Origin of the sequence: Dokdonia ponticola (genome assembly GCF_042653865.1) — a bacterium.
Lineage (GTDB): Bacteria > Bacteroidota > Bacteroidia > Flavobacteriales > Flavobacteriaceae > Dokdonia > Dokdonia ponticola.
In genome coordinates this window covers 173,015-230,685 of the sequence record NZ_JBHSFV010000008.1, presented here as the reverse complement: position 1 = coordinate 230,685, position 57,671 = coordinate 173,015, and the positions used below count along the sequence as shown (strand labels likewise).

Sequence of the window (57,671 nt, the reverse complement as noted above, 5' to 3'; positions counted from 1 at the left end):
AAGAAGGAGGAAGCTAAGCAAACTCCTGCTCGTACCATTACAATTTCATAAAATCGTAAAAGAATTAGCCATAAAACTACACACATCTTACCTAAGATGTGTGTCGTTTATTTCTGTACAGAAATTTATATACAAAAAGAACTAAGATGAAAAGAGAATATATATTTTCTGCCCTCATTGCGTTGGTGATTAGTGCTTCAGTGGTGGGCGGATATCATTATTTTGAAAAATCTGAAGTACAATTAGATCCAGTAGCGATAACAACCCCAACTCAAAAAGTACTTTATGCTGCCAATGAAGATGGGGAAATAACCCCATTAGACTTTACAAAAACGACAGAAAAAGTACTGGATGCCGTAGTGCATATCCAAGCTAAAAGAAAATATGGATCAGCCAATAGAGCTTATCAATATAGACAGCTACCTGACCCGTTTAGAGATTTTTTTGGAGATAGCCCTTTTGGACAATTCTTTCAAAAACCTTATCCAGAAAAACCTCAGGAACAAGAAGAAGAGATGAAAATTCCTGAGTTAGTCCCAATGGGCGCTGGTTCTGGCGTAGTGATAAATACAAAGGGATATATAGTAACTAATAATCATGTGATAGAAAATGCAGATGAAGTTGAAGTGACACTTCATAACAATACGACCTATAAGGCAACTGTTGTGGGTACAGATCCTTCTACAGATTTGGCACTATTACAAATAAAAGCAGATGCGCTGACGGTAATGCCATTGGTAAACTCAGATGATGTTCAAGTAGGAGAGTGGGTATTAGCAGTAGGGAATCCATTTAGTTTAAATTCTACGGTAACAGCAGGAATTGTAAGTGCGAAGGCTAGAAATATTAATATTAATAAAGATAAATTTGCTGTAGAAAGTTTTATCCAAACAGACGCAGCGATCAATCCAGGAAATAGTGGAGGAGCACTTGTAAATCTTAACGGAGATTTAATAGGGATTAATACAGCCATAGCTTCTAGGACAGGTACCTATAATGGATACGGATTTGCTGTTCCTAGTAATATTGTCAGTAAAGTAGTTGAAGATTTATTAAAATATGGGACTGTACAAAGAGGAATGCTTGGAGTGAATATTACAACCCTAAATACGACGCTTGCGAAAGAAAAAAACATTGACGTATCACAAGGAGTATTTATTGCAAATGTACAAGAAGAAAGCGCTGCCGATAAAGCGGGTGTAAAAGTAGATGATGTGATAGTAGCTGTAGATGATAAAAAAGTCAATACATCCCCACAGTTACAAGAATTAATTGCACGCAAAAGACCTGGAGATAAAGTACTGTTACGTCTGATTAGAAACGGAAAAGAAAAAGAAATGTCTGTTACATTAGAAAGTACCTCTGGAACAACCAAAGTCACGAAAAAAGAACATCAAGTACTGATTAGTATGCTAGGAGCAGACTTTGAAAAGATAGATAAAGAAACGGCAAAGAAAAATGATATCGATGGAGGCGTAAAGGTTATTTCTTTATTTGCAGGAAAACTTAGAAAAGAAACTCAAATTCGTGAAGGATTTATTATCACTCATATTGATGGTAGAAAAGTAGTGGATGTAGATGATCTTATGGATGCGCTAGAAAATAAAGAAGGCGGTGTGATGATAGAAGGAATCTATGAGGATATCCCAGGAAAACAATACTATGCTTTTGGTTTAGGATCTTAAAAATAGAGAGATCAAGAATGAATGAAAAAAGGAAAGCGGACCGCTTTCCTTTTTTTTGTGACCCTTCTATTTTGAGTTTTCTTAAACAATCTTACTTGCTGTGGTAAGGTAAAAATTCCTATGAGCGTGATATTTTAGTGATTTCATAACAACAGATTACTTGTGTTAAGAAGATATGGTTAGCTATTGTTTATTGATTTTACCTAAGATGAAAAAGGAAGCATTATACTTCAGGGTGCGTTGTGTCATTCTTTTCTTTATCACTATTGGCTAGGTTATAGATGACCACGATCATCACAATACAGACAATAGCAAACACTCCTATAATGATGGCGCCCATTCCCCAATTGACTAAAGGTAAGATAAGATTTTTCATAATCATGAAATTTTTAATTAGTATTAATTAGTGGCAGCTATGATGAGCTCCTACTTGTTCTACTGTGACCATTTCAGAAGGAGAGATGTAGGGAATCCCTAATCCCAACCCTCTTAATATAAAAAGCATCCCTATAACAACCACTATGACCGGAATTGCTTTTACTATCTGTTGTTTTACGGTTCCTTTTAAAAAATTTCCTAGATAGATAGCGGTAGTCATCAGCGGTATAGTCCCTAGTCCAAAAACAATCATGTACAAACTTCCTTGTAAAGCCCCACCAGTGGCTAAAGCACCAAAAACCGCCATATAGACAAGACCACATGGTAACAGACCGTTTAGGTAGCCTATGGTAAAAAATGTACCTGGATCCTTTTTTTTAAGCTCAGTTCCTATGCTACTTTTTATTTTTCCAACAGCTTTATAAATCGGTTTTGAAAAATTATACCGATTAAAAATTTTGATAGGTAGTAGGATACTTATAATCATCAGGAGTCCAACACCAATAGATAATTGCTGCTGAATCCCAAATAAGTTCAATCCTTTTCCCACCATACCAAAAGCCATCCCAATAATGGCATACATAAAAATCCGACCTGAGTGATAGCTGAGTAATTGCAAGATTCGTTTAGAGCGATTTTTACGATCCAGAGGCAATAAAAAAGCAATTGGACCACACATACCCACGCAGTGAAAGCTTCCTAATAACCCAAATATAAGTGCCGCATATATCATTAGTATACAATTGATTTTTTATACAAATACGCTTTGTTTTCGTATTCAAATTCGATGGTAATGTTCCAGCGACCATCTATCAGCTGTTTGTCAGGTATGAGCAAATTTGATCCGGAAAGGACTAATGGGAAGTCAAAATCCAGTTGCTGATTAGATGGTCGGTATAGGAACACTTTTCCTGTAAGTTTTGTCGGGTCTAGCTCTGACGGAAATGACAAAAGCCACCCCTCATTCGTTTTAGTACCTTCTATCTTTTCTTTAAGATCATAGGTATTTGTTTCGGCATCAATTTCGGTTTGATATGCCATCTCTTTTGCATAGTACGATTCGGTGACCAGATCATGACTATATTTTTTATTGGTGCTCATGGTAATAACCATGTAGAGTATAAAACTCATAAAAGCGACCATGGCTACAACGAGCCCTTTTCCCCAGTTCCATTTCATAATGTATGGCACGCCGTTAGCGTGCAATCTTTTAATTAAACGTCTTTTTTGTTTAGCACTTCTTTTTGTTGCTCTAACTGTTCCATCAATAATTTGGCTTGACAGGCTTTGTTTTGCCCTGGCTGTCCATTTTTACATCCTTGACAGCATTTTTTCTTTTCTGATTCCTTCATAGTTTTCCTATTTTGGGCGTGTCCTTTATCCTTCACTACGTTCAGGAATCAGGTCAGGCTTTTCGTTTTTACGCCTCGCACTTCCTACGTCAGGCTGTGGGGTAACCACTGCAATCCTTCACGCGGGTAGTTGCTACTTTATATATCTTTACACGCTTTTACACTTTGACTTAGCTCTGTATGACGTTTCGCGAAAGCGAATTATTTATAACTCCTAGGGCCTAAAAAAGCCGTCGTTGTGGTTTCTATAAGCGTATCATCACTATAAATTCCTATTTTCAGTCGGTCTTTGTCTCCAGTGAGCGCACTTGCATTTATCTCTATAAACAAAGTCCCTTCTGCAAGTCCTTGTCCCTCCACTTTAAAATCAGTATGAGATACCAACTTGATCGTTCCTTTGTGAGATAGTAACTCAAAATGAACATTATTGATATCATCAACTGTTTTGTTAATGAGTTTAAATGTGTACACATTACTTATGATATTATCTGCCTTACGCTCGTATAGTTGACCTGGCAAACGAAGAATGCGAGCTTCTACATCGTTACGTAAAAACAACATACCTATGAGCACGGCGATGAGGATTCCCAATACGGCAGTGTATCCTTTTAAGCGGGGGGAGAAGGTGAATTTCTCCTTTTTTTCAATGCTATCTTCACTGGCATATCGGATCAATCCTTTAGGCAGGTTGACATTCTCCATCATTTGATCACAAGCGTCTATACATGCTGTGCAGTTGACGCATTCTAGTTGTGTTCCATTACGGATATCGATACCCGTTGGACATACATGTACACACTGAAAACAGTCAATACAATCTCCTTTTCCTGTAGAAGGTCGATCTTCATTTTTCTTAAACTTTGCCCGTCCAGCTTCTTTTTCTCCACGCTTATGGTCGTATGCCACCACAATAGATTTATTGTCCAATAGGACGCCTTGTAATCTGCCGTAGGGACAAGCGATAATACATACCTGTTCTCTAAACCATGCAAAAACAAAATAGAAGACGCCTGTAAAAATTAAGAGCGATACGAGTGTATTTACATTCTTGAAGGGACCTTCTACGATATAGCGAAGCAATTGATCACTCCCTATAAGATAGGCTAGGAATACATTGGCAATGAGAAATGAAATGATAAAAAATATAATCCATTTAAGGACTCTTTTTTTAATTTTCTCTGCATTCCAAGGCATTTTAGAAAGCCGAATTTGCTTGCCTCGATCTCCATCAATCCAATATTCAATACGTCGAAATACCATCTCCATAAAGATGGTTTGAGGGCAGACCCATCCACAAAATAATCGCCCAAAGGCTACGGTAAAAAGGATGACAAATACCACACCTATAAGCATCATAATAACAAATAGATGAAAGTCTTGTGGCCAAAATGGAAAGCCAAAAATATTAAAACGGCGTTCTAATACATTGAACATTAAAAACTGGTTTCCATTTATTTTTATAAAAGGAGCTGCAAACAAAAAGGTCAAGAGTACGTAGCTCACATATTTACGATATTCGTACCATTTTCCATCAGGTTTTTTAGGAAAAACCCAAGCGCGTTTTCCTTCTTCGTTAAGCGTTCCTATGGTATCTCTAAAAGTATCTTGTCCTTGTTCTGCCATTTTTCTGTTTTATGCACTTTCGTACTTCAACTAGCTCAGTATAAACTTCACTTATATGAATCTGCCTGCGGGCAGATTCATATATTTATTGATTCATTGTTATTTTTACTGTGGTCGAATCTGAGACGACTTCTTGTATCTCTGGCGCACCTTTTTCTGGGGCATTTGGATCTACCCAAATAGCTCCTTCAGGCGCTTTAGGTTCTAAAGGTGTTGTTCCTTCTAGTGTTAATACATAGCTAGCCACTTGTGCCATTTCTGCTGGGCTGAGTTCTGTTTTCCATGCAATCATTCCTTTTCCGTCACGACCTCCTTCAGAAATCGTTTTAAATACATTCTTGATCCCCCCACCCAAAATCCAATTTGGATCTGTGAGGTTAGGACCTATTCCACCACCGCCGTCTTCTTTATGACAAGCGACACAGTTCGTTTTAAAAATAGATTGTCCCGCATTTAGATCAGAGGCATCTGCTAGAAATGTCACGGTATTAATATCTACGAGATCTTTAGCTGTTTTTTTCCATTCCTCAATTTCTAGTTTTGCGGCTGCGACAGCAATCTCATACTCTTCTGCTTGGTTATACTCCTTAAATACTTGAAAACGGATTAAATAGATGGCGGCAAATATGATGGTCCCATAGAACATATAGACCCACCATGGTGGTAAATTATTGTCTAGCTCTTTAATGCCATCATAGTTATGATCTAGTATAATCTCATGTTCTTCTTCTATGGCTTTACTCCCTAGAGATTTTCTATACTTTTCTTTAACCCATCTGAATTCTTTTTCTCTTTCTTGAGCTTCTCTTTGATCATATCGTTGCTTTGCTTCTGGAGACAATGTCTTGTAAAGAACCCCTTTGAGTGCCGCAACACAGATCTCTCCTGCGATATAAAAAAGGATAATCGCTCCAAATAACACCCACATCCATGGTTTTTCTATAAATATGGATGTTTCCCCAGTGGTTCCTACATAGTCTAGTAATATATAGCCAAAAACTGAAAATCCGAGTATTCTTAAAAATGATGCTGTTGTTCTCATGATGTTACTTCTTTTAAAATGATCGTATCGTCTTCTAATGGGATATTACTTACCGCCTCTATGTGTGTCTTTTTTGTGGTAAAAACCCACCAAAAAAGTGCTGTAAAGAAGATAAAAAATATGAGCAATGAGATGATAGGATAGACCTCAACGCCTTCTATGTTTTCTAAATTTCCTTTGATAAATTTTAGCATGACTTTACTCGTTTATGTTAAGGGTGGTATCATCACCGTTTTTTATTTTAATATCAGTTCCCATTCGTTGTAGGTAGGCAATTAAAGCAACTACTTCACGATCTCTCATCTCTATGAATTCTTCTGCATTTTCTAATGCATACTTTTTATCTGCTTCGTAGGTCTTCACAAAATCAGGATCGTTGTAAAGGTTCTTCTCTATTTGAGTTCCTTGTTCATCCATCCATTCATAGGCACGTTCTATATCTTCTTTGGTATAGGGGACACCTAAAGAGACCATAGCTTCCATTTTGTCTTGGGTACTTCCTTTATCTAGTTTGTTTTGGATGATCCATTTGTAAGATGGCATGATAGAACCAGATGAGGTACTCTGCGGGTCGTAAAAGTGATTAAGATGCCAGTTGTCACTATACTTTCCTCCGATACGCATAAGGTCAGGTCCTGTACGTTTACTACCCCATAAGAATGGGTGATCGTATACATATTCTCCTGCTTTGGAATACTCTCCATAACGCTCGACTTCACTTCTAAAAGGACGTATCATTTGAGAGTGACAAGAGACACAACCTTCTCGTATGTATAAGTCACGCCCTTCTAATTCTAATGGACTATACGGTTTTACGCTGGTGATTACTGGAACATAATCATCTACGATAAGTGATGGGATGATTTGTACCATCCCTCCAATAAGAATAGCGATCGTAGCAAAGATGGTTAATTTCACAGGGCGTCTTTCTAACCAGGTGTGATATCCTTCTTTTGCGGTACGCTTTTTAGTCACTCTTTGTAGCGGAGCAGCTTCAGCAAGTTCATCGGTAACTTTACTTCCAGCACGTGCTGTCATAATGATGTTATAAACACCTATTAAGGCGCCTACGATAAACATGGTTCCACCAATAGCACGCATCCAGTACATAGGAATGATTTCACTGATAGTTTCTAAGAAATTACCGTAGGTTAATGTTCCGTCAGGATTAAATTGTTTCCACATAGACGCTTGAACAAATCCTGCCACATACATAGGCAATGCATAAAGTATAATACCAAGGGTACCTATCCAGAAATGCACATTGGCTAGTTGGGTAGACCAAAGTTTGGTTTTAAATAGTTTGGGTACCATCCAATAGATCATTCCAAAGGTTAGGAAACCATTCCATGCCAAGGCACCTACGTGTACGTGTGCAATTACCCAATCACTAAAGTGTGCAATCGCATTTACATTTTTAAGCGACAACATAGGACCTTCAAAGGTGGCCATCCCGTATCCTGTAATAGCGACTACCATAAATTTAAGAACAGGGTCTGTACGTACTTTATCCCAGGCACCACGAAGGGTGAGTAAGCCATTAATCATCCCACCCCATGATGGTGCTATAAGCATAATAGAAAAGGCAACACCCAAGTTTTGAGCCCAATCTGGTAATGCAGAATATAATAAGTGATGCGGTCCTGCCCAGATATAAATAAAGATCAGTGACCAGAAATGTACAATGGAAAGTCTATATGAATATACAGGCCTGTTAGCTGCTTTTGGCACAAAGTAATACATCAGTCCCAGAAAAGGAGTGGTCAGGAAAAACGCTACTGCATTATGCCCGTACCACCATTGTACCAATGCATCTTGTACTCCAGCATACATAGAGTAACTTTTTAAAGCACTTACAGGTAACTCCATACTATTTACAATATGCAATACAGCTACGGTGACAAACGTCCCTAAGTAAAACCAAATAGCAACATATAAATGGCGCTGACGACGTTTCAGAATCGTTCCAATGAGGTTGGCTCCAAAAGCTACCCAAATCAACGCAATGGCAATATCAAAAGGCCACTCTAGTTCGGCGTATTCTTTTGAGGTTGTAAACCCTAATGGAAGGGTAACGGCAGCTCCTACAATAATGATTTGCCATCCCCAGAAATTAAGATTACTCAACCAATCTTTCCACATACGGGCTTTTAATAAACGCTGTGTAGAGTAATAGACTCCTGCAAAAATTGCATTCCCGACAAAGGCAAAAATAACGGCATTGGTATGTAATGGGCGCAAGCGACCAAAACTCAGCCAAGAGACGCCATCTGTAAGATTAGGGAATAAAAACATAAAAGCGAGGAGTAATCCTACACTCATTCCTATAATCCCCCAAAATAGGGTTGCGACAATGAATTTGCGCACGATCTTATTATCGTAATAAAATTGTTGTACTTCCATAGTTACTTAGGTTGATCTTTTAATTTGATTGGTTTTTTTGTTGTTTCTGTGTTGGGTAGTGTTGTTTTTTCTTTAATGATTTCATCTTCAAAAAGCATTCTGACAGAAGGTGTATACACATCATCATATTGCCCTTTCCTTACAGAAAAGATGAAAGCCATAAAAAAAATGAGTGCCACAACGACACTAATTGCCAAAAGCATATAAATAATACTCATACCTACCTGAATTATGATGTAAAATTAGGGTTGATGCTTCTCAAAAAAGATGACTTTTGTCAGCTTTCAGAAATATATGTTGGGTCCGCTTTCGCGAAAGCGGACTCTACCTGCACACGCGTTAATTTTTTACCTACTATATGGGTTGCTATCGTCGTAAAAATGACAATACTAATTGAACTTAATGGCATTAAAATAGCCGCCACTACGGGTGATAAATTCCCCGTAATAGCAAAGCCTAAGCCTATGATGTTGTAGCATAGAGAAAACACAAAAGCATAACGAATGATCTGTATTCCTTTTTTAGAAAGTGCTAGAAATTTTGGAATATCTTTAAACTTTGAAGCGTCCAAAATTCCATCACAAGCGGGTGAAAATATGTTTACATTTTCTGATATAGAAATCCCTACATCACTTTGTGCTAATGCTCCTGCATCATTAAGACCATCGCCTATCATTAATACTTGTTTACCTTCTTTTTGTTGATTTTTGATATACCGAAGTTTATCTTCAGGTTTTTGATTAAAAAGTACTGTGGTGTCTGGAGGCAGTAGGGTTTTTAAATAGTCTTTTTCTCCATCATTATCTCCAGAGAGGATCACAATGTTTACTGTTGATTTTAATTGATCAAAAACCTGTTTTACACTGTCGCGATATTCATTGTAAAACACATAGCATCCTTTGTATTGATTATCTGTGCTTATGTGTACGGTTGTTTTGCGAAGCTCTTTTTCTACAGGATGATGTAGCGTGTTTACAAAACCATAGGAGCCTATTTTTATATGATGATTATTGATGACACCTGTGATTCCGTGCCCTACTTCTTCCTTAAAATCGTCTAGTGTTTGAATATTATTTTTATCTAAAACCGCATATAAAGACCTGCTCAAGGGATGATTAGAGGCTCTGAGTGTACTTGTTAGTAGTGATTTTTCCTCCTTTGTTAGAGTAACCCCTTCATAGGTGATGGTGTTTTTTGTACTGGTAGTCAACGTTCCTGTTTTATCAAAAACAACGGTGTCAATATGGGCTAACTGTTCAACGATGGAACTATTTTTTATGTATAATTTATGACGTCCAAAAATGCGCACTAAATTTCCTAATGTGAAAGGAGCGGCGAGTGCAATAGCACAAGGACAGGCAACAATGAGAACAGCGGTAAATACATTCAATGCAATAGCGGCATCGATAAAGAGCCATACTGTCGAAGCTACGATCGCAATAATGAGAAGACTTATCGTGAATTTTTTACTAATTTGATTGGTGAGTGACTCAAATACACTTTGCTTGTTTTTTGAAAAGATTTCGTTAGACCACAATTTTGTCAAATAACTTTGTTCTACAGATTTCAACACTTCTACTTCTATAGAACCGGCTTGTTGTCTTCCTCCTGCATATAAATAGTCGCCAGATTGTTTTGTAACAGGAGCCGCTTCACCTGTCACAAAACTGTAGTCTATTAAAGCGTTTCCTTTAATGAGAACGGCATCTACAGGTAGTAATTCGCTATTTCTGATAAGAATCCGATCGCCTTTTTTGAGATCATACACCTGTGCTTGTTCTTCGGTTTTTGCTTTCGCGAAAGCGGTATCAGTATGAACTCCAGCGGTATCAGTATGAACTCCAGCGGAATCAGCATCACTCGAATTTTCAATTAACCGTGTGACTGCGATAGGGAAGTAGGATTTATAATCACGTTCAAAAGAAAGGTATGCATACGTTTTTTGCTGAAAGAATTTTCCGAGTAATAAAAAGAAAACCAGTCCGGCCATACTATCAAAAAAACCAGTACCAGAGTCGGTTGCAATCTCTACCGTTGACCGAATAAATAACACCGAAATACCTAAAGCAATTGGGACGTCTATGTTTAAAATTTTAGAGCGAAGCCCTTTGTAAGCCGCAACAAAATAATCAATACCCGCATAAAATGCCACGGGGATTGCAAAAGCAAAGATTAACCATCTAAAAACGTATTTATATCGCTCTAGCCAAAATTCATGTACTTCAAAATATTCTGGAAACGACAGGAACATAATATTTCCAAAGGCAAATCCAGCAACGCCCAACTTATAGAGTAGACTTCTATCTACATACGTCTTTTTTTTAGTAGCGTCCTCTAGAGATATATAAGGTTCGTATCCTATTCTTGCGAGTAAGATGGCGAGCTCTTTAAGGGTAATGAGCGTAGAAGAAAAAGTAATACTGACCGTTTTCTTTGAAAAATTAACTTGAGCTGTTTTTACACCTGAGTGTATTTTATTCAAATTTTCTAATACCCAGATACAAGAGCTACAATGAATAGAAGGGATGAGTAATGTTACAATTTGAGTTTCTTGTTCATTAAATTCAAGGAGTTTAGAGACAATTTGCGCATTGTCTAAAAAGTCAAATTTGCCTTCTATACGATTTGGTGTTGTACCTGGAGTGTGTTCTAAATCATAATAATAGGAGAGATTGTTCTCATTGAGAATGTCAAAAACAGTTTTACAACCTTGACAACAAAATGACTTGTCATCATGTGTGATGATTGTGGTGTTACAAAGATCACCACAATGGAAACAACTTTCCATACGAATTTAATTTGCTCAGACTTTTAAAAAAGTCTTCATGATACCTAGTACAAATTTGAACAAATACCCGCTTTAAAAAGATGACTTTTGTCACCTTTCAAACTCCCAATAGGATATTTCTCTACTTGTATTGTTTTAAAGGATTTAGTAAATTGTAATTAAAAATAAATGCTATGAAAATTTCTGCTATGCAATGGGTCGTTTGTACTACATTGCTTTTACTTACGGTGACTATTTTTGCGACAATGAATTTGAGTTTCAGTTGGGTATTCTATCTTACGGTTCTTGGTCAACTCATGCTTGTATTTACTGTGTATAAAGTGCTGAAAGACGATTACAAAACAGATAAAACCTTCAGAGATTTCTATGAAGATAGACCTGACTTAGGGCAGTAATGTTTTGTTTAAAATTATATGGAGTAATCGGAAATCTATGGGGTATTGCTTTGATAATCTTATCACGAAGTTCTAATGTAGAATCAAGGTTGAAATTTCTTGCACCTCTTTTTTTCTTCGAGTATATTTAGATTCTTATTTTAGAAAGAGATGGATAACCACAAAGAAGGTAGGTGTGAAAACTGTATCATACGACAATTAAATGCCTTAAAAGCCCTAGATAAAAAAGAACTGAAGAAGATATCTGATAGTAAAATCACCAAATCCATAAAGAAAGGCGAGGCTCTTTTTCAAGAAGGGGAGAAGCTTAATGGTGTTTTTTGTGTGCGTAATGGAGTGTCCAAACTCTCGAAGATGAGTGATAATGGAAAAGATCAAATTGTAAAGATCGCTACTAAAGGCGAAGTGCTGGGTCAACGTTCTGTAATCACAGAAGAAACTACCAATTTAAGTGCCGTTGCTCTTAATGATATGGAAGTCTGTTATATTCCAAAAAATCATCTTACAGATAACATTAGTGATAATGTTGCTTTTACAAAAGCGGTTTTGTTACACATGGCAAATGATTTAAAATATGCCGATGATGTGATTGTCAATATGGCTCAGAAAACAGTAAAACAACGGGTTGCAGAGACATTGCGATATTTAGATAAAAATTTTGGCACAGACCCAGATGGGTATATTGCTGTGACACTGACGCGTGAGGATATTGCAAACGTAGTGGGCACAGCAAAGGAAGCCTGCATACGCACCCTTACGCTATTCAAAAAAGAAGGTTGGATAACTACAGATGGTAAACGTATTAAGATAGAAGATGATAAAGCCCTCTACCGTTTGATAGAAGGCTTGTAAGTTGTATAAGCTTTCGTTATTTTGACAAGCTCAATATAAACTTCACTTCCGTGAAAGCATATGATTATATCTTAAATGTAATCACAGGAAGTTCAGAATGGTTCATAATGTCTTCGCTGATACTTCCTGAAAAGAAGTGTGCTAATCCTCTGCGACCATGTGTAGGAATCCCTATGATTCCAGCTTGTGTCTTTTTTGCATAATTAAAAACCCCTTCCTCTACAGAGTAGTCTGCATAGATTGTTACATCTTCTGGGAAGATGTCAAAACTCTTGTCAAGATGTACCAGAAATTCAACGATTTGTTGTTCGATTTGTTTAGTACTCTTGTAATATTCTCCAGGAAGATTGATGTACACGAGCTGTGTGTCTATCCCTAATAGTTTAAAAAGTCGGATTGCTTTTTTGAATACATCGAGACTTTCTGATTTAAAATCACAAGCAAATACTCCTTTTGTAGAGGTAAACCCTTGATCATTTTTTATGACTAGTACTGGAACACTAGCTGTTCTAACCACTTTTTCTGTATTAGAGCCAACAAAAACCTCTTGAAGTCCGCTACTACCATGTGATCCCATAACAATGAGATCTGCTTGATGCTCTTTGGCCACATCATCTAGCTCACTAAAGATCTTATAATTTTTAACAGCTTGTTGTACAGTAATGCCTTCAAGGTAGTCTTTATCTAAAAATGCTGAAAAACGCTTTTGTGTAAGTTTTATGAAGAACATACCTTCCATGCTGTTGTTTTCTTTGGTAAGATTTGCATCACTTAATCCCATCATGTGGACAGCTACAATAGTTGCATTTTCTTTTTTTGCAATTTGAGCAGCTACTTTTAGTGCATTTTCAGAGTATATAGAAAAGTCTACAGGAACTATAATTGTTTTCATAAGGAAATTGTTTAAGATGTTTATAAGACAAAAATACGAGGGAGCTTTTTGTTAAAAGGTGATAAAAGTCATCTTCAAGTGATTAAGGATTCTATAAGTTTACAGTCTAATAGTGCTTATTTATGAGAACAACAGTAACCATACAAAACTTACGATGTGATGGTTGTAAAAAAATAGTTGCTGCGCAGCTTAAAGAATTAGAAGGGATATCAAATATAGCTATTGATGTTTCAAGTGGTAGCCTTAGTTTTGATTATAGAACTCATAATACCTTAGAGGGCTTGCGAGTTCAACTCAAAGCGATGGGGTTTCCTATTACGCATGACCCTAGCAGGATTTCTTAGTCCTAGGTAAACTTGAACTAAGTTGCTATGTTTTTATAAAAGAAAAAGTAAGTCTACAGGGGTTTGCTTTCGCGAAAGCGTGTATGACAAATTTCTAAAATTGATATTCAGGATGTCCAGTTTGTTTGAAAGCAAAAGCAATGATATTGGCATAACGTTCAAAAATTTTTGTTTTGGTATCGTCTATTCCATGCCCTGAATCTGAGTCTACAAGTAATAATTTTGGATTATTAGATACATCATACATTTGTAGTTTTGCTATGAATTTTGTGGAGAACCAGACAGGAACTCTAGGGTCGTTTAATCCTGCAGTCAATAAAACAGCAGGATATTTTTCGTTTTGTTTCACGTGATGATAGGCATCCATTTCTAATAGTGCTTTAAATTCTTCAGGATCTTTTAAACTACCAAACTCTTTAGTATTATTAGCTCCATTATTATGTGTTTCAAAGCGTAACATGTTTAAGAGACCAAATTCAATAATGGCAGCCGCAAACAGGTCTGGTCGTTCTGTGATAGCACGGCCTATTAATATTCCACCAGCACTTCCGCTTAAGATGGCCATTTTTTTAGGAGACGTATATTGATTTGAGGTAAGGTATTCTGCACAAGATATGAAGTCTTTCCAAGTATTAGACTTGAATGCTTTGTAGCCTCCTTTATGCCAATCACTTCCTTTTTCACCACCACCACGTACATGAGCTACAGCATATACACCGCCTTCTAAAAGCCATAAAAGTCTATGAGTTTTTAAGGTAGGTTTCATAGAGACTCCATAGGCTCCATAACCATCTATAAGCACTTGATTCTCTCCGTTTTTAACCATGTCTCTATGATAGAAGATAGATAGTGGTATTTTTTGACCATCATGCCCTGTAACTTCTACTTCTTCAACAACAATATTATTTAAAATATTTGAAGTATTATGAACGTTTTTAGGCGTGAGCACATTATTTGTATACTCATACCGTTCACTATTTGTAGTCCATCCTTTTACAGTGATCCATAATTTAGGGTTTGACTGTCCATGAGAAGAAAGTTCAATATTTCCATATATTTTGGGTAATATGATTTCCTCATGACGCTTTGATGTGTATTTATATAACTTGGCTTGTACACTGTTTTTACTGGTAACATAATATAGGCCCTCAGCGGTTACAGTAAAATCTGTAATTACGTAGTCTTTGCTTTCTGGCACTAGCGTTTTTGCTTGTTTGAAATTAGGGTTTTTTATAGATGTGATTCCTATTTTAAAATTAGGCGCATTATACGATGTTTTAAATACTATAGAATCACCAATAATTGTATACTCTTTGATTAATTCTTGTTTTAAAAATAAAGGTTTCCAATTTTTAGATCCTATTTCATTGATAGGTAAATAATAGGCGTTGGAATATGCATTTGCTCCAGAAGTTGTTCCTATTAGATATTTATTAGATTGACTTTCTATGTTTATAGTAGGAAAATCTTCTTCTTTGATATTTAGATGTTGACAAAACTGTTTTGAGAATATAGTTGTATCGTTTTTTTGACTTTCTCCGATTTTATGTTGGAGAGCGCTTGTGTTTAAGAGAAAATTTTTAGAGTTTGCTGTTGCATTAGGAAAATGCACATAAATAAATCCTGAATCATCAGGCAGCCATTGAAGTCCTCCTACATCTGATGGCCAAGTATTTTCTAAAACTTCAGAAAGCACCTGATTTGTATGTATGTTTAGGATAATTATTTGAGAAATTTCCTTTCCTTTTTCTGTAAGACTAATAGCAATTTTTGAATTTTTCCAATCGGGTTGAAAATAATTAATAATAAAGTTTTTAGTTTCTGAATTATTAAACCAAATAGGATCATATAACAAATGTTCTTTACCGTTAAAAGAGGTTTTGTAATATAGCTTTGCTACGTTTTCAGTAGCAAGTCTTTTTAGGTAATAATGATATTCATCATGAGTTACTTTAAGTTTTGATATGACAAATTTGTTTTTTGTGTCGAGTTCAATTTGCTTATCAATAAGAAATTGCTTTTTCTCTATGTTATTTAAAAAATATTGAGCTGTTTTACTTTGAGTTTCTATCCAACTTTTTACTTCAGGGTTAGATAAGTCTTCTAGGTGTCTGTAGGGATCTTCGATTTTTTGATTGTAATATTGATCAATTACAACTTCAGGAATTAATACGGTACTGTTCTGAGCATTGATAGGTATAACTATACAATTTAAAATCATTATAACTAGATAGTAACTCCTCATTACACCTTTTTTTTAAAAAGGGAAAATAAGCAGTGTATTTTCCCTTTAATTAATTTTTAGTTTAAAACTTACTATGATAAAAATTACCCACTTATTGATGGATCAATTTTTGTCATAGTTGTTGTCCAAATAGTAGTAGTATCTTCTTCCTGAGTCTCCTCTTCATTATTATTTGCTATCCCACCTTTAATACTACGTAAGTTGTTTAGTTTAGCAATTTGAAATTTCTCAAGACTTAATGTGTTTTTTTTACTAATTGTTTTCATGGTTATAATTTTTACGATTAATGACACTGCTAAACTACTATTGATGCTTTTAAAAATGGGTATATTTTCAGGGGAAGCTGTATGTTTTCAGGAATTAAGGTGTCTGTTTTCCTGAAAACAGATATTTAAAAATCTGAAAATCAATTGTTTGTGTTTAATTAAAAAAAAGAGTTTTTAAAATACTTTTGAAAGCTAACTCTTAATATTTGTGTTATTTAGAAAGGGAATAGTTTGTCAAAATTCAATATTTACGCTATAATTTTAATTTCAGAAGAGTTTTTTATTCCAATTTTTCACTTGTATTTTAAGAAAAATAGTAATCTTGAGTATGAGATCAAGTAGCTGTTTTTATAAAAAATAATACTATCTCATTGTTTCTATTTCGTTTGATTTGCCCTATGGATATCGTTGATTTTTATTCTATCTAAAAGTTGATAGGATTATTGAAAAGGGCTTATCTAGATATTGGATTTGTCTTGAAAATAGACTTTGACAAAGTATATTGTTAAAGGACTATAAAAATTATATATGTAATAAAGCTGGTATGGAAAAAGTAATTAGATTAAGAGTTAAATAAGTATTTTGAGGATGATCCTTTAGATTGATCTGTGTTAAAATTGTTGGGAGTATTCTATTAAAGGAAAATCATTACTCACTATTTTAAGATTTTTAGAAAGTAATAAAATATAAATATTACACCCTCCTTTACATAATTGGAGCCTGACTGTTCAACAGCTTTATATTAAATTTGGGGAGAGGATACCCTTGATATTAAACACCAATTCCTTTGGGGCTAGCCCCAAAGGAATTGAAACAACAGACAGAGTTTAATTTACAGACCCCCACAAGATTGATCATTTGAATTTATTTTAATGTAATTATTGTTATGCTCACACTGAGATTATTTACATTTTTTTTGAAATCTCTTGCTTTTCAAGCTGCTTCATGAAGAAAGAAGGATATATGCCTGTTGTTTTGTAAAATGACTTAGAAAAAGCTTCTGTAGTATTAAAGCCTATTTCATTTGCAATGGCTCTTATAGTATATTTTCTAAACTTAGTATTAATTTTTAATTCTTCTATCACATAGTTGATACGCAATTCATTTACATAATTACTAAAACTTTTGTCCTTATGAACGTTGATGATTTTTGATAAATATTTTGAGTTTGTTTTAAATCGTTTTGCTAGACTAGCCACAGAGATGTTAGACTGTAAGAAATCGTTGTTTTCTTCAAACCTCTCTAGGTTTTTTAAGATGTCATTTACTATGATTTCTGAGATGCCAATTTCTTTTGGTTTTTTTTGGGTATTAGTTTGAACTTCTTTTTCTTTTGTAATTTTGGTTTCGGTTGATTTTTTATTTTCTAATAGCTCCTGAAAACGCTTTTGATAAATCTTTTGTTTTTTCTTATTTCTAATTATTATAATAACTAGTAAAAGAACAAAGACAGATAAAATGACTAAGACTATTATTTTGGTGATATTATTTTTCTCTAATGATTCTATAATCTGTTGTTTTTCCAGAATAAGGTTGGGTTTAGAGTACTCCTCATTTATTTGAGAAGATAAATATTTTACGTCATTATCTAAAATACTGTCAACTAGAAGTAATCTGTCTATGAAGAATAACTGTTTTTCTATGTTCTTTTCCTTTTTATAATGTTGAATTAATAATTCATAATTTTCTCTTATCGAAGGGAAAAAGAATTTATTTTTGAATGCAAATGAATCAACTTTAAGAAGGTAATGTAGGGAAGAATCTACTTTTTTCTGTTGGTAAAATATTCTCCCTAATAAAAAATTTATGGTATTCTTGGTCGCATCGTTATTGCTTCTGCTTGAACTGATTTTTTGTAATTTTCTAATGCTATCAAGACTAGATTTATATTCTTTTTTATTATAAAGTACAGATGCAGAGGAGAGGAGTAACCTGTTATAATAACTACTATCGTTAGTTCTTAAACTTAATTGTATGGCTTTATCATTTATTTTTTGAACAGAGTCATACTTTTTTGAGGTATTAAAAGCAATTCCATATGCGTATAATGATCGTATATATTCATTTTCATACTCTCTGTTTTCTTGATATTTATTTTCATAATATTCGACTATACTCTTAAAAAGTTTTAAACTTTCTTCACTTTGTCCTAGATTACTTTTTAAAATAGCAATGAAATATTTTATTTGGTATTGCTGATCCTCATTTTTATTGATGTTAGCATATTTATTTGCCTCTGCCAATTCATTCATGGAATCTTGAAAATTACTCTGGGATCCTAGAATTTTGGCTTTTAATAAATGTGCTTTTGCAGGATAACTATAGTTGTTTTTATTTTTTGTAATTGCTATAATAGAATCAGCATAAGCTAGAGCTTGTTCATTTTTAGAAGTTTTAGTATACAAATCAGAAAGCATATAATATGCATCAGCTATTTTGATGGGATTATTTTCTTCTTTAGCTTTTAGTAAAAAAGCCTTGGCGTACAATTGATCAGTTTCTATATCACTTTTAGAATCATTACTATTGTAATTTTCTAATAATTCTTGATAACTTTCTTCGGCGAGGAGTTGTATTTTTTTAGTATTAGATAGCTGTGCGTGCGTAATATTAAGGCCAAAAAAGGTTAATAGGCAGGTGCTAACGAATTTATTTTTTATCATCTTATGCATATCTAGAAAGATATTTTTAAATGCAATTTCTTAAGCTTTTAATCCTAGAATTTACAAGAGGGGGGAAGGATAAATGTTTATGCTAAATTTGTTTTATTGCGGTATTTTTATCGATTTAAGTTAATAGTTATTTAAGTATGGGTGTTTATGAAGTTGTTTCATAAACTTTGTAATAATAATCAGATAGTTACACTTCACCAAAATTTAATGTAGATTATTATTGTCTTGTTTTATAATGAGTAAAGTGTTTTTAAAAAGGTACTCTTTATAATAAATGTCATTTCTTCAATATTGTTACCCATTTATATCTAAATTAAATATAATTCACAAGTTACATTAACTTTTTAATTTTATGCAAGGATCTATTTCTAGGTGCTCCTCGTATTTTATTTATTTTCCTATAAATGCAAGTTATTGATTTGTTTTTTACTCATTACTATCTCGTATGTGAAATTAAGGTAAATACTATCGGTTTTATGATTTTTTTGTTGAAATGATTATTGTAGCGTAATTTTTACAGTAATTTCAACAAATTTTTTTCAAACAATTGATTAACAGTATTTTGTTTTAAATTTCATACTCTCTGTTTTCCGCGAAATACGGGTGAACTTTCCTGAAAACGGACATTGTTCCCTTTTTTGAAGGCTTGTTTTGATATATGTTTGTGTCAAATTAATAAGTAAAGCAGATTGTTGCACACTTATTATAAACAGTTGAAATTTTGGACCTGGATTAGATGATTACAAATATGTAATCTGAAATCAACTCTCAACCTATATATAAAGAGAGTTTCTGTATCAAACTATATGATACAATAAAGATCAGTTTCTTTTACAACATAATTTCCTTTTAAGAATGAACGTGATGTGAGTCAAGGAAGCGAAGCTATGTCTTTTTTTAAGATTCTTTATCTACTCTATTTTTTAAACTTCAAAATATATAGTTACTAATACCTAGTAATTGCTCAAATAAAAATCATAGTTATGGGAAAACTTATAAACGCAGGATGGTATGTTCTTTATGTTAAGTCACGCCATGAAAGAAAAGTAGATAATTTATTAAAAGAAGTCAATTTAGAGTCATTTCTACCTCTAGTGAAGACTATTCGTACATGGAGCGACCGAAAAAAGATGATAGAGATTCCTCTTTTTCCATCTTATGTGTTTGTTAAGATTGAGAGTGCTCAAGACTTTCATAAGGCTTTTTCTATAAATGGAGCTTGCACTTTTGTTAAGTGTGGATCAAGTTATGCTACTATAAGGGATAGTGAAATCCAAAAAATTAAATTCTTACTCACTACTGATGATATCACGAATGTTGAGAAAACAACAGATAGGTTAGAGGAAGGTGAGATTGCATTAATTCAATATGGAGCTTTTACTGGATTAGAATGTGAAATTCTAAATGTCAATAACAATAACAAGATTGTTGTTAGGATGGATTCTATAAATCAGAACATTACAGCAACATTACCTAGTCACTATTTGTCTAAACTATCAAAAGCAGTCTGATGAAAAATAATGTAACAAACGTACAGAAGTATATCTGGCTAGATCAGATGCTTGAAAGTGAGTCTCCAAAATATAATATTGGAGGTTACGCATTTATACATGGCAGCATTGATGTTGATCGTTTTCGGCTAGCTATAGATATCCTAGCAAAGGAAAATGATATCTTTTCTTTTGCTTTCGAGGAAAAGAGTGGATTCCCAGCATATACTATTCAGGATACAGATCTAAATGCAGCTTTGACTTATCTAGAAGAATCTGATCAATCAAAAGCAATCAAGGCAATAGAAGAAGATTTTGTCATTCCTTTTGATCTTAAAAATGATACGCAACTATATAAGATGTGGCTTATTAAAATAACGCCTACCTCTTATATATGGTACTCAAAACTCCATCATATTATATCGGATGGTTTTTCTTTCCAATTATTATACAATAAAGTCAATAGAATTTATAAGCAATTAAGTACAGATGTTTTGTATGATGATGCTTGTGTTGAGAAAAACACCTATTCTTATGAAGCCTTTATCAATTCTGAAGAGGCATACAGAACTTCTGATGAGTTTTCTGATGATATGGATTTTTGGTTAGATCGTTATGCAGCATTACCTTCTTTAATATACACAGGAACAAACAAAACAACAAGTCATTGTAATATTGAAATTGCGTTATCTGAAAATGAAAATGAAGCTTTTTGGGAATTTGCAAAAACAGAACGATTAGGAATTTTTCATTTATTATTGGGGTGTTTCTCTATTGTATTATCAAAATATTACAATACAGAGGAAGTAAATCTTGGAATGCCTATATTAAATAGAAAAAATGCAGCCGAAAAACGTACGTTCGGACCTTTCCTAAGCTTATTACCGTTAAAACTTTCACTAGATACCAGTGTATCTGTTATTGATTTTATAAAAGAAATTAAGAGTACACTCTTTATGTGTTATAGACATCAGCGTTTTCAGCAAGCTGATATTTTAAGAAATTTATCTCAAGAAGCTTCAAAACTATATGATGTGCGATTGTCATATGAGCGTATGCAATATGAAGCTGAGTTTTCAGAAAATACAACAGATATTTTTCCTTTATCTAACGATAGTGAAGAAGATCCTATCTCAATACATGTTTTTGAAGGTATGGATAGAAAGATCAGTTTTAGATTTGATATCAATGAACAATATGTATCTAAGTTTGAAGCAAATCAATTGATTACCTCTTTTGTAAATGTATTAACACAATTAAATGACATTAAAAATACAGCGATAGCAGAAATCCAAATTTCTAGTGAATTGCAATTACAAGAAATAGAAGCTATTTCAAACGGGATGCATGAAGAGCGACCTCAAGAGACCTTTTTAGATCTTTGGGAAGTAGCATTCTCCAATCATTCTTTAGAAAAGGCAGTTACCTATCAAACAACTTCTTTAACCTATCAAACGCTTGATCTATATGCAAATGCAGTAGCTGCATACTTGCAAATCAGAGGTGTTCAAAAAGGAGCAAAAATAGGAGTCATGCTTTCACGATCAGAAAAGAGTATTGTTGGAATTCTAGCGACATTAAAGGCAGGTGCTATATATGTACCCATTGATGATTCATATCCAGAAGAAAGAAAGCAATACATTATTGAAGATGCTCAATTAGACTTTATCTTAACAGATACGGCTTCACAAACAATAGCCGAAGAGATAGAGTGTAATATAGATACTATTATAGAAGCTAGAACTTCTTTAGAAAATTATAAACCAGTTCAATTAGAACCTGCTAATGAAGCATATATCATATACACTTCAGGATCTACAGGAAAGCCTAAAGGTGTTGTGATTAATCACGCATCTTTATATGATTATATATTGACATTTAGAGACTATTTTAAACTTGATACTCAGGACGTTGTTTTACAACAAGCGTCTACTTCTTTTGACACGTCTATTGAAGAAATTTTTCCAATTCTATCAGTAGGAGGAAACTTGGTCATTGCAAATGACACAAAAGATTTTAACAAGCTACTTCAAGAATGTGAATATTACAAGGTTACATTATTAAGCACCAATCCTTTTGTGTTACAATATCTTAATGATAATCATAGGAAGTATAATTTGAGATTTAAAACACTTATTAGTGGGGGAGACGTATTAAAACCCCATCAAGTAAATCAACTTATAGATGTTTATAATGTATATAATACGTATGGACCCACAGAAAGTACGGTGTGTGCTACCTATCATAAAGTAACAAAAGCAGATGCTTCACTTCCTATTGGAAAACCTATTACAAACAGAGGGGTATATCTTCTAGATGGCACAAAAATATTACCTAAAGGAGCGATTGGAGAGATCGGACTTTCGGGAATAGGACTGGCTGTTTCTTATTTGAATAAGAAAGAACTTACAGATCAGGCATTTTTAGATATAAATGGAAAACGCATTTACAAAACGGGTGATCTTGGAAAATGGGATGTTCATAATAATCTTATCTTTTTTGGAAGGAAAGACAACCAGTTAAGTTATAGAGGTTACAGAATAGAAATAGAAGAAATTGAACAAGCGATACAACAAGCAAATGCATATGTGTTAGATAGTTATGTGTGTATTGATGAGGTGAAAGGAATGCCCATTTTAATTGCGTATTTGGTCGCTAATGAGTCTTTTGTAAACATAAATTCATTAGTAGTAGATTTAAAAGATAATCTACCCGCTTTTATGATCCCTACGCATTTTGTCATCATAGATGCATTACCATTATTACCTAATGGTAAAATAGATATTCAAAATTTACCAAAGCCTGTAACCATTAATACAAATAAAGTTGTCGAACTTCCTTCTACAAAAGAAGAGAAGGAGATTGCAGCAATTTGGCAAGAGTTACTAAAGCTAGATGAGGTAGATGTGACTGTGAGCTTCTTTGAGTTAGGAGGTCATTCACTACTTGCAAATCAGTTTATTAGTAGTTTAAGAGATCAGAAAGGAGTTGAGCTATCTTTACAAGATTTCTATAAATCTCCAACGATAAAAGAGATCAGCGAACTCGTTCCTTCTCTTGACAAAAAAGAAATTCAAAATATTATAGCCCCTGTTCAAGAGTTTTATCCATTATCTTTTGCTCAAGATAGGTTATGGTTTCTAAATCAATTAGATACAGAAGATACTTCATATCACGTGTCTAGAGCCATTAGATTAACAGGTAGTGTTGACAAAAAAGTATTAGAACAAACATTTTCTAAACTCATAGAAAAGCATGAGATTTTAAGAACTGTATTTGTAAATCATGAGGGCGCACCTTATCAAAAAATACTATCTCCATTTGCGTATAAAATTCCTGTTGTAGATTGCACAGAAATTAGAGAAGCAGCAAAAGAAGAGGTGATTTCTGACCGTCTCAATCAACTAGAAAGTATCTCTTTTGAAATAGAAGAAGGACCTTTGTTTAGAGTTGAACTACTTAAGTTTTCTCATCAAGAAAATGTACTTTTATTCTGTGAGCACCATTTAATTTTAGATGGATGGACACAGGGAATTTTATTTAGAGATTTCGTAGATATTTATAACGAATTAAAAAGAAACCCAGCGTTTGAGGTTAAAAAGCCTAAAGTGTCTTTTAAGGATTACGCCTACTGGGAAAAAGAAAGCTTTCGCGAAAGCGTACTCAACCAAAAATTAGATTTCTGGGAGCAGAAATTTGAAGGGTTCTCTAATGAGCAATTACTTCCGTTAGATTATAATAGACCAGAGACTTCAAGTAAAAACGGAGGGACTATTTCTTATGTGTTTTCATCTGAATTTTCTGAAAAATTGAGACGGTTTTCTGAAAAGCAACAAGTATCATTATTTATTACAATGATGGCGGCCTTTAAAATAACGCTTTCTAAATATAGTAACCATACAGATATTTGTGTGGGAACTGCAGTAGCCAATAGACGTTATAAAGAGTTTCAGGAAGTGTTAGGAATGATTGTAAATACCATCGCTTTAAGAACCACATTTTCAAATGATAGTACACTTTTAGACGTGCTTCAAGAAGTAAAAGAGACTTGTTTGAACGCGTATTCTCAAGAAGACACTCCTTTTGGTAAAGTTGTAGAGAGAATAAATCCAGAAAGAGGGTTACATACGCATCCGCTTTTTCAATATATGTTTAGTTTTATAAACGTTCCTATACAGAGTATGTCATTGCTAGATGCGGAGATAGAAATTATAAAAGGACATAATAAAGCGTCACAATTTGATATAAGTGTTGTTGTAAATACTGTTTATGAGCAGATAGATTATACCGTAGGGAATCAACAGGACAGAAGAATCTCTATAGATTGGGATTACAATGCAGATATCTTTATGCATACGACTATGGAGCGTATCTTAGTGGCTTATTTGAATGTGCTTGAGGGTCTTATCTTACATCCTTCACAGCCTTTAAGTGAAGTAGATTATATTCCAACATCAGAAAAAGAGATGCTATTGCATGATTTTAATGCAACAAGTGTGACTTATCCATCTGAGAAGACTATTGTGGATCTATTTGTTGCACAAGTAGAAAACACACCAGATGCTACTGCATTAGTATTTGATGACAATAGGTTTACATATAGAGAATTGGATACTATTTCAAATCAGTTTGCCAATTACTTATTGACAGGCTTTTCTATTGAAAAAGAAGATTTAGTTACCGTAAAATTAGAGCGTAGCGAGTGGTTATATATTTCATTACTAGCAATCTTAAAAACAGGAGGTGCTTATGTGCCAGTGGATCCTAATTATCCACAACAGCGTATCGATTATATCGAAAATGATAGTAATAGTAAAGTGACTATAAACGATATGGTTATATCTGATTTTGTTACCAAACAAGACCGATATAGCACACAGTTGCCTAAGATTTCTCTAGAAGCTATTAACCTGGCATATATTATTTACACATCAGGGTCAACAGGAAACCCTAAAGGTGTGATGATTGAGCATAGAAGTTTGGTCAATTATATTGTAGGGCAAGGGAAGGCTTTTGATTTCATGAGTTCAGAGCGTGTATTACAATTTTCAAACCCTGCTTTTGATGCTTCAATGGAGCAAATATTTTTAGCACTATTACACGGAGCTACACTTGTAGGCGTATCTAAAGATCGTATACTTAATCCGGTAGATTTCACGAAAGTGTTACAAGAATACGCTATCACACATATACATGCAACGCCAAGTTATTTAGAACATTTAAATGATCTTAGTTCATGTAAAGAATTACAAAGAATTATCGCGGGTGGAGAGGCTTGTCCTCAAAATTTAGCTAAAAAATTATGTGCTGTTACTGATTTTTATAATGAATATGGTCCTACAGAAACCACTATCAGTTCTACCATGTGTAAAGTGAATGAGAACCATTTGGGAAAAGATATTATTTCTATAGGAACACCTGTAGCTAATACAGAAGTGTATATCCTATCGGATGATTTATCATTACAACCTATAGGTGTTTTTGGAGAATTATGTATTTCTGGTGATGGATTGTCAAGAGGGTATTTACATCAAGAAGCATTAACTAAAGAAAAATTTGTAGCGCATCCTTTTATAGAGGGAGCAAAACTTTATAAGACAGGAGATATTGCCAAGTGGGAATCAGACGGCACGATAACCTTTTTAGGTCGTAAAGATGATCAGGTAAAAATAAGAGGTTACCGTATAGAATTAGGAGAGATAGCCTCTGCGTTATCTTCTGAAGATATGATTGATCAATGTGTAGTTGTGGTTAAAGAAGTTGAAGGAGAGCAGGCGATTGTAGCTTATGTGGTAGGAAATACACCTATTGATAAGCAAGAGTTACGCTTAAAACTCAGTAAGCAATTACCCGATTATATGTTGCCTAATTATTATGTAGAATTAGCAGAAATACCTTTAACTTCTAATGGTAAAACAGATAAGAAGGCATTACCTTCTATTCAGTCTAAAGATAGAATTAAGAATACTTATGTAGCCCCTATAACAACTATAGAAAGACAACTCGTTGCTATATGGCAAGAAGTGTTGGGTATAGAAAAGATAGGGCTTATGGATAATTTCTTTGAGCTGGGTGGACATAGCCTTAAAATGACCCTAGTTGTTAATAAGATAAAAAGTAGGTTAGGATATGACATTACGGTAAAAGATATGTTTCTTAATCCTACCATAGCGATGATGATTCCTACATTAGGAAATCGTACGTATGGTACCATTCCAAAAGTACCCGTACAAGAAGACTATGTATTGACATCTTCACAACATCGTTTGTGGATTTTAAGTCAGTTTGAAGGAGGGAATAGAGCCTATAACATTCCAGGCTCGTTTGAGCTGGAAGGGACGCTAGATGTAGCAAACTTAAAAGAAGCATTCCATATGGTTATTGCTAGACATGAAGTATTGAGAACATTCTTTAAAAGAAATGATGAAGGAGAAGTACGTCAGTATGTCGTAGATGCTTTGGCTGTTGAGTTTGATATTGATTGCTATGATTATAGTGATGTTGAAGATCAAGAAGAAGCTCTAGAAAAAAGAGTAATCAATAGTTATAAATACCAATTTGATCTTAGCGAAGCACCTTTAATGCGTGTCACTCTTGTAAGATTATCAGAAGATAGACATGTGTTGCTTTTTAATATGCATCATATTATAAGTGATGGTTGGTCTATGGAGATATTAAGTAAAGAGTTTATGACTATTTACGATCATTTGGTTCAAGGAAAAGAGATTCAATTGCCAGAACTTACCGTACAGTATAAAGATTATGCCACTTGGATGCGAAGTGAAGCCCAAACAAACTCCTTAAAAATATCTGAGGAGTATTGGTTAAATACTTTTAGTGGAGACATACCCGTGTTACAGCTTCCTACAAACAAAATGAGGCCAAAAATTAAAACCTATGTAGGAGATTCATTTACGTATGATTTCTCAAAAGATACAAGTGCCAACTTGCGCATGTTTTCAGAAAAGCAAAGCACTAGTTTGTTTATGGTCTTGATTGCGGGTGTTAATGGAATTCTATCCAGATATACCAATACCACTAATATTATTGTAGGAACTCCCATGGCAGGAAGAGAGCACAGTGAATTAGAAAACCAAGTAGGATTATACTTAAACACGTTAGCTGTTAGAACCATCTTTGAAAAAGAAGCAACTTTTGAAGAGTTAGTAAGCGTGCAGAAAGAGACACTATTAAATGCCTATTCACACCAAGGATATCCTTTGGATCAATTGGTAGAAAAATTAGGGTTAGGAAGAGATACTAGCAGATCTGCGTTATTTGATGTGCTTGTTGTGTTCCAAAATCAGCAAGATATATTTGATGATGATCATTTAGATGTAGAAGGATTAAGTATCCGTCCATATGAAGGGTATCAAAGAAAAGTAAGCCAATTTGATTTAAGTTTTATATTCTCAGAGAAAAAAGGTCAATTGTCATTACAAATAGAATACAACACAGATATTTATGAGGTAGACTTCGTAGAGCGTTTATGTTATCACTTTACTAACTTTTTATTAGAAGGAATTGAAACACCAAGTCAACCTGTAGCAAGTGTTAATTACTTAGGGTCTTCAGAAGAATCTCAATTATTATATGATTTTAATGATACAGCTGTTGCATATCCAGAGACGACCGTGGTGGATTTATTTGTAGCTCAAGTTACAAAAACACCAGAAGCTACGGCACTTGTTTTCGGAGACCAGAGATTTACGTACAAAGATTTGGATGAACAATCCAATGCGTTAGCTCATTATTTATTAGTACACTACGATTTAGCTGTCGAAGATCTCGTAGGTGTGAAGCTAGAGCGTACAGAGTGGTTATTGATTACATTATTAGCTGTTTTAAAAGCTGGATGTGCCTACGTTCCGTTAGACACTAATTATCCTGAACAGCGCATTGCGTATATAGAGCAAGATAGTCAGTGTAAAGTAACTATAGACCAGGCGGTTTTAGGCGACTTTAAGAATGCAGACACTATTTCAAATACACTTCCAAAAGTGCCTTTTAATACAGATCATTTGGCATATATTATTTATACTTCAGGATCTACAGGAAAACCTAAAGGCGTGATGATCACTCATAAAAATGCTTCTTCTATGTTGCATTGGTCGCGAAGAGAATTTAGCAATACAAATTTTGATATCCTATATGCAGGAACATCGCATTGCTTTGATTTATCGGTATATGAGTTGTTCTATCCATTAAGTGTTGGAAAGCAAATTCGTTTATTACCTAATGGATTGTCTATTGAAGATTATATTGATATCGATAAGAATGTATTAATTAATACGGTTCCATCGGTGATACAAACACTTATAGAAAAGGAAGTATCTTTTCAAAACGCTGTAGGAATTAATCTTGCAGGAGAAGCTTTTCCAGTTTCTATTGCTAATTATTTTGAAAACTCAGGCATTGCAGTGCGTAATTTATACGGGCCGTCAGAAGATACGACCTATAGTAGTTATTATAGAGTAGAAGGATCTTATAATGGATCAGTCCCTATTGGTAAAGCGATAGATAATACACAATTTTATATTGTATCAGAGGAATTGTCATTACAACCCATAGGAATCGCAGGGGAGATATGTATTTCTGGAGATGGGTTATCAAGAGGATACTTAAATAAACCAGGATTAACCGCAGAGAAATTTGTAGAAAATCGCTTTCGCGAAAGCGGAACCTTATATAAAACAGGAGATTTAGGGAAGAGATTAGCTGATGGTACGATTATATATTTAGGTAGGAAAGACAGTCAGGTAAAAATAAGAGGACATCGCATTGAATTAGGAGAGATCGAACATGTGTTACAAAGACAAGCGCATATTGATCAGGCAGTTGTTGTCGTAAGAAATATTAATGATGACCACACGATTGTGAGCTATTTAGTGAGTTCTTCACCTGTAGATAAACAACAATTACGCGTATCCTTAAGCTTAGAATTACCGGAATATATGGTGCCAAGTTATTATGTATTTCTAGATGAATTGCCATTAACACCTAATGGTAAGATCGATAAAGATGCGCTCCCTGAGGTAAGCACAGAAGATATTATTAAACAAGAGTACATAGCACCTATCAATGAGGTAGAGGAGCAGTTGGTAACTCTTTGGGAAGAAGTATTAGGCGTTGAAGGCATAGGTATTACCGATAATTTCTTTGAATTAGGAGGGAATAGTTTAAAAGCTACTGTCTTAGTGAATAGGATCAATACGTCTTTTGATACTAGATTTTCAATTCAAGACTTATATGAAACCCAAGAGATAATAGGTGTTTCTAAGAAATTACAATTTATTATTTTCCAGAATCAATTAAACGTAGATAGTGTAGATGAACTCACTATTTAATACATACAGATTCTCTGTATAACCATACTATTTACATCTTTTTCATCCATTTTTAATCATTATTTATTGTGGTTTAGTTCACAATAGTAATGCTTATGACCTTGGAAACCATTTATACATTTCAAATTAACTTTAAAAACTTACGTCGTGATAGAACATTTAATACATACGCTACAGTCGTCAAAAATAGGACTCAAGGTTGTAAACGGAAGTCTTAAAATTAACGCTCCAAAGGATGCTCTGACTCAAGAGATTATTGATGAGATTAAAGCTCATAAGAGTGCGTTAATCGCATTGCTTTCTTCTTCAGAATCTATACCAAAAGCAGAAAAGAAAGCGTATTATGCACTTACTTCTTCTCAACAACAATTATGGACATTAAGCCAATTTGACGCAGGAAATTCTGCTTATAATATATTTGAAGCATTTGAATTTAAAGGAACGCTATCTTTTGAGAAGCTATCAGTTGCTTTTAATAAATTGGTTGCGAGACACGAGAGTTTACGTACTGTTTTTAAAGAAGATGAACAAGGAGTTCTTGGGCAGTTTGTCATCCCCGTAAATGAATATAACGGGAAATTAGAATTTGTAGATTTAAGTAATGCTACAAATCAAGTACTAAAAGATCACTCAGATACCATTCAAAGACATGCTTTTGACCTAGAAAAAGGACCTTTATTTCTTGGCGAGATTGTAAAAGTAGCAGAAGAGAAACATATCTTAATGCTGAACATGCATCACATTATTGGAGATGGATGGTCAATGAGTGTATTGAGTACAGAATTTATGACCATTTATAATGGGTTGTGTAAAGGAGAAGAAGTTGTATTACCAGAGTTATCTATTCAATATACAGATTATTCAGAATGGCAAAACAGCGATGCTAGACAAGAAGTTTTAGAAAAATCTAAAGCATTTTGGTTAGATACATTTTCTGGAGATCTGCCTATTTTAGAATTACCCTCCAATACGATCAGACCTAAACTTAAAACTTATAACGGATCTAGTATAGATTATATATTTTCTAAGGAATCTACGTCCCAACTTAATACCTATGCGCAACAAAACGGGATGACCTTATTTATGGTACTCATGGCAGGTCTTAATGGGTTACTATCTAGATATGCAAATACGAGAGATATTATCCTAGGAACTCCTGTAGCAGGAAGAGAACATACAGATTTAGAAAATCAGGTAGGTTTATATTTGAACACACTAGCCATCAGAACAGCTTTTGAAGAAACTGCTACTTTTGAAGAGTTACTAGCTATACAAAAAGAGACCTTATTGAAGGCGTATTCTCATCAAGAATATCCTTTTGGAAGTTTGGTTGAGGCACTTGATGTACAAAGAGATTTGAGTAGGTCTGTGTTATTTGATGCACTGGTTGTTTTTCAAAACCAACAAGGATTATTGGTGTCTGGAGGCCTGGTCTTAGATGGTGTTGAGGTAACTCCATATCAAAATATGGATAAGTCATTTAGTAAATATGATTTGAGTTTTATCTTTTCAGAAGAAAAAGAAAAGTTATCATTACACATAGAATACAATACAGATATTTATGAATTAGACTTTGTAGAAAGTTTAAATATTCATTTCGAGAATTTCTTAACCAAAGCTATTCAAAAACCACAAGAAAAAGTAGCGACGATTAATTATCTAACCTCAGAGGAGGAGTCTAGATTACTCAACGATTTTAATAACACAACGGTTGAGTATCCAGATACTACCCTAGTAGATCTGTTTGTAAATCAAGTAAAAAAGACACCAGATGCTACCGCTTTGATGTCTGGTGATATGAGTTTTACGTACAAAGAGTTAGATGAGTTATCAAATCAGTTATCACACTATTTATTGAGTACTTACAGCTTAGAGCAAGAAAATTTGGTGGGGGTAAAATTAGATCGTAGTGAGTGGTTACTTATTTCATTATTGGCTGTTCTTAAAGCAGGATGTGCCTATGTTCCTTTAGATACCAAGTATCCTGAACAACGCATTGCGTATATAGAACAAGATAGTCAGTGTAAAGTAACCATAGATGAAGAGGTGATCATAGCTTTTAAAACAGCCGAACCTATTTCTAAGGAATTGCCTAAAATACATATAACGTCAGAAAACTTAGCGTATATTATTTACACTTCAGGATCTACAGGAAAGCCAAAAGGAGTCATGATTACACATAAAAATGCTTCTTCAATGTTGCATTGGTCTGCGAGTGAATTTAGCGATACTCCTTTTGAGGTATTATATGCAGTAACGTCACATTGTTTTGACTTATCTGTGTATGAATTTTTCTATCCTTTAAGTATTGGGAAGCCTATCCGATTATTAGATAGTGGATTATCTATCAGTGATTATATAGATACGGATAGTCATATTTTGATAAATACGGTTCCTTCTGTATTAAAGATGCTCATCGATAAGGAAGTTAATTTTTCTAATGTAGCAGGAATTAATCTTGCAGGAGAGCCATTTCCAGCCAGCATTACTTCTTATTTCAAAGATTCAGGAATTGCCTTACGTAATTTATACGGCCCATCAGAAGATACGACCTATAGTAGTATCTATCGAGTAGAAAAAGAGTACGATCGTTCCGTCCCTATTGGAAAGGGGATTCATAACACTCAGTTTTACATCCTTTCAGATGCATTAGCATTACAACCCATAGGTGTTATTGGAGAAATTTGTATTTCTGGTGATGGCATATCAAGAGGATATTTACATCAACCAGCATTAACAAAAGAGAAATTTGTCGTTAACCGCTTTCGCGAACCTGCCTCGCTAGCAGGCAGGAGCGGAACCTTATATAAAACCGGAGATCTAGGAAAATGGCTACCCAATGGTACTATAGAATATGTAGGTAGAAAAGATAGTCAAGTAAAAATACGTGGACATCGAATAGAATTAGGAGAAATTGAACATGTATTACAATCACAAGAAGGTATTGATGAATGTATTGTGATGGCTTCAAAAGTACAAGACGAGTTAGTTGTTGTTAGTTACTTAGTAAGTGCATCTTCAATAGATAAACAAGAACTTCGTTTGTCATTGGGGCAAGAATTGCCTGAATATATGTTACCGAGTTATTATGTATTTCTGGATGAAATGCCATTAACGCCAAATGGTAAAATAGACAAGAAAGCACTACCGCCTGTGAGCTCTGATGACGTTATAAAACGTGAGTACGTAGCCCCATCAAACGAAATAGAAGAAACACTAGCTCAATTATGGGAAGAAGTACTAGGGCTAGAAAAAATAGGTGTTACCGATAACTTTTTTGAATTGGGGGGTAATAGTTTAAAAGCCACGGTTTTAATTAATAAAATCAATAAAGCCTATAACACACGCTTTTCCATTCAAGATTTATACGAAACCCAAGAGATTACAGGAGTTTCTAAGAAATTACAATTTATTGTTTTTCAAAATCAATTAGAACTAGAAACAGCTGATAATTTGGATGAAATAACGATTTAACCCCTTCATTTTTAACAAGCATTTATTTCTTAAACGCATGGTTATGTACAATAGCCATGCTTGTTAACGCCCTTTTCTTAGGTCGTTGTAATTACAATCAATTGATAATTAGTTGATACTAGTAGCGTCGTAACTCTAGAAACCATTTTGTTGTTTCAAATTAACTTGAAAAAATTATATCGTGATAGCACATTTAATACATACGTTACAGTCATTAAAAATTGGACTTAAGGTAGTAGACGGAAATCTCAAAATCAATGCTCCTAAGGGAACGTTGACTCCTGAGATTATCGATCAAATCAAAATGCATAAGAGTGAGCTAGTTGCATTGCTTTCTTCTTCGGAGTCTATTCCTAAGGCAGCAAAGAAAGACTATTACGCGCTTACTTCTTCTCAGCAACGTTTGTGGACATTAAGTCAATTTGAGGCAGGCAATACCGCATATAATATATTTAATGCATTTGAATTTAAGGGAGAAATAGATATTGATGTTTTATCGTTAGCTTATATTAAATTAATAGAAAGACATGAGAGTCTTCGTACCATTTTTAAAGAAGATGAGCAAGGACAACTAAGTCAATATATAATTCCCATGGAAACCTACACTGGAGCTTTACAGTTTGTAGATTTAAGTGATGCAACTACTCATGATATAAGAGCTTATTCTGAAGCAATGCAAATGCAAGCTTTTAATTTAGCTCAAGGGCCGTTATTTATAGGATCGATTGTTAAGGTAGCCGACCATAAGCATATATTGATGTTTACCATGCACCATATTATCGGAGATGGTTGGTCTATGGAACTACTAAATAAGGAATTTATAGTGCTTTATAATGGCCTTTCTTTAGGGCAAGAAGTGATATTACCAGAATTACCTATTCAATATAAGGACTATTCAGAATGGCAAAACACAGATACTAGAAAAGCATTATTAGAAAAATCTAAAACCTTTTGGTTAGATACTTTTTCAGGAGCATTACCTGTACTAGAATTACCTTCTTATAAGATTAGGCCAAAGCATAAAACATATAATGGTTCTAGTATTTATCATAAATTTTCTGAAACATTCACATCTCAACTTAATACATATGCTCAGCAAAATGAGGCAACATTATTTATGGTTTTGATGACTGGAATTAATGGATTACTCTCTAGATATGCAAATACGAGAGACATTATTTTAGGAACACCCGTAGCCGGAAGAGAGCATAGTGATTTAGAAAACCAAGTTGGGTTATACCTAAACACACTAGCTATTCGTACAAGATTTGAACAAACTACAAGTTTTGAAGAGTTACTTGCAATACAAAAAAACACATTATTAAATGCCTATACACATCAGGAATATCCTTTTGATCGTCTGGTAGAAGAACTTGAGATAAAAAGAGATATAAGTAGATCTGTATTATTTGATACACTTGTTGTTTTTCAAAACCAACAGGAATTATTATTTTCTGAAGAAGTAAGTCTTCAAGGTATTGAAATATCTTCATATGATCATATACAGAAGTCATTTAGCAAGTTTGATTTAAGCTTTTCTTTTGCAGAAGTAGGGGGGAGAATACATTTAAATCTAGGATATAATACAGATATTTACTTATCTGACTTTATAGAAAAGATCATATACAATCTTGAGTGTTTTTTAGAAATAGGAATTTCTAACTCAAAAGAAAAAATTGACGTTATAGATTTTCTTTCACAAGAAGAAAAGCAGCAAGTACTAGTTGATTTTAACAATACTCAAGTTACATACTCAAAAGAAAAAACAGTTATTGATTTATTCTTAAATCAAGCAAAGGAGACACCAGATGCAACAGCAATACAATGTGATAATAAAAACATATCATATCAAGAGCTAGATGTTTTATCCAATCAATTAGCTTATTATATTGTAAATACCCATAAAGTTTCTAAAGAAGAAATCATAAGTATAAAATTAGAAAAAAGTGAGTGGTTTGTTATTAGTGTACTTGCAGTGCTTAAGGCTGGATGTACCTATTTACCTATAGATATAAATTATCCAGAAGAAAGAATCACATATATAACATCCAATAGTGATTGTAAATTGACTATTGATGAAGCATTACTTACTAATTTTAGAATGTCAGATACGACATATCCTAGAGAGTTTGCCACAGAAATTTCAGAACTAGCATATGTAATTTATACTTCTGGTTCAACAGGAAAGCCAAAAGGGGTGATGGTAGGTCATGACTCATTGGTAAACTATATGTTACATCAATCGGAGTACTACGCATTAGACAAAACAGAGAATATATTGTATTTCTCTAATATTGCTTTTGACGCTTCTATCGAGCAACTATTTTTAGCATTACTAAATGGAGCTTCATTAGTCATTGTATCAAAAGATGACATTATGGACGTTACCAATTTTTCAAAAGTATTAAAGAAGCACAAGATTACTCATTTTCATGCAACACCTAGCTATATAGGTCAAATTCAAGATATAGAGAGTTGCAAAGGTTTGAGAAGAATTATTTGTGCAGGAGAAGCTTGCCCTAAAGAATTAGCAGAGAGATTAGGTAGTAACGTTGATTTTTATAATAAATATGGACCAACAGAAACTACGATAAGTTCAACAATATATAAGTATGATGCTCAAAAATTTATAGGTCAATCTGTACCTATCGGAAAGCCTATTTCTAACACAGAAATTTATATTCTTTCTGAAGATGAGTTATTACAGCCTATGGGGGTGGTAGGGGAGATTTGTATTTCTGGCGACGGATTGTCCAGAGGCTATTTAAATCAGCCAGCATTAACAAAAGAGAAATTTGTTTTTAACCGCTTTCGCGAAAGCGGAACCTTATATAAGACCGGAGATTTAGGAAGATGGCTTCCTGATGGTAATATAGAATTTGTAGGTAGAAAAGATGACCAGGTAAAAATACGAGGTTATCGTATTGAACTAGGAGAAATAGAAAACACATTAGTAGCTACAGATAGCATTAACCAAGCCGTTGTGACGGTATCTGAGTTTCAAGGAGAAGATGTTTTGGTCGCTTATTATACTAGTGATGAAGTAGTTGATAAGCAAGTTTTACGTACTTCTTTACGTAGTGAATTACCAGATTACATGGTGCCAAGCTATTTTGTAGCATTAGATATGATACCGTTAACAGCAAATGGGAAAGTAGATAAAAAAGCATTGCCGGTAATCGCTTCAGAAGATCTCATAAAAAATGAATATGTAGCACCAGTTACAGAGGTAGAGCAACAACTAGTTGCCATTTGGGAAGAAGTTTTAGGAATGCATCCTATAGGAATTACAGATAACTTTTTTGAATTAGGCGGTCATAGTCTTAAAGTCACTTTAATCGTCAATAAAATTAAAAAAGAATTAGGGCTAGAGCTTTCTGTAAAAGATGTCTTTTTACATCCTACTATTTCAGAAATTACAGGTCTTCTAACAGAGAGTACGCAAATATCGATTCCGAAGTCTGAAGATAAGCCAAGTTATGCTTTGACCTCATCACAACGTAGACTTTGGGTATTAAGTCAGTTTGAACAAGGGAGTATCGCTTATAATATTCCAGCTGTTTTTCAGTTAAAAGGCAGTTTGGATATTACGCTAATAGAAGAAGTTTTTTCTATTTTAATAGCTCGTCATGAGAGTTTGCGAACTCGTTTTATGCGCGATGATCAGGAAGAGGTACGTCAGTATATACTTTCTTCTAGCGATGTTAATTTTTTGATAGAACAACAAGACTTGAGCGATGTAAAAGATCAAGAAGCAGCGATTGCAGATGTTCTTGAAGCAAACAATAGTCATTGTTTTGATTTGAGTAATGCGCCTTTAGTGAAGGCAGGTTTGGTTAAGTTGGCTACAGATGATTATTTACTTGTACTGAACATGCACCATATTATTAGTGATGGATGGTCTATGGAGGTATTGAGTAAGGAGTTTATGATGGTGTATGCTTCTTTAGTAAAAGGAGAAGCAATTACATTACCAACGCTTTCCATACAGTATAAAGATTATGCAGAGTGGCTAGCAACAGAAGCAGGGCAATCTAAATTAGTAGCATCTGAGACCTATTGGTTAGGTCAATTTGATGGAGAATTACCAATATTAGAACTCCCTACGTTTACGGCGAGACCAAAAATTAAAACTTATAACGGAAATGCGATAAACCATCATTTTTCTAAAGAGCTCAGTATAGCGTTAAGAACATTTTCAGAGCAGCGAGGAGTTAGCTTATTTATGACATTAATGGCAGGTTTGAACGCATTGCTTTCTAGATATGCAAACACCACAGATATTGTATTGGGAACACCTGTAGCTGGAAGAGATGAAGTAGCATTAGAAAACCAGATAGGATTATACCTAAATACACTAGCCATACGTACACAGTTTGATAACACCTTTAGTTTTGAGGAGTTATTAGAACTTCAAAAGAATACGTTGTTAGATGCGTATGCATATCAAGAATATCCATTTGATAGCCTAGTAGATACATTAGATGTTCAACAGGATACGAGCAGGTCTGCTTTATTTGATGTGATTGTAGTATTACAGAATCAGCAAAACTTATTTGGAGGAAAAGAAGTGGCTATAAAAGGATTAGAAATAGCACCTTTTACAAAACAACACCGTCAAGTAAGTCAGTTTGATTTGAGTTTTATTTTTTCAGAAACCACTGATCAATTATCATTACATCTGGATTACAATACAGATATCTACGAGAAGAATTTTATTGAGAATTTAGTAAGTCATTTAGAGAATTTATTTAAAGCTTGTCTTGAAAATTCTAATCAAAGTATCACTAAAATAAATTTCTTAACTGAAGAAGATACGCATCAATTGGTCACTAGTTTTAATGATACAAAAGTACCATATAATATTGAGAAGACTATTGTTGAAGTATTTGCAGCGCAGGTAGAGAAGACTCCAGACGCTATTGCTCTTACGTATAATAAAAAACAACTCACATATAAAGAGATAGATGCCTTATCAAATCAGATGGCACATTATTTACTCTCTAACTTTGAGTTGTCAAATGAAGATATTGTTGGGGTTATCTTAGGTCGTAGTGAGTGGCTAGTCATCTCTCTATTATCTGTTTTAAAGACAGGATGTGCTTACGTACCCATTGATCCAAGTTATCCTAAGCAACGTATTGAATATATTCAAGAGGATAGTAATTGCGTGATCACCATAAATGAAGCGGTCATAGACTCATTTTTACATACAGAAAACCTGCCTACATCACTTCCAAAAGTACATATAGCACCTTCAAATTTGGCTTATGTGATTTACACATCAGGTTCTACAGGAAGACCTAAGGGAGTCATGATAGAACATAGAAGTGTATTGAATTTATGTTTTTGGCATATAGACGTATACGGAGTTACACCATCCAGTAGAGGAAGTCTTTATGCAGGAATTGGGTTTGATGCTTCGGTATGGGAGATGTATCCTTATTTAGTATCTGGAGCTTCATTATTTCCAATTTCTGATTCAGAAGTTAGATATGATGCAACTCTTCTTGCAGGATTCTTGAAAGAACATGCAATTACACATGCGTACTTACCTACAAAAATTTGTGAAGCATTAATAGCTCAAGATATTACATTAGAAAATACAAAAATTTTAACAGGAGGAGAAGCACTTAAATTCCCAGAAGGAAAACAAGGATTACATATTTATAATAATTACGGTCCTTCAGAAAACACCGTAGTCACCACAAGTTTTGATCTTAAAAATCGTGTAGGTGAAAGTATTCCAATAGGAACTCCAGTATCCAATACTCAGATTTATATTCTTTCTGAAGATGAGTTATTACAGCCATTAGGTGTTGTAGGGGAGATTTGTATTTCTGGCGATGGATTGTCCAGAGGCTATTTAAATCAACCAGCATTAACAAAAGAGAAATTTGTTTTTAACCGCTTTCGCGAAAGCGGAACCTTATATAAGACCGGAGATTTAGGAAGATGGCTTCCTGATGGCAATATAGAATTTGTAGGTAGAAAAGATGACCAGGTAAAAATACGAGGTTATCGTATTGAACTAGGAGAAATAGAAAACACATTAGTAGCTACAGATAACATTAACCAAGCCGTTGTGACGGTATCTGAGTTTCAAGGAGAAGATGTTTTGGTCGCTTATTATACTAGTGATGAATTAGTTGATAAGCAAGTTTTACGTACTTCTTTACGTAGTGAATTGCCAGATTACATGGTGCCTAGCTATTTTGTAGCATTAGATATGATACCGTTAACAGCAAATGGGAAAGTAGATAAAAAAGCATTGCCGGTAATCGCTTCAGAAGATCTCATAAAAAATGAATATGTAGCACCAGTTACAGAGGTAGAGCAACAACTAGTTGCCATTTGGGAAGAAGTTTTAGGAATGCATCCTATAGGAATTACAGATAACTTTTTTGAATTAGGCGGTCATAGTCTTAAAGTCACTTTAATCGTCAATAAAATTAAAAAAGAATTAGGGCTAGAGCTTTCTGTAAAAGATGTCTTTTTACATCCTACTATTTCAGAAATTACAGGTCTTCTAACAGAGAGTACGCAAATATCGATTCCGAAGTCTGAAGATAAGCCAAGTTATGCTTTGACCTCATCACAACGTAGACTTTGGGTATTAAGTCAGTTTGAACAAGGGAGTATCGCTTATAATATTCCAGCTGTTTTTCAGTTAAAAGGCAGTTTGGATATTACGCTAATAGAAGAAGTTTTTTCTATTTTAATAGCTCGTCATGAGAGTTTGCGAACTCGTTTTATGCGCGATGATCAGGAAGAGGTACGTCAGTATATACTTTCTTCTAGCGATGTTGATTTTTTGATAGAACAACAAGACTTGAGCGATGTAAAAGATCAAGAAGCAGCGATTGCAGATGTTCTTGAAGCAAACAATAATCATTGTTTTGATTTGAGTAATGCGCCTTTAGTGAAGGCAGGTTTGGTTAAGTTGGCTACAGATGATTATTTACTTGTACTGAACATGCACCATATTATTAGTGATGGATGGTCTATGGAGGTATTGAGTAAGGAGTTTATGATGGTGTATGCTTCTTTAGTAAAAGGAGAAGCAATTACATTACCAACGCTTTCCATACAGTATAAAGATTATGCAGAGTGGCTAGCAACAGAAGCAGGGCAATCTAAATTAGTAGCATCTGAAGCATATTGGTTAGGTCAATTTGAAGAAGAAGTACCCGTGTTGGAACTCCCTACATTTAAAGCAAGACCAAAAATAAAAACCTACAATGGAGATTATCTTACACATACATTTTCTGAAGAAGTACGTAATCAAGTACACACCTTTTCAGAAAATAATGGGGTAAGCGTTTTTATGACATTAATGGCGGGTTTGAATGCATTGCTTTCTAGATATACAAACACTACAGATATTGTATTAGGAACACCTGTAGCTGGAAGAGATCAAGAGGCATTAGAAAACCAGATAGGATTATACCTAAATACACTAGCCATACGCACACAGTTTGATGATAAGGCATCTTTTGATACACTATTAACTCTTCAAAAAGAGACCCTTTTAGATGCTTATGCACACCAAGTATATCCTTTAGATGATTTAATAAATACGTTAGATATACCAAGAGATACTAGCCGGTCAGCATTGTTTGATATTATGGTAGTATTTCAAAATCAACAAAACTTATTTGGAGAACATAAGGATGCTAGCATAGATTTAGAAATAAGTCCTTACATAAAACAACATCGCCAAGTAAGTCAGTTTGATATTAGCTTTGTTTTTTCCGATCAACATGAAGAATTAACGTTACAACTGGAATACAATACAGATATTTATGATATTGTTTTTGTAGAAAAAATAGCAACACATTTTGAAGAACTCATAAAAGAATGTATTGCAAAACCAACCCGTCGTATTACAGAAATATCTTATACGACAAAAAGTGAGCGACAACAATTACTATATGATTTTAATAAAACAGATGTAGTATATCCTAAGGATAAAACTATTGTAGAACTGTTTGTAGATCAGGTAAAAGAGACCCCAGAATCAATAGCAATTATTTTTAAAAATAAGGAATATACGTATAGAGAATTAGATGAGGTATCTAATAGACTAGCTAATTATTTACTTAAACACTATGATTTTGCTATCGAAGATTTAGTAGGCGTAAAACTTGACAATAACGTATGGCAGATCATTTCTATCATAGCCATTTTAAAAGCAGGATGCGCCTATGTGCCAATTGACACAAATTATCCAGTACAACGTATAGCGTATATGGAACGGGATAGTGCGTGTAAAGTAACGATAGATAAGGACGTACTTGAAGCTTTTAATAGTAGTGAAGAAATTTCTAATGTATTACCTGCAATTAAGTATTCGTCAAATAACTTGGCATATGTCATGTATACTTCTGGATCGACAGGAAACCCTAAAGGGGTCATGGTAGAGCATAAGAATATTATACGTTTAGTAAAATCCGCAAACTTTTATCAATTATCTACTACTGATGTTTTATTAAGTACAGGTGCTTTTTCCTTTGACGCGACTACGTTTGAGTATTGGGGAACCTTATTGAATGGAGGTTGTTTGGTATTATGTTCAAAAGACACTTTACTAGATAATGAGCTGTTATCTAGTGAGATAAAAGAGAGAAATGTCAATGTGATGTGGTTTACTGCAGGTTGGCTTCAGATGCTAGTAGATACGTCTATAGGATTATTTGCTCCATTATCTACAGTCCTAGCAGGAGGTGATAAATTATCACCAAAACATATAGCCATTTTGAAGAGTACGTATCCAGAATTAGAGATTATTAACGGATATGGTCCCACAGAAAACACTACGTTTTCTCTTACGTATACCATCCCAGAAGTAGGGGAAGATATTCCAATAGGGTATCCCATAAGTAATAGTACTGCATATATTCTTTCAGACAATCTAGATGTGCAACCTATAGGGGTTGTGGGTGAAATTTGTTTAGGAGGGGATGGACTGTCTAGAGGATACTTAAACCGTCCAGATTTAACAGCAGAAAAGTTTGTTTTTAACCGCTTTTGCGAACCTAGTTCGCAGGCAGGCAGGAGCGGAATCTTATACAAAACTGGAGATTTGGGGCGTTGGCTACCAGATGGAAGGATTGCCTTTATGGGGCGTAAGGATACGCAAGTAAAAATAAGAGGATATCGTGTAGAATTGAGTGAGATTGAATATGCATTATTGTATCATAATGAAATTACTCAAGCAGTTGTCATCATTAAAGATGTAGAGGGAGCTAAAGAAATAGTGTCATATATCGTAAGTAAGACATTTGTTGATAAACAACAGTTAAGAGCGTCATTACGTATGATGCTACCTGATTATATGTTGCCAAGTTATTACGTTGTATTAGATACAATACCATTAACATCTAATGGTAAGGTAGATAGGAAATCATTACCAGAAGTGACGTTGGCTGATACGATACAACAAGAATATATAGCGCCAAGAACAGATACAGAAGTTAAAATAGCAAGCCTATGGTGTAATATTCTTCAGAAACATACAATTGGTGCTACTGATAACTTTTTTGAGCTAGGAGGTCACAGTTTAAAAGCGACACAATTAATACATGAGTATCATCAAATTTTTCAGATTAAACTCAGTTTAAAAGAGGTGTTTTCTAATCAAACTTTAGAATCTCATGCTGTACTATTAGAAAAAGCAAAGGTAACTACCCATTATAAAATACCTAATATACCTAAGTCAGAAAGTTATGTGGTATCTGCTGGGCAGCAAAGATTATGGACACTATGCCAATTAGATGGAGGATCTGAAGTATATAATATGCCTTTTCATACGGTTTTGGAAGGAGATTACGATATAGATTGCTTTTGCAAAGCAGTATTAGCTGTAATAGATAGACATGAAATATTGCGTACTGTTTTTAAACTAAATGATGAAGGAGAATTACGCCAATATATAACTTCTTCTGAGGTGCTTGATTTTAAAATTGGGTACACTGATTTTAGAGAAGCATCTGATAGTTTAGGTGATGCGATGCGATATATAAATGAGGATGCTTATAGCTCCTTTGATTTAGAAGTAGGGCCATTATTTCGCGTAAGCCTACTAAGAACAGCAGATGATTCCTATATCTTTTATTACAATATGCACCATATTATTAGCGATGGATGGTCTATGGCAGTTATTTCAAAAGATGTTTTAGCATTTTATGAATCTTTCAAGACAGAAACGCCTTTGGCTATTCATTCTCTTAATATCCAATATAAAGATTATGCTGCATGGCAATTATCTAAATTGGATCAGGATGAGAGTGGTATAGATAAAGCTTATTGGACATCATTATTATCAGGAGAATTACCATTATTAAATTTACCTTCTAGTTTACTGAGACCTTCTATAAAAACACATCATGGAAATGGTTTTAGAACGTATATCTCAAAAGAGGATACATCAGCACTCAAGGATTTTAGTCAACAATACAATGGCAGTTTATTCATAAGTCTATTATCAATTTGGAATGTGTTATTTTATAAATATACTTCTGCAAAAGATATTGTTATAGGAAGTCCAGTAGCTGGTAGAGATCACGCAGATTTAGGAGATCAAATAGGATTTTATGTAAATATGCTAGCGCTTAGAAATAAGATACATCCTTCAGAAAGCTTTGTTTCTTTATTCAATAGAGTAAAAAATACGACCCTAGCATCTTATGAACATCAGATGTATCCTTTTGATCATTTGGTAGAAGCCATAGACGTAAAAAGGGATATAAGCCGTAGCGCTATTTTTGATGTGATGTTGGTCTTACAGAATACGACAGATTTATCATCTGATATGATTATTTCTGAAGAGGATGTCACAACGATTACAGATTCTCATAAAAAAGTTTCAAAATATGATATAGAGATTGGTTTTCAGGAGATAGGGGATTATCTATCGTTTGATATGACATACAATACAGATGTATATGAAGCCGATATGATTAAAAACTTGATGTCGCATTTTAAACAATTGCTTCATAATATATTAAAAACACCATTGATGTCTTTAGATACAATACCATATCTAAAAGAGTCAGAGAAGCATTATTTATTACATGAACTTAATAATACAAGTATAACATATCCAAAAAATAATACAATTGTTGATTTGTTTGTAAAACAAGCTAAAAAGACACCTCATAGCACTGCATTGATTTGTGATGATAAAGAGTTTACATATCAAGAATTAGATGAAAAGTCTAATGAGTTATCTAATTATTTACTGAGTTATTATGAACTCAATAGTGAAGATTTAATAGGAGTCAAAATAGCTCGTGATGAATGGATGCTTATCGCTATCCTAGCAATACTTAAATCAGGATGTGCTTATGTACCTATTGACCCTAATTATCCACAGCAACGAATAGCATATATAGAAGAGGATAGTCAGTGTAAAGTAACTATAGATAAAGACTTGTTGGATGCATTTACAAATGAAAATGACATCCCAAATAAACCACCGAAAGTAACTGTAACAGCAGATGCCCTTGCATATGTAATTTATACTTCAGGTTCTACAGGAAAACCAAAAGGAGTAATGATTACACATAACAATGCGGTTGCTATGTTACATTGGGCAATTCGAGAATTTAAGTATACAGATTTTGATATACTATATGCTGTTACATCTCATTGTTTTGACTTATCAGTATATGAATTTTTCTATCCATTAAGCATTGGAAAGAAAATACGATTGTTATCCAATGGCTTGGTAATAGGAGATTATTTACATACAGAGCGTAACGTCTTATTAAATACAGTACCGTCTGTTATTCAAACACTTTTGGATAAAAAAGTAATTTTTAAAAATGCGGTTGCGATCAATCTTGCTGGAGAAGCGTTTCCTCTTACGATAGCAGATCGTTTTGCTCACTCAGGAATTGAAATGCGTAATCTATATGGACCATCAGAAGATACAACGTATAGTAGTTACTTAAAGTTAGAGGGTTCATATAAGAGATCAGTGCCTATTGGAAAACCTTTGGACAATACACAGTTTTATATTCTTTCAGAGAATTTAGAATTACAGCCTTTAGGTGTTGTTGGGGAAATTTGTATTTCTGGGGAAGGACTCGCAAGAGGCTATTTAAATCAACCAGAATTAACGAAAGAAAAATTTATAGATCATCCATATGTACCAGGAGAGCGTTTGTATAAAACAGGAGATTTAGGAAGGTGGCTATTTAATGGTACGATAGAGTATATGGGAAGAAAAGATAGTCAAGTAAAAGTAAGGGGCTATCGCATAGAATTAGGAGAGATAGAGCATGTGTTAATGTCTTGTAATGATATTGATAAGGCCGTTGTCATGGTAAACAAGGTAGACAATGATCCTGTAATTGTAACTTATTTAGTGAGTAATTCGCCGATAGATAAACAAAAATTACGGGTATCATTAGGAAGTCAATTACCTGATTATATGATTCCGAGTTACTACGTAATACTTGATGCTATTCCGTTGACACCTAATGGAAAAGTAGATAAAAATGCATTGCCGACTATCGAAGAAAAAGATATTATTAAGCAAGAATATGTAGCGCCAGAAACCGATATAGAAAAACGACTCGTAGAAATGTGGGGAGAGGTTCTAGGAATAAAAAAGGTAGGGGTTACAGATAATTTCTTTGAATTAGGAGGTAATAGCTTAAAGGCAATGAATCTTATTTTTAAAATTAAAAATGAGTTTAATACTCAAGTCAATATTCAACAAGTTTTTGTAAATCCAACAATAGCATTCTTAGCTGTTAGTATTGAAAACTCTGTTTGGAATACTCAGCACACAAAAGATTTAAAAAAGATAATTATTTAAGAAAAGAATTTTGTTGATATCAAGTCAACAAATTAAAAGTTTGATAGGTCTTTAAAATAATGACCATCTAAAGATTCTGTGTGGCTTACACTTAAGGGGAGGTGCTACTCCTTTTTTGAACAAAGCCGTGTTGATTAATGACACGAATCACTTTGGTTCCCTCTCTTAAAATAAGTGAGGGTTTTAGGGTAGTAGACACTAATAATTTTAAATGGTAATTACTATAATCTACTTTTTTAAGTAGCATAATGATGACGCCATAACTGTAGAAATAATTTTTGCATTTCAGCTTAATTTAAAAAAAAACATATAGTGATAACACATTTAATACACAAATTACAGTCATTAAAAATTGGACTTAAGATTGTAAATGGAAGCCTTAAGATTAATGCGCCTAAAGGGACATTAACCTCTGAGATTATTGATGAAATTAAGGAGCATAAAAGTGAGTTAATTGAGTTGCTTTCTTCTTTAGAGTCTATTCCTAAAGCACCAAACAAGGATTATTATGCACTTACTTCATCACAACAACGATTGTGGACATTAAGTCAGTTTGAAACAAGTAATATAGCATATAATATTTTTTATGCTTTTGAATTTACGGGAACTGTTATTATCGAGAAGCTCTCATTAGCTTTCACTAAACTGATACAACGTCACGAGAGTCTTCGTACTATTTTTAAAGAAGATGCAGACGGAGTACTGGGACAGTATATCATTCCACAAGAAATATATACAAGTGAGCTACGATATACAGATATGAGCACGTTTGAAAGTGATACTATTTTGGAAGCCCACATAAATACTTTTAGACAGCATATCTTTAATTTACAGGTAGGGCCTTTATTTATAGGAGAAATTGTTAGTGTTTCAAAGGACCGCTATATTTTGATGTTTAATATGCATCATATCATAGGTGATGGATGGTCTATGGAAATATTAACTAGAGAGTTTATTGAATTTTATAACACACTGATGTCAGGAAAAGAAATAGTTTTTCCAGAATTACCAATTCAATATAAAGACTATTCAGAGTGGCAACACAGTACAACTAGACAAAAAAAAATAGAAAATACTAGAACCTTTTGGCTAGACACATTTTCTGGAGAATTACCATTGTTAGAGTTACCATTTAGTAAGGTAAGACCCCAAATAAAAACCTATCATGGTTCAGGGGTAGATCACTTATTTTCTAAGGAGTTAACCTTTCAACTTAATAAATTTGCTCAACAAAAAGGAGTAACACTATTTATGGTTTTAATGGCTAGTATTAATGGGTTGCTCTCGCGATATACAAACACCAGAGATATTATTCTGGGTACACCAGTTGCAGGTAGGGAACACAGTGATTTAGAAAATCAAGTGGGCTTATATTTAAATACACTAGCGATCCGTACTAAATTTGAAAAGGATATTAGTTTTGAAGAATTACTAACAATACAGAAAGACACACTATTAGATGCCTACTCTCATCAAGATTATCCTTTTGATAGTTTGGTAGAGGAGTTAGATATAAAAAGAGATATAAGTAGATCTGCATTGTTTGATGTTTTAGTGGTATTTCAAAATCAGCAAAAAGTAGTAACTCCTTATGATGATCTGATTTTGGATGACCTGAAAGTTACACCATATCAAAAAATAGAGAAGTCATTTAGTAAGTTTGATCTCAGTTTTGCTTTCATAGAAGTCGAAGAGCAATTACTCTTACAAATAGAGTATAATACAGATCTTTACGAATTAGAATTTATAGAACGGTTACGAGTTCATCTTGAGAATTTTTTAGCAAAAGCAATCAAGGTTTCAAAAGAGAAAGTTACTAAAATTAACTACCTCACTCCAGCAGAAGAGTCTCAATTATTGATTGAATTTAATGAAACTGCTAATGATTACCCAAATAAAACTATTGTAGAATCATTTGTGTTACAAGCTAAAAAGACACCAGAAGCAGTTGCTATTATATTTGGAAATAAGGAGCTTACATATAAAGAATTAGATGTTGTATCTAATCAATTAGCACAGTATTTGTTATCTAATTATGACCTCAAAAAAGAAGATTTAATTGCGGTAAAATTAGATCGTAGTGAGTGGTTAGTCATCTCATTATTGGCTGTTTTAAAAACAGGATGTGCCTATGTACCAGTTGATCCTGGGTATCCAGAAGAACGTATTAGCTTTATAGAACAAGATTGTAACAGTAAAGTTACCATAGATGAAGATGAACTAGCATCTTTCAGCAAAAACAAATTGATTTCTAGTGAGCTACCTGAAATTGTAATCAATCCAGAAAATTTAGCTTATGTGATTTACACATCGGGATCTACAGGAAAGCCAAAAGGAGTAATGATTGAACATGGAAGTTTATCAAACTTATGTTTTTGGCATATTGAAACGTATAACTTGGACGCATTCAGTAGAGGGAGTTTATATGCTGGTATTGGATTTGATGCTTCTGTTTGGGAAATCTATCCTTATTTAGTATCAGGAGGGTCTTTATATCCAATTTCGGATTCAGTAATTAGATATGATGTACATTCTTTAGCTGGGTTTTTAAATGAAAATAAGATCACACATGCCTATTTACCTACGAAGATATGTGAAGAGTTATCAGTTCAAAATATAGCATTAGACGGAACAAAAATACTAACAGGAGGTGAAGCTTTGTCTTTATCTCAAAAGGCAACTCATCTTAAAATTTACAATAATTATGGGCCTTCAGAAAATACAGTTGTTACGACTAGTTTTGATCTTCAGAATCGTTTAGGGGAAAGTATTCCAATAGGAACTCCTATATCTAATACTCAAATATATATTGTTTCAGAAGAGGAAGGATTACAGCCTTTAGGTGTTATTGGGGAAATATGTATTTCAGGATTAGGGCTATCAAGAGGCTATTTGAATCAACCAGAATTAACAGCAGAGAAGTTTGTTGTTAATCGCTTTCGCGAAAGCGGAAAATTATATAAAACTGGGGATTTAGGAAAATGGCTTTCAAATGGGATGATCGAGTTTTGTGGAAGAAAAGATAATCAAGTAAAAATAAGAGGATATCGAGTAGAGTTAGGAGAGATTGAAAACATACTAAAAGATGTAAAATCAATAGATCAAGCAGTTGTTATTGATGTTGATATTGAAGGAGATAAAGCATTGGCGGCTTATTATGTGAGTGATGAAGAAATAGATAGACAGATACTACGTAGTGCGCTAAGAAGTAAACTGCCAGATTATATGATTCCTAGTTATTATGTGGCGGTAAAGAGGATTCCTTTAACTTCAAATGGTAAGTTAGATAACACTGCTTTACCAGAAATTACGCAAGAAGATCTTATAAGAAATGAATATGTAGCACCAACAAATGAATTCGAAGAACAATTGGTGGTGATTTGGAAAGAGGTTCTCGGTGCAGAAAAAATAAGCATTGAAGATGATTTGTTTTCCTTAGGGGGGCATAGTTTAATATTAACAAAGCTAATAAATGAGTATAACAAGAATTTTGAGGTAAACTTAAATATAAAGGATTTATATCAACATACAACTTTAGTCTCTCATGCAGATTTGATTGCTAAATCTTCAAAACAGAAATTTAATAAAATTGAAACGTTAGAACCTCAAGAATACTATGATGTATCTCCGACACAACTTCGTTTTTGGTTGCTTTATAAAATAGAGGGTAGATCCATAGAATTCAATATGCACAATAGAGTGGAATGGATTCCAGAGGTTAATATTAAGATTTTTCAGCAATCGCTTAACGAATTGATAGGTAGGCATGAAATGTTAAGGACCGTTTTTTTAGAAAAAGATGGTGTTCCAAAGCAAAAGGTATTAGAGCCAACTCCTATAAAATGTCCAGTATATAAAGTGGATGAGATAGAGCAAGCAAGCAAGGATGTTTTTGATAAAGAATTTAATTTTGAAGTATTTCCATTATTTAAAATAGCATTACTCGAAACCAAAAATGGGTATGATATCTTATATAATCAACATCACATTATTAGTGATGGTTGGTCTATGGGGGTTATTTTTAGAGATTTAATGGCTATTTATAATTCAAGAATTGACGGAAAAGAACCAGAAGTTCCAAAATTAGATATTCAATATAAAGAATTTGCACATTGGCAAAATCAAATTATAACAAACGAATCTTTAAGTACACAAGAAGATTATTGGTCTACTAAACTATCAGGAAGCTTACCATACCTACAATTACCAGCAGATTATGATAGAAATAGTAAAAGCGACACTACGGTTTCTGGCTATCACACTATTTTTTTAAATGAAGAACTAAAAAATAAAATTGATGCTGTTACAAGAGTACATAAGGTAAGCGTATTTTCATTATTTGTTGCATCTGTAAATATTCTTTTAAATAGGTTAACGTCCGAGAAGGATATCATCTTAGGAATTCCTGTAGCAAATAGAAATCACTATCAATTAAAGAATGTAGTAGGTTGTTTTTTAAATACACTAATGCTTAGGAATCAGTTGGACAAAGAAAGTTCTTTTAAAGATTTTTTACATAGTACGCATGAGACCTTGATAAGTGGATTGGTCAATCAAGATTATCCTTTTGAACATCTATTAGAAAAATTAGGAGTACAAAGCCTTCAAAGTAATTTTCCAATGAGTCCAATATTTTTAAACATGTTAGATTTTGATTTAAAATCTGATAACGATATTAAAGATTTTAGTTCGATTCAAGGAGAATTTAACACACCACCTAAATTTGAGATAGAGTTTTATTTTAAGAGTTATGCAAATAGTTATTGTATAAATTGTGTATATGACAAAGGGTTGTTTGCAGAAGAGAGTATTCAATATTGGATAGAAGAATATGTTTCAATACTAAATCAAGCGATTGATAATACAAGTCAATCCATAAAGGATATAAGCGTATTCAAGAAATTTTTATATGAAGAGGAAGATCCGGTACCAACTAATGATTTTCAATTTTTTGAGGATCAGGAAGTATACCAAAGCATTATAAGTCGTTTTGAAAAACAAGTTTGTAAAACACCAGAAGCGGTAGCGATTGGTATAAAAAATACATCAGTTACCTATCGAACTCTTAATAACAATGCTAACAAAGTAGCTAACGATATTATAAATAAGGTAGCTACGGGTCATCATAGAATTGCTTTATTAATAGATAAAAAAGATATCGCTGTATTAACAATGCTAGCAACTCTTAAAACAGGTAATGCGTATGTGCCTATAGATACAAATTATCCATTAAATAGAATTAAATATATGTTAGAAGATTCTAACGTGGATTTAATTTTATGTACTTCGGATACGCAACAATTGGCTAATGATCTATCTTCTTCATTACCAGATATGAAAATTATGGTAGTCTCATCAGAAAAAGATATTGATGATATTCCTAATTTGAATATTAAAATTGACCCATTTACAGAGGCATACATATTATATACTTCGGGTTCTACAGGCAATCCTAAAGGAGTGATTCAGAATCATAGAAATGTATTACATTTTATTAGAGTATACACGAATAACATTCATCTTTCAGAAAAAGACATTGTAAGTTTATTGCCCACTTATAGTTTTGATGCATCTGTAAAGGACATTTATGGAGCATTACTAAATGGAGCAAAGCTTTCTATATATAATCTTCATGAATACGATGCATTAACAAATTTATCTAATTGGTTAGTGTCAGAAAAAATAACGATACTTCACATGGTACCAACAGTGTATCGATATTTTTTAAAAGGAGTAAGTGAGGGAACTGTCTTTGAAAATGTTCGGATCATAGATATGGGTGGAGAAGCGTGTCATGCCTTGGATTTTGAATATTTTAAAAAGCACTTCAAAAAAGGGGCGTTATTTATAAATGATTATGGGCCTACAGAATCAACAATTACTTTACAGAAATTTTTATCCCATGATTCTATTTTAAACAATAATAATATTCCTTTAGGTAAACCAGTGTTAAATACAACGGCATATCTTTTAGACGAAAATGACAATGAATTAGGAGTATATCAGGAGGGTGAAATAGTGTATAAGAGCGATTATTTGTCTTTAGGATATCTTAACAAAGATGAACAGACAAAAAAGGTATTTAAAAAAGATCCTGTTACTTCAGATGGTAGGGTTTATTACTCAGGAGATATTGGAAGATTACTTCCTAACGGTGAAATTGAATTTATACGAAGAAAAGATACTCAGGTAAAATTAAATGGATTGCGTATTGAGCTTGCTGAAATCGAACGCAAATTAGAAAGTATAAATGCTGTTTCAGAAGCAGTAGTGTTACTTAAAGAATTTAAAGGAAGCCAATATTTAACCGCATACATAAGAAAACAAATAGAAATTGATAAAGCAGAAATTAAAAAGATCTTAACATCTGAATTACCTCAGTTTATGATTCCAGGAGTATATAAATTTATTGAATTTTTTCCATTAACTCCAACGGGAAAAATAGATAAGAAATCCCTTCCTGAAATAAAATCTGAAGATTTTGTTAAACAAGAATATGTAGCACCAACAACAGACATAGAAAAACGACTCGTAGAAGTATGGGAAGAGGTCTTAGGTATTAAAAAAGTTGGTATTACTGATGATTTCTTTGGGTTAGGAGGTAACAGTCTCAAGGCAATGCATCTTATTTTTAAAATTAAAAAGGAATTTAATGCTCAATTTAATATTCAACAGGTTTTTGTAAATCCAACAATAGCATTTTTAGCTATTAGTGTTGAAAATACTATTTGGACTTCTCAATACAAGAAAGATTTAAAAAAGATAGTTATTTAGAAATGGTTTTGTTGGTACGAAAGTATGAATGAAATATCGATTTATAGGGTCATTAAAATAAGGGCCTTTTAATAGTTCAGTGTAGCTTATTAGAAGGAGAGGTTTACTTCTTTTACTAAACAAAGCTGTATTGATTAATGACCGAATCACTTTAGTTTCCTCCCTTTTAAATAGGGGAGGGCTGAGGTGAGGGTTTTAGAATAATCAATTCTAATTACACAAATAATATATGTTACACCTCAGAATAAAAAAGATACCATGGATATAATTCAAAATTTAATAAAAGACTTAAGATTAAAAGGAATTCTTTTAAGTTGTTCAGGCGAAAACTTAGAAATAGCTCAAGTAGATGATCTAGATATAGAAGAAAATGATATCAATTTAATACGACAATATAAGAAAGAGATTATTACGTATTTCCAAAGTTTCATATCTCAAAAGAATGACCTTGAAATACCTAATGCACCCAAACAAGAGTATTATCCTCTTTCTTCTTCTCAAGAACGATTATGGATTCTAAGTCAATTTCCAGAAAGTTCTGTAGCATATAATATGCCTTTTCAGAGAGAATTAGATGGAGATTATGATCTTGATAGTTTTGAGAAAGCTATAAGATCTGTTATTGATAAACATGAGATATTACGCACTGTGTTTATTAGCTTAGATTCTGGAGAAGTAAGACAGAGAGTATTATCTAGCGAAGAAATAGATTTTAATATTCAATATATAGACTGTAGCCAGAAGACCAATACACTAGAATATATAGAAACGTATATAAAGAATGATTCTTATAAACCTTTTGATTTAGAGTATGGGCCGCTATTGAGAGTAAGTCTTCTAAAAGCTTCAGATGCAAAGTATATTCTATACTTTAATATGCATCATATCATTAGTGATGGATGGTCTTTAAAAGTACTAACAAAAGATATCCTAGAATATTATGAGGCTTATGTAGGAGGTCGGACTATTACTGTTGAGCCATTAAAAATTCAATATAAGGATTATGCTTACTGGCAGAAAGATCAGTCTAATAATGAAAAGCAATTAGCTCAAGAAAAATATTGGGTTAAAAAATTTAGTGATGAGCCTAGTATTATAGATTTACCAACAAATAAGGTAAGGCCAAGTATTATGAGTCATAACGGACGATCATTGAAAGTCTATTTACCTACTGAAGTAGTACGTCAATTTAAAGAACGATGTAAAGAAGAGGGAGCTAGTCTTTTCATGGGTATTTTGGCAAGTTGGAATATTTTATTTCATAAATATACTTCTCTTAAAGACATTATAATTGGCTCTCCAGTTACAGGTAGAAGTCAAGCTAGTCTAGAAGATCAAATAGGATTTTACGTAAATACTATTTTGTTCAGAAATCAAATAGATCCAAATCAAAATTTTATTGATTTTCTACATAGAATAAAAGAAACAACGTTAGAAGCATATACATATCAAGAGTATCCTTTTGATAAATTAATAAAGAATTTAGGATTAGAGAATGATGCCAGTAGAAATAGGCTTTTTGATGTCTTATTAAATTTTCAAGAAACAAGTACAGAATCGTCAGTTGTAAATCAAGATGAGAGAAGGGAAGTATCCATTATTGATGGTGGAATTTGTAAGTCAAAATTAGATTTAGAAATTAGTTTTCAGAATTCGGATAATGACCTTTCATTTAATGTTATTTATAACACAGATGTATATGAAGAAGATAAAATTAGAAAGTTCTTATCTCATTACACAAACTTGCTTGAGAAACTTTTAAGTAATACAAATTCAACAATAGGTGAAATAGATATATTATTAAAAGAAGAAGAGAGATTATTACATACCTTTAATAATACAAGAAAAGAGTATCCTGAAAATAAAACAATATTAGATCTTTATAAAGAGCAATTAGAAAATAATGGAGATGCTATAGCTGTTATTTTTGATGATAAAAAAATAACATTTAATGAGTTAGAGAGCCTGTCTAATAAAATGGCTATTTATCTTAAAAATGAATTTTCGATACAAAAACAAGATTTAGTTGCTATAAAATTACACCGTAGTGAGTGGATGCAAATAGCAATAGTAGCCGTGTTAAAATTAGGAGCAACCTATATTCCAATAGATCCAGATTATCCACAGCAAAGGCTTGAATATATTCAGAAGGATAGCGGATATACTACATGTATTGATGAAAATACAATACGTATATGTATAGATAATTTATCATCTATACAGGAAGAGTTTTTGGCACCAGAAGTATTGCCTGAAGATATTGCTTATGTTATATATACATCTGGATCTACAGGAAATCCTAAAGGAGTTTTAAATAATCATGCGGGATTATATAATCGTTTATTATGGATGAGAGACGATTTAGAAATCACAAATAAAGATAAACTTCTACAAAAGACTCCATATACTTTTGATGTTTCTGTGTGGGAGCTAACAATGCCTTTAATTACAGGAGCTACATTGATTTTCGCAAAGCCAGACGGTCATAAAGACCCTCTGTATTTAGAAGAAATTATAGAAGAATACGCTATTAGCATTATTCATTTTGTCCCATCTATGTTAGGTGTCTTTTTAATGCAAGCATCTATAAATACTTGTAACTCTCTTAGACATTTAGTGTGTAGTGGTGAAGCATTACCAGAACAGGTTGTTACAGATTTTAAAAAATTATTCTTAACAACAGAGATACATAATTATTATGGTCCAACAGAAGCTGCAATAGATGTAACTGCCATCAATCTTTCCGATAGTAAAAGAGTAAACACTTCAGTCTCTATTGGATATCCAGTCGCCAACACCTCTATCTATATTACCAATGAAGATTTAAAATTACAACCTATAGGAGTAATAGGAGAACTTATTATAGAAGGGATACAAGTAGCTCAAGGATATTTAAACAAACCAGAATTGACCAAAACGAAGTTTTTAGAAAGTCCTTTTGTAAAAGGAGAACGAATCTATAGAACAGGAGATCTCGCTAGATGGTTGCCAGATGGAAGTATAGAATATATAGGTCGAATAGATAACCAAATAAAAATTAGAGGAAATAGAATAGAGATTGGTGAAATAGAAAATAGTCTACAACAGTCTGAGATTGTTCAACAAAGTGTTGTAGTCGTAAAAAAAGATCAAGTAGGCAATCAACGTTTAATAGCGTATGTAGTTCCTAAAGAAGGATGTCATACTGATATCCTAAATAAATATCTAAAGGATAATTTACCATCATATATGATTCCTTCATTAATCATTGAATTATCTGAAATTCCTGTTACAGCTAATGGGAAATTAAATAGAAAAGCCCTTCCAGAACCAACTTTAGATGAGGTGTCATCTCAAAAATACGTGGCTCCTAGAAATAAAATAGAAGAAGCATTGGTAGATTTATGGATTGATGTACTAGGATATGAGAAGGTTGGTATTGAAGATAGTTTCTTTCAATTAGGAGGAGACTCTATCGTAGCTATTAGACTTATAAGTAAGATCAATAAATATTTTAATGTTCGTCTAGGAGTTGATCTATTATATAAATATCAAACCATATCAGAATTATCACAACAATTAATACATCAGAGAGATAGCATTCAAGATGAAGGGTTATATAATCAGGTGCAAGAAGAATTGAAATCTCTTAAAAAAGAAGTTTTTGATTCTATAAAGGATTCAGCTGCTATTGAAGATGTCTACCCGATGAGTGATATTCAAAAAGGGATGGTTTTTTCTTCTATAATTAATCCTGGAAGCGCGGTATATCACGATCAATTTGTCTATCAAATACCAAAATTAGATAGAATGTCTTTTGAAAAGGCATTTCAATTAATGGTAAACAAGCATAGTATTCTAAGGACTTCATTTGATGTAGAGAGTTATGAAGAACAAGTGCAAATTGTTTATAATAAGATACCTGTTGAAATAGAATATCAAGATATTTCTCTTAAAACAGCATCAGAAAAAGAGGCCCACATTACTAATTTTGTTCAGAAGGAGCGTAAAAATCCATTTGATCTTACAAAGGCTCCATTATGGAGAGCCACCATTATAGATATTGAATCTACGGAAAGTGTTTTTGTATTTCAATTTCATCATGCCATACTAGATGGTTGGAGTGTTGCGTCTTTTAATATAGAACTTTTTGATATTTATAATAAATTAATTGAAAATGAGCAGTATACTATAAATACTCTTGAGTATAGTTATAAAGAAGCTGTTGCTCAAGAGATCATAGAAAAGAAAAGAACTCCAAGCATTCAATTTTGGAAGGATGAATTGTCTGATTATAAGCGCTTAGATATTTTTTCTAAGACTAGAACTACAGATCATTACATGCAAAGATATGATGCCACTTTTTTAAATACCATTAAAGCGCGTGCGAGTCAAGATAACATTTCTTTAAAATCAGTGCTGTTTGGATCATATATGTATGCTTTAAAAATGCTTACCTATGAAGAAGATATTGTTGTTGGATTAGTATCTAATAATAGACCCATCGTTGAAGATGGGGATAAAATATTAGGGTGTTTTTTGAATACACTACCAGTTAGAATAAACTTTGAAAATTACAAGGAAGCAACTTGGATTGAGTATTTTAAAGGGATAGAAAAGCAACAAATTCAATTAAAAGGTAAAGATAGAATGCCGCTCTTTGAAATATCAAAAATTTTAAATGAGAGAACAGACGAAAAGAATCCATTTTTTGATGTGCTTTTTAACTTTATAGATTTTCATATCTATGATGATTTTGGGGCAGATGTTCAAGAAAACGACAAGGAAGAATTTAAATTTCTTAAAAATCAATCTTACGAGTCTACCAATACCATGCTAGA

The 57,671-nt window shown here is 33.4% G+C and carries 25 protein-coding genes (2 of these 25 running past the window's edge); 11 read left to right on the top strand and 14 right to left on the bottom strand.

What is annotated here, in order from left to right:
- Positions 1-51 carry the 3' portion of an Hsp20/alpha crystallin family protein gene (locus ACFO3O_RS13885; protein WP_379979815.1) on the top strand. The gene continues 426 nt to the left of window position 1, outside the view, so 51 of the gene's 477 nt are visible here — the last part of the coding sequence; its start codon lies beyond the left edge, outside the window; it ends in the stop codon at positions 49-51.
- A 95-nt stretch (positions 52-146) separates the two neighbouring features.
- Entirely contained in the window at positions 147-1,685 is a 1,539-nt protein-coding gene (locus ACFO3O_RS13880) for a Do family serine endopeptidase (RefSeq protein WP_379979813.1), read from the top strand.
- A 223-nt stretch (positions 1,686-1,908) separates the two neighbouring features.
- Here the strand turns inward: ACFO3O_RS13880 and ACFO3O_RS13875 are convergent, their stop codons facing one another.
- The 10 genes from ACFO3O_RS13875 to ACFO3O_RS13830 form a co-directional block, all read right to left on the bottom strand.
- On the bottom strand, positions 1,909-2,061 hold the full coding sequence (locus ACFO3O_RS13875) for a hypothetical protein (protein ID WP_379979811.1): 153 nt from the start codon (positions 2,059-2,061) through the stop codon (positions 1,909-1,911).
- A gap of 27 nt (positions 2,062-2,088) precedes the next feature.
- Positions 2,089-2,796: a sulfite exporter TauE/SafE family protein gene (locus ACFO3O_RS13870; RefSeq protein WP_379979809.1), complete on the bottom strand. Its 708-nt coding sequence runs from the start codon at positions 2,794-2,796 to the stop codon at positions 2,089-2,091.
- Positions 2,796-3,242 (bottom strand): FixH family protein, encoded by a 447-nt coding sequence (locus ACFO3O_RS13865; RefSeq protein WP_379979807.1) that lies wholly within the window; start codon positions 3,240-3,242, stop codon positions 2,796-2,798. The genes ACFO3O_RS13870 and ACFO3O_RS13865 overlap by 1 nt, the downstream gene beginning before the upstream one ends.
- Positions 3,243-3,277: 35 nt before the next feature.
- A complete protein-coding gene (locus tag ACFO3O_RS13860; protein ID WP_379979805.1) occupies positions 3,278-3,415 on the bottom strand; it encodes a hypothetical protein in 138 nt (45 codons plus the stop codon).
- 201 nt (positions 3,416-3,616) lie between these two features.
- Positions 3,617-5,038, bottom strand: coding sequence for a cytochrome c oxidase accessory protein CcoG (gene ccoG / locus ACFO3O_RS13855; RefSeq protein WP_379979803.1), 1,422 nt, complete (start codon positions 5,036-5,038; stop codon positions 3,617-3,619).
- An 85-nt stretch (positions 5,039-5,123) separates the two neighbouring features.
- Entirely contained in the window at positions 5,124-6,080 is a 957-nt protein-coding gene (locus ACFO3O_RS13850; protein ID WP_379979801.1) for a cbb3-type cytochrome c oxidase N-terminal domain-containing protein, read from the bottom strand.
- Positions 6,077-6,274 (bottom strand): CcoQ/FixQ family Cbb3-type cytochrome c oxidase assembly chaperone, encoded by a 198-nt coding sequence (locus ACFO3O_RS13845; protein WP_379979799.1) that lies wholly within the window; start codon positions 6,272-6,274, stop codon positions 6,077-6,079. Before ACFO3O_RS13845 ends, ACFO3O_RS13850 begins: the two co-directional genes overlap by 4 nt.
- A 4-nt stretch (positions 6,275-6,278) precedes the next feature.
- Positions 6,279-8,483, bottom strand: coding sequence for a cytochrome-c oxidase, cbb3-type subunit I (gene ccoN / locus ACFO3O_RS13840; RefSeq protein WP_379979797.1), 2,205 nt, complete (start codon positions 8,481-8,483; stop codon positions 6,279-6,281).
- 2 nt (positions 8,484-8,485) lie between these two features.
- Positions 8,486-8,701 carry a cbb3-type cytochrome oxidase assembly protein CcoS gene (ccoS, locus tag ACFO3O_RS13835; protein WP_379979795.1) on the bottom strand — a complete coding sequence of 72 codons (216 nt, stop codon included), beginning with the start codon at positions 8,699-8,701 and terminating at the stop codon, positions 8,486-8,488.
- A 59-nt stretch (positions 8,702-8,760) separates the two neighbouring features.
- Complete coding sequence (locus ACFO3O_RS13830; RefSeq protein WP_379979793.1) at positions 8,761-11,271, bottom strand: heavy metal translocating P-type ATPase; 2,511 nt, start codon at positions 11,269-11,271, stop codon at positions 8,761-8,763.
- A 173-nt stretch (positions 11,272-11,444) separates the two neighbouring features.
- On the opposite strand from ACFO3O_RS13830, the gene ACFO3O_RS13825 reads away from it, so the two are divergent.
- Together ACFO3O_RS13825 and ACFO3O_RS13820 are read left to right on the top strand one after the other, a co-directional pair.
- Positions 11,445-11,666: a hypothetical protein gene (locus ACFO3O_RS13825; protein ID WP_379979791.1), complete on the top strand. Its 222-nt coding sequence runs from the start codon at positions 11,445-11,447 to the stop codon at positions 11,664-11,666.
- A 150-nt stretch (positions 11,667-11,816) separates the two neighbouring features.
- The gene (locus ACFO3O_RS13820) at positions 11,817-12,518 is read left to right on the top strand and encodes a Crp/Fnr family transcriptional regulator (RefSeq protein ID WP_379979789.1); all 702 of its coding nucleotides are present in this window, start codon (positions 11,817-11,819) and stop codon (positions 12,516-12,518) included.
- 64 nt (positions 12,519-12,582) lie between these two features.
- On the opposite strand, the gene ACFO3O_RS13815 is transcribed toward ACFO3O_RS13820, so the two are convergent.
- On the bottom strand, positions 12,583-13,410 hold the full coding sequence (locus ACFO3O_RS13815) for a universal stress protein (RefSeq protein WP_379979787.1): 828 nt from the start codon (positions 13,408-13,410) through the stop codon (positions 12,583-12,585).
- Between the two features lie 122 nt (positions 13,411-13,532).
- Here ACFO3O_RS13815 and ACFO3O_RS13810 point away from each other — a divergent pair, with 122 nt between their 5' ends.
- The gene (locus tag ACFO3O_RS13810) at positions 13,533-13,754 is read left to right on the top strand and encodes a heavy-metal-associated domain-containing protein (RefSeq protein WP_379979785.1); all 222 of its coding nucleotides are present in this window, start codon (positions 13,533-13,535) and stop codon (positions 13,752-13,754) included.
- 94 nt (positions 13,755-13,848) lie between these two features.
- Here ACFO3O_RS13810 and ACFO3O_RS13805 read toward each other — a convergent pair whose 3' ends face one another.
- The 3 genes from ACFO3O_RS13805 to ACFO3O_RS13795 all read right to left on the bottom strand — a co-directional run bounded on the left by ACFO3O_RS13805 (position 13,849) and on the right by ACFO3O_RS13795 (position 18,928).
- On the bottom strand, positions 13,849-15,999 hold the full coding sequence (locus tag ACFO3O_RS13805; protein WP_379979783.1) for a prolyl oligopeptidase family serine peptidase: 2,151 nt from the start codon (positions 15,997-15,999) through the stop codon (positions 13,849-13,851).
- 83 nt (positions 16,000-16,082) lie between these two features.
- Complete coding sequence (locus tag ACFO3O_RS13800; RefSeq protein WP_379979781.1) at positions 16,083-16,265, bottom strand: hypothetical protein; 183 nt, start codon at positions 16,263-16,265, stop codon at positions 16,083-16,085.
- Positions 16,266-17,170: 905 nt separating this feature from the next.
- The gene (locus ACFO3O_RS13795; protein WP_379979779.1) at positions 17,171-18,928 is read right to left on the bottom strand and encodes a helix-turn-helix domain-containing protein; all 1,758 of its coding nucleotides are present in this window, start codon (positions 18,926-18,928) and stop codon (positions 17,171-17,173) included.
- Positions 18,929-19,920: 992 nt separating this feature from the next.
- Here ACFO3O_RS13795 and ACFO3O_RS13790 point away from each other — a divergent pair.
- The 6 genes from ACFO3O_RS13790 to ACFO3O_RS13765 form a co-directional block, all read left to right on the top strand.
- Entirely contained in the window at positions 19,921-20,448 is a 528-nt protein-coding gene (locus tag ACFO3O_RS13790; protein WP_379979777.1) for a UpxY family transcription antiterminator, read from the top strand.
- Positions 20,448-29,774 (top strand): non-ribosomal peptide synthetase, encoded by a 9,327-nt coding sequence (locus tag ACFO3O_RS13785; RefSeq protein WP_379979775.1) that lies wholly within the window; start codon positions 20,448-20,450, stop codon positions 29,772-29,774. Before ACFO3O_RS13790 ends, ACFO3O_RS13785 begins: the two co-directional genes overlap by 1 nt.
- A gap of 147 nt (positions 29,775-29,921) precedes the next feature.
- Positions 29,922-33,248: a non-ribosomal peptide synthetase gene (locus ACFO3O_RS13780; RefSeq protein ID WP_379979773.1), complete on the top strand. Its 3,327-nt coding sequence runs from the start codon at positions 29,922-29,924 to the stop codon at positions 33,246-33,248.
- Positions 33,249-33,429: 181 nt separating this feature from the next.
- Positions 33,430-46,077, top strand: a complete 12,648-nt coding sequence (locus ACFO3O_RS13775) for an amino acid adenylation domain-containing protein (RefSeq protein ID WP_379979771.1) — start codon at positions 33,430-33,432, stop codon at positions 46,075-46,077.
- Positions 46,078-46,389: 312 nt separating this feature from the next.
- Positions 46,390-52,851: an amino acid adenylation domain-containing protein gene (locus ACFO3O_RS13770; RefSeq protein WP_379979769.1), complete on the top strand. Its 6,462-nt coding sequence runs from the start codon at positions 46,390-46,392 to the stop codon at positions 52,849-52,851.
- 258 nt (positions 52,852-53,109) lie between these two features.
- Positions 53,110-57,671 carry the 5' portion of an amino acid adenylation domain-containing protein gene (locus ACFO3O_RS13765; protein ID WP_379979767.1) on the top strand. 1,972 nt of this gene lie beyond the right edge of the window, so the window shows 4,562 of its 6,534 coding nt (coding positions 1-4,562); it begins with the start codon at positions 53,110-53,112; its stop codon lies beyond the right edge, outside the window.

Coding starts and splice junctions, on each gene's coding strand:
- ACFO3O_RS13810 (WP_379979785.1), top strand. CDS start 13,533: ATGAGAACAACAGTAACCATACAAAACTTACGATGTGATGGTTGTAAA.
- ACFO3O_RS13860 (WP_379979805.1), bottom strand. CDS start 3,415: ATGAAGGAATCAGAAAAGAAAAAATGCTGTCAAGGATGTAAAAATGGA.
- ACFO3O_RS13830 (WP_379979793.1), bottom strand. CDS start 11,271: ATGGAAAGTTGTTTCCATTGTGGTGATCTTTGTAACACCACAATCATC.
- ACFO3O_RS13870 (WP_379979809.1), bottom strand. CDS start 2,796: ATGATATATGCGGCACTTATATTTGGGTTATTAGGAAGCTTTCACTGC.
- ACFO3O_RS13875 (WP_379979811.1), bottom strand. CDS start 2,061: ATGAAAAATCTTATCTTACCTTTAGTCAATTGGGGAATGGGCGCCATC.
- ccoG (WP_379979803.1), bottom strand. CDS start 5,038: ATGGCAGAACAAGGACAAGATACTTTTAGAGATACCATAGGAACGCTT.
- ACFO3O_RS13825 (WP_379979791.1), top strand. CDS start 11,445: ATGAAAATTTCTGCTATGCAATGGGTCGTTTGTACTACATTGCTTTTA.
- ccoS (WP_379979795.1), bottom strand. CDS start 8,701: ATGAGTATTATTTATATGCTTTTGGCAATTAGTGTCGTTGTGGCACTC.
- ACFO3O_RS13790 (WP_379979777.1), top strand. CDS start 19,921: ATGGGAAAACTTATAAACGCAGGATGGTATGTTCTTTATGTTAAGTCA.
- ACFO3O_RS13845 (WP_379979799.1), bottom strand. CDS start 6,274: ATGCTAAAATTTATCAAAGGAAATTTAGAAAACATAGAAGGCGTTGAG.
- ACFO3O_RS13795 (WP_379979779.1), bottom strand. CDS start 18,928: ATGATAAAAAATAAATTCGTTAGCACCTGCCTATTAACCTTTTTTGGC.
- ACFO3O_RS13820 (WP_379979789.1), top strand. CDS start 11,817: ATGGATAACCACAAAGAAGGTAGGTGTGAAAACTGTATCATACGACAA.
- ACFO3O_RS13880 (WP_379979813.1), top strand. CDS start 147: ATGAAAAGAGAATATATATTTTCTGCCCTCATTGCGTTGGTGATTAGT.
- ACFO3O_RS13815 (WP_379979787.1), bottom strand. CDS start 13,410: ATGAAAACAATTATAGTTCCTGTAGACTTTTCTATATACTCTGAAAAT.
- ACFO3O_RS13785 (WP_379979775.1), top strand. CDS start 20,448: ATGAAAAATAATGTAACAAACGTACAGAAGTATATCTGGCTAGATCAG.
- ccoN (WP_379979797.1), bottom strand. CDS start 8,483: ATGGAAGTACAACAATTTTATTACGATAATAAGATCGTGCGCAAATTC.
- ACFO3O_RS13805 (WP_379979783.1), bottom strand. CDS start 15,999: ATGAGGAGTTACTATCTAGTTATAATGATTTTAAATTGTATAGTTATA.
- ACFO3O_RS13850 (WP_379979801.1), bottom strand. CDS start 6,080: ATGAGAACAACAGCATCATTTTTAAGAATACTCGGATTTTCAGTTTTT.
- ACFO3O_RS13865 (WP_379979807.1), bottom strand. CDS start 3,242: ATGAAATGGAACTGGGGAAAAGGGCTCGTTGTAGCCATGGTCGCTTTT.
- ACFO3O_RS13800 (WP_379979781.1), bottom strand. CDS start 16,265: ATGAAAACAATTAGTAAAAAAAACACATTAAGTCTTGAGAAATTTCAA.